Origin of the sequence: Maricaulis maris MCS10 (assembly GCF_000014745.1) — a bacterium.
In the GTDB taxonomy this organism is placed as follows: domain Bacteria; phylum Pseudomonadota; class Alphaproteobacteria; order Caulobacterales; family Maricaulaceae; genus Maricaulis; species Maricaulis maris_A.
This window is the reverse complement of sequence record NC_008347.1, coordinates 3,294,711-3,352,381: the sequence shown is the minus strand read 5'-3', so window position 1 is coordinate 3,352,381 and position 57,671 is coordinate 3,294,711. Positions and strand designations below refer to the sequence as shown.

The following is a 57,671-nucleotide window of genomic DNA, read 5'->3' as shown; positions in this document are numbered from 1 at the left end:
ATAACCTTGTGCCGCGAGATACTGGACCACCGGGTCAAAACCCTGTTCGTCCCGGGCCTCGGGGCCGCCATGCGGCATCACAATCAACGGCGTCGTCGAAACGCTGCCAGTGCGTGGCTCGGTCAGGAAGCCGGAAATCTCTGTGCCGTCCCGCGCTGCATAGGTGATGGCCTGCATGGGCTGCAGGCTGTCAGCGACCAATTCGCTGTTCACCGCCACCAGCTCGTCAGTCACCCCCGACCCGGCATCATGCATGTAGTAGACGCCCGGCTGGGTGGCACCGCTGGTGTAAAGCACCATCCGCCCTCCACCGACCGAAACCGGCTCGACGATCACATCCTCGGGAAAATGCGCACGAATATCGGCATATCCCGCCGCGAATGCGGGGTCAGCAAAGACGAAATGCCGGCGCACACCCGCATAGGAATAGCCGTAATAAGCACCCGTATCATCGTCGATCAGCGCGTAGTCGATGTCATAGTCATCCCGCAGCGCGACGGGTTCGAGAAACACATCCTCGGCCAGGTCATACCGGTAGATACCAAAAAACTCCGCCCCGTCCGGCCTGGCCCGGACATAGATCTCGCCCGGCCGGTCAGACGGCCCGGCCCACTCGAAATTCGCCCGCGCATCGAACAGGTCCAGCGTGCTGACGGTGTTGACCCGTCGCCAGCGGCCGTTCCGCCCCGTTCGGGCGTGGAAGCGCATGTGCTCGCCACGCCTTGAGCTGTCCACCCGCATGACGGCCTCACCATTGGCGCTGAACCAGGCCACGGTCGCATCATTGCCACGCTCGATACGCTCGGCGGAACCGGTCTCGATATTGACGCGGTAGAGGTTGTAATTGCGGCGCTCATAGCTGGGCATGAGGATATGGTCGGGATCATCGGGCAGGAAATCCGTGATTGGCGAGCGGTTCGGGTTCCAGAAATTCTCCCCCTCCCCGTCGAACAGCACAGAGACCCGCTGCAGGCTGTCCCGATCAATGGTCAGGACGCGCGATTGTGACGCGACAAGCTGGTACCGGCCCCGCTCCCGGCGCAGGGTGACGCGGACATTGCGGGCGCTGATCGCGATCAGGAAGCGGTCGTCATTGGCCCACTCGACCCAGTCAATGCGCCGATTGCCCACCGAGACCCGACGCCCGGCTGAACCGCCTTCGCCGTCGAGATCATAAACCAGGATCGTGTCATCCCCGCCATTATGGAGCGGCTTCTCCACCATGAGCAGATATCGCCCGCTGGGCGACAGGCGCACATTTTCATAGCGCGGCGGACGGATGACATGACGCAGGAAGTCCTCGATCGCGCCATCACCCATGGACGGAATGCGCTGGGCCTCGACCGGTCCGGCCATTGTGGCAAACACGGCCGCCGCACCAAGCAGCACGGCCATTACCGCTCGAAAAACACTCGATCTTGGAATCATGCACCCACCCCCGACACCAATTTAAGCGTCAGGACCGGAGAGTTGCAACCGGGTCGGCGTCAGCGCCGCGCGGTCAGTTGCAAGCCCAGACCGATTGCAAGTCCAGGCGCGAGGCCAAACAGGATACCGAGCAACCCGCTGCCGGTGACCAGGGCGATAATCAGCCACAATACGAGGCCGACGGCAAAGCCGGCCGCGAAGCCGAGTTGTTTGCGAAAGCGGGCCGGAAGCGAAGAGGGCTCTCGCGGCGCTCGCGGGGGTTTGGAGGCGGTCATGGCGCCATTGTCGGCGACATGACCTCTCCGAAAGCTGATTGATGCTTTAAATCTTCGTCAGATCACAGTCCGCCAAGACGCGGCCCGTCAGTTGGCGACCGCGTCATTATAGAGCGTGGTGACCATGCGTTCCGTGGTGATGAAGCGCCAGCTCCACTCGGCGTCATAGTCGGCCAGCGGCTGTGCTGCCAGCACGGCCTCGAGATCGGCGCCGCCCTCTACCAGGGTGCGGACGCGGAAGGCCGCCTCACGCAACATGTCGATCGACGCCTGCAGCTCGACCCGTGTCGACAGCGGACCATGTCCGGGAATGATGCGGGTGTCTTCGCCTGCCAGGGCCAGGCCGCGCTCCATGCCGGCCAGATAGCCGTCGACCGTGCCGCCAGAGTCCAGATCGATGAAGGGGAACCAGCCCGAGAAGAAGATGTCACCCATATGCAGGATGTCGGCCTCGCGGAAATAGACGAAGGCGTCGCCATCCGTATGGGCCGACGGGACATGGACCGCCTCGACCGTCTGACCATTCATGTGGAAGGTCAGATCATCCCCGAAGGTCAAGATCGGCAGCGCCCCCGGGGCATCTGTCCACTCGGCCTCGGAATCGGCGATCCGGGTGCGGATATTGTGATGGGCGGCGACGGTCGAGCCCTGTTGGGCGAAATGCGCATTGCCGCCGGTATGATCACCATGCCAGTGGGTGTTGACGATAAAGCGCGGCGCGCCGGCGCCGGCGATCTCGACAACAGCCCCTTCGATCACCGAGCCGGTATTGGGCAGCTGGTCGTCGACCATCACCACACCGTCATCGCCGGTCAGCAAGGCGAGATTGCCGGCAATGCCGGTCGAGATCATGTGAATGCCATCGCCCATGTCGGTGGATGTCGCGGTCACGTCCTGCTGGACTGCCGCAGCGGTGCCGACAGCGATACCACCTGCCGCGAGTACGGCTGCCGCCGTGCTGATTGCCAAACGAAAGCTCATCTAATCCCCTCCCGAGATATCATCGGGCCCGCTTTCCAGCCCGTCCGGGTCTGATATAGGCACGTTTTTCGGATTTGCATCCTCACCATCTGGTGATTGTCCGCCACCGGGGCGCCAGTCGAACGCGGCGCCAAGGGCCACGCCGAGCGCCAGACCCAGGGCGAGCTGATCGAGAGCCACCCCCAGCGCAACGCCGATCGCAATGCCCACACCGATCCCGGTGCCTGGTCTTCTTCGTCTCTTCGACATGCGTCGTCCTCCCGTCGGCCTGTGCGGAATTTACCGCCTGTTCACCCTGTTTTGGCAGAGGGATATGTTCAAGGAGTGTCCCATGCGAAGCCTTATTGCCCTCATCCTCTGCCTGACATTTGCCGGGTCAGCCTTCGCAACCCAGGACTCCGAACACACGGCCACGCCGTCGGGCCAGGCGGTTCCCCGCTTTGTGTCGCTGAAAGTGGACGTCGCCAATGGCCGCTCCGGCCCGTCCTCGCAGCATCCCATCGCCTGGCGCTATCTGCGCGCCGGACTGCCCATGGAAGTGATTGCCGAAACCCCGGACTGGCGCCGGGTGCGCGACCCGGAGGGTGAGGTCACCTGGATGCACCGCTCCATCCTGTCCGGACGCCGCTCGGTCTACACGCTGGAAGAAACCACGCTGCATGCCCGCGACAGCGACAGCTCGCCCATCGAGGCGGTCGCCGAAGCCGGCGTGATCCTGTCGCTTGAGCGCTGCCGGACAGGCTGGTGCCGCGTCGAGGGCCAGGGATTTCGTGGCTGGGTGCGGCCCCACACGCTGTGGGGCGTCTATCCGCAGGAGCTGGACACCGGAAACGACGACGAGACGGACCGCAACCCCGCCTTGAGCACGTCGGTCGCGCATGATACCGCTCTGCCCTGATCTTCCCGGCTGATCGTGAGAGGCTGGGTTTTCGTGACCAGCCCGGTGATCGCCAAGCGCCTTCACACGCGGCGCAACTGATCGGCTACATGACTGAACGCCAAAGCTCTTTCAGCTACAACGACCTGATCGACTCCAGCAATGGAAAGATGTGGGGACCCGACAACGCGCAGCTCCCCGCGCCGCCCATGCTGATGATGGATCGCATCACCCACATCGATGACGAAACCGGCGAACACGGCAAGGGCCAGATCGTCGCCGAACTCGACATCAAGCCGGACCTCTGGTTCTTCGACTGCCACTTCAAGGGCGATCCGGTGATGCCGGGCTGCCTCGGCCTCGACGCCATGTGGCAGCTGGTCGGCTTCTTCCTGTGCTGGAAGGGCAATCCCGGCAAGGGCCGCGCCCTGGGCGTGGGCGAGGTGAAATTCACCGGCCAGATCACACCGGACTGCAAGAAAGTCCGCTATGTCATCGACCTCAAGCGCGTCATCCAGCGCCGCCTGATCATGGCGATCGGCGATGGCCGTGTCGAAGTCGACGGCAAGACCATATATACTGCCAAGGATTTGCGCGTGGGCCTGTTCAAGCCCGGCGAAATGGCCTGACCCAGGAGAGCCTCATGCGTCGTGTTGTCATTACCGGTCTCGGCGTGATTTCCCCGATCGGCAATAATGCTGCGGAAGTCACCGAGTCCCTCAAGAACGGCAAGAGCGGCATTGGCCGCATGGAAAGCTTCGCCGAGCTTGGATTCCGCTGCCAGGTCGGCGGCAAGCCGGACATTGATCCGGCCGCCCATGTCGACAAGCGCGTTTACCGCTTCATGTCGGAAGGTGCCGGCTGGAATTACATGGCCATGGAACAGGCCATTGCCGATGCCGGCCTGGAAGAAAACGACATTTCCAACCACCGCACCGGCATCATCATGGGTTCCGGCGGCCCGTCGGCCGGCACGATCGTCAATGCTGCAGACATCACCCGCGAAAAGGGCCCCAAGCGCATTGGACCCTTCGCCGTGCCCAAGGCGATGAGCTCGACAGCTTCTGCAACGCTGGCGACCCCGTTCAAGATTCTCGGCGTGAATTATTCCATCACCTCGGCCTGCACGACCTCGCTGCATTGTATCGGTGCGGCGACCGAGCAGATCCAGTGGGGCAAGCAGGACGTCATGTTCGCCGGCGGTTGCGAGGAGATCCACTGGGCGCTCTCCAACCTGTTCGACGCCATGGGCGCCATGTCGACCAAGTATAACGACACGCCCGAGCAGGCCTCGCGCGCCTTCGACAAGGACCGTGACGGTTTCGTCGGCGGTGCCGGCGCCGGTGTGGTCGTGCTGGAGGAATACGAGCGGGCCAAGGCGCGCGGTGCCAACATCCTGGCCGAAGTCACCGGCTATGGTGCCACGTCCGACGGTTACGACATGGTCGCCCCGTCCGGCGAAGGCGCTGTTCGGGCGATGAAGCTGGCCATGGAAACCGTCAACAAGCCGATCGACTATCTCAACCCGCACGCCACCGCGACCCCGGTCGGCGACATCAAGGAGATGGAAGCGGTCAAGGAAGTCTTCGGCGACAGCGCCCCGATGATTTCCGGCACCAAGTCGATGACCGGCCACTCGCTCGGCGCCGCCGGCGTGCACGAAGCCATCTACACATTGCTGATGATGAAAGAAGGTTTCGTCGCTCCGTCGATCAATGTCTTCGACATGGATCCCGACATTGCGGCTCTCAACCTGCCTATCATCACCGAGACCCGCGACGCTGATCTGAAGACCGCCATGTCGAACAGTTTCGGCTTTGGCGGCACCAACGGCACGGTCGTTTTCGAAAAAGTCTGACCCGCCCGACACGGCGGCATCTGATCCAAAAAGAGGATATCACGATGAGTGACACGGTTTTCCCGGCCGGCGAGCTGATGAAGGGCAAGCGCGGTCTTGTCATGGGCGTCGCCAACAAGAACTCGATTGCCTGGGGCATTGCCCAGCAACTGGCCGCCCAGGGCGCCGAGATCGCTTTTTCCTACCAGGACGAAGCGCTCGAGCGCCGGGTCCGTCCGCTGGTCGAAAGCCTGCCCTGCGAGCCGTTCATGGTCCAGGCCGACGTCACCAATGACGAATCCATGGATGCCTGCTTCAAGGCGCTGGAAGACAAGTGGGGCACGATCGACTTCCTCGTCCACGCCATCGCCTTTGCCGGCAAGGACGAACTGGTCGGCTCCTTCACCGAGAATACCACCCGCGAGGGCTGGCGCCGGGCGATGGACATCTCGGCCTTCTCCTTCGTTGATGCCGGCAAGCGCGCCTCCCACCTGATGCCCAATGGCGGCTCAATGGTGACGCTGACCTATCTCGGCTCGGAACGTGTCGTCCCGTCCTATAATGTCATGGGCGTCGCCAAGGCGGCCCTCGAGGCCTCGACCCGCTACATGGCCCGCGATCTGGGTCCCAAGGACATCCGCGTCAACGCGCTCTCGGCCGGCCCGATGCGCACCCTCGCCATGGCCGGCATCTCCGGCGGCAAGGCCCTGATGCGCACCGGCCGCGAATGGTCGATGATGAAGCAGGACACCAAGATGGAAGGCGTCGCCGGCGCCGCGCTCTATTTGCTGAGCGACCTCGGCTTCTCCTGCACGGGTGAAACGCTGCATGTGGATGCGGGTTTCCACGCTGTGGCGGTGCCGAGTATGGATGATGACGACTGACCTGATGTCAGCTTTGCCGGACTGAAAGACCCCGCTGGCGGATGCTGGCGGGGTTTTTACTTGACTCACTTGCAACCTGCGGTAGCTTTCCACAGGAACATATAGGAAACAGACTGGCTATCTGGGTCAAAAAGTTACAAGTTGTCAGAATTACTCCCTTTGCGAGCCGAGGCGTCCAATGACCGATACATTTCTCACCTGGATGGACCGCGCGAGCCTCGACAGGGCGCAAGCTTCGGACGAACTCGGTGTGTGCGAGGCAACAATCCAGCGCTATATCAACGGCAAATCCGAAGCGCCGAAACTTGCACTCGATCGCCTGAAGGCCATTTCGAACGCTACGGCAACAGATAAACCGATCAGTGACGGCGAATTCCGCTTTATCGACCTGTTTGCCGGAATTGGCGGATTGCGCCTCGGCTTTGAGGCCATCGGCGGCAAGTGCGTTTTCACCAGCGAGTGGGACGTCCACTCACAACGAACCTATCGCGCCAATTTTCTGGACGACGACAGCCACACATTTGCCGGTGACATCCGGCCCTATGGAACAGACCCTTCCAAAGTCCCCGAACACGACGTTCTTCTTGCGGGCTTCCCTTGTCAGCCCTTCTCCCTTGCGGGCGTGTCAAAGAAAAACGCCTTGGGCCGGCCGCATGGCTTCGAAGACGAGACTCAGGGAACACTGTTTTTTGATGTCGCACGCATCCTGGCGCACCACCGGCCAAAAGCGTTCCTGCTGGAAAACGTGAAGAACCTGCAAAGCCATGACCGGGGCAAGACGTTTGAGGTCATCAAGCGGACACTGAGGGACGAGCTTGGCTATCACATTGACTTTCGTGTGATCAGCGCCACCCCTTGGGTACCGCAGAAGCGCGAGCGGGTGTTCATTGTCGGCTTCAGGGACAGTACTGATTTCAGCTTCGAAGGCTTCGAACGCCTTATCCCGCACGCAAGCAATCATCCGACGCTTGACAGCATTCTTCAGTCACATAACGAAATTGGCCAGAAATACACCCTGACCGAAAAGCTCTGGGACTACCTGCAAGCCTATCGTCAGAAACATGAAAGCAAGGGCAATGGCTTCGGCTACAGCCTGTTCGGGCCGGATGATGTCGCCCGAACGCTCTCTGCCCGATATCACAAGGACGGCTCGGAAATCCTGATTGACCAACCCCAAGGACCGCGCCCCCGCCGCCTGACCCCAAGGGAATGCGCGAGGCTGATGGGTTTTGAACGCAGCGAACGCCTTTGGAAAATCCCGGTTTCCGATACACAAGCTTACCGCCAGTTCGGGAATGCGGTTGTCGTGCCCGCTGTTGAAGCGATTGCCCGGCACATGGAACCCAAGCTGAGACGCGATCTGAACCTGCCGATACGGGACTTGCTCGACGCTGCGTGATAATAGGCCACTCCCGAAGAGGAGTGTCGCATTTTGCCCGACGTCGTTGATTCAGCTACGCGCAGCCGGATGATGGCGGGTATCAAGGCAAAAAACACCAAACCGGAGATGCTCGTCCGCCGGGGCTTGCACGCGATGGGGATTCGGTATCGCCTGCACGACAAGCGGCTTCCCGGGAAGCCTGACCTCGTTCTCCCGAAATACCGTTCCGTGATCTTCGTGCATGGCTGTTTCTGGCACGGCCACGACTGCCCGGCGTTCAAATGGCCAAAGACCCGCGAGAAATTCTGGCGAGAGAAGATTTCAACCAACCGGAAGCGCGACGAAAAACAGATATCAGATCTCGTGCGGAGCGGATGGCGTGTTTCCGTGGTGTGGGAGTGTGCGCTTCGTAGCAAAACGCCTGATAAGGTTGAAACGATACTGAAACTGTTGGCAAGTTGGATCGAACAACGCGAAATTGCAGCTGAAAAGTCAGATGACCCAACCCCTTTCGAAGTATTTCCTGGCAGCGGCGACAAAGATGCTCGCTGTCGTTGACTGCGTCGGCCACGGATCGAACCAGCATGAAGTCACGGCTACGGGTGACCTTTTCGAGATGCTTGGGGATCAGCCACGTAAGTTGGTGCGCGGCAGTTCAGACGAGCGCTTTGATGCCATCTACGTCCATGTAACCGAAACAGACGATGTGATCGCCGACACAGGCAAGCTGTCCTGGTACGACTCAAGAGCCAATCAGCCGCACCGCGGCCCAGAGTGGCGGCTCTACTACCAAGCGAACGATATTACACGAGCAATGAAGCCGGGGGACCAGCTTTTCATTGTAGTGCTGCCTGACCGGACAATCGGGTTCTTGGCGTGCGACAGGGACAGTTCTTTTCAAGGTCTGGTCGAGGCTATATTCAGGGTTCAGCATTCGAAATCCGAACAAATGGTTATTATTCCGGTCAGCCCGGACACATCCTCACCAGCAGATTATTTCACCTTCCAGCTACTCGACGCGCTCGGCATCGAGCCTGACATCCCTCCTGATTTCGATGCTGCTTCTGTTGTCGCGCAATTCAAGGGCACCTTTCCGCCAACCGCGACATTCTCGACATTGGCACGCGAAACACTGCCCGGCCTCGACCCTCGCGATGACCCGGACAAGGTGTTGCTGGCCTGGATCGATCGCGAAGAAGCGATGTTCCGGGCGTTGGAACGCGGGATTGTCGGCGATCGCCTGATGTTGGGCTTTCTGGATTCCCGAGGAGAGCCCGATGTCGACGCATTCCTGAAGTTCTCGCTATCAGTTCAAAACCGCAGGAAGTCGCGCGCCGGACACGCGCTGATGAATCACTTCAGTAAAATCCTACGCGCGTTCGAAATTCCTTTCACGCCCGAAGCAACCACGGAGAAGAAGGGCGCTGCCGACTTCCTGTTTCCGAGCGAAGCCGCATACGCCGATCCAGGTTTTCCTTCGGCAAACTTGCGGATGGTTGCCGCCAAGACCTCCTGCAAGGATCGCTGGCGGCAAGTTTTGGCGGAAGCGGATCGGATCAAACCGAAACACCTCCTGACCCTGCAGCCGAAAATCTCTTTGGCCCAGACCACCGAAATGACGGATCAGGGCATCATTCTCACCCTGCCATCTCCAATCCATTCATCGTTCCAGGATGATCAGCGGGCCAGCCTGCTGACGGTAGCGGACCTTCTGCAGGAACTCGCTTCACTCTGAACCGCTTTCTTCCTCACCCCCACCCATCGGGTCCTCAACCGGCTTCACCCAGCGGTCCAGCCAGTCGATGCTTTCGGCCAGCACGTGGAGGATGCTCTCGCGGCCGCGATAGCCGTGGCTCTCATAGGGGAGCATGACCAGGCGGGCGGTGCCGGCATTGCCCTTGACGGCGGCGAACATGCGTTCGGACTGCATGGGATAGGTGCCGGAATTATTGTCCATCTGGCCGTGGATCATCAGCATGGGCTCATTGATCTGGTCGGCATGCATGAAGGGTGAGAGCTCGAAATAGGTCTCCGGCGCGGCCCAGAAAGTGCGGCGTTCGGATTGGAAGCCGAAGGGCGTCAGGGTGCGGTTATAGGCGCCTGAGCGGGCAATACCGGCGCGGAAGACGTCGGAGGCGGCCAGAAGGTGCGCGGTCATGAAGGCACCGTAGGAGTGACCGGCAATCGCCAGGCGCTCGCCATCGCCAAAGCCCATCTCCACCGTCACATCACGCGCAGCTTCCGCCGACAGGACGAGCTGGTGGATGAAAGTGTCATTCACCGTCTCGGGATCATCGCCGACAATCGGCATGGTGGCGTTTTCCAGCAGGGCATAGCCCTGGGTCACCAAAAAGCGCGGGCTGGTGCCGGCAACGCGGGTGAATTCGTAGGGCGAACCCGAGACCTGACCGGCCGTCGAGGTGTCGTTGTATTCCAACGGATAGCCCCAGACGAGGACAGGCAGCGTGTCGCCCTCCTCAAAGCCGGCCGGCAGGTAGAGCGTCGCCGAGAGTGGCACGCCATCCTCGCGCTCATAGGTGATCAACTCGCGGCTGATCTCGTTGAGCTGCGGGTGAGGATTGGCGAAATCGGTGATCTCGGCGGTCTCTTCACCACTCCGGTGCCAGCGCACATTCGGCGGCGTGACCGGGTCTTCCCAGCGGGTCAGGAAGGACGAGGCATCCGGGGAGGTGAGGCCAATGACTTCCTCATAATTCTCGCCGCTATTGCGCCAGATCTCGGTGGTCTCGAACGTGTCAAAGCTGACCCGGTTGAGGAAGGGACGATCGCCCTCCGGCGTGGCGCCATCGCCGGCCATGTACATGTAGCCATCATGGACGCCGACGACGCTGCGGCCGAATTCATTGCGCACGCTCAGCGCGCTGCCCGGATTGGCATAACTGTCCTGGTAATTGCGTTCCTCGGCCAGGCGCGGCTCCACCGACGGGTCGGCGAAATCGACCAGCCAGCGGCGGATGACGCGGGTGTCGCGGTCATATTCCATCGAGAAGCCGAGCTGGCCCTCGGAGGTGAACTGGGTGCCGTAATAGCGGTCCTCAGTGCGCAGGATCTCGACCGGATCACCTTCAAACGGGGCGGCCAGCGCCCAGGCGCTGTCGCGCTCATCGGCCTCGACCCGCGGATCGCCACCATCGAGCGCTTCGGCCCAGATCAGGCGGGCGGGATGGCTGGCCTGCCAGTTGATCGAACGGCGACCGGTCACGACGCCGCCGATCGGTACATTATCGGCCAGCGGCTGACGGGCGATCGTGGCAATTTCATCGCCATCGAGATCGGTCACGAAAACCCGGTCCGGGAAGCTGTACCACGGCACCTGGAAGGAGAAAGGCTGCTCCATCTCGCCAATCAGGATGTAGTCCCCGCCCGGCGCCGGCTCAGCGGAATAGTAAAGGCCCGGCTCACCAACCTCGCGCACGCGGGTTCGGCCGGTTGTGTTGACCAGGGCCAGCTGACTGGTCGCCAACCAGGCAAACAGGGCGGCGTCATGTTCATCGGCGAGCAGGTCCTGATAGGTGCGCACCGGCGCTTCATAGCCGCTAGCCTCCTGGGTGACCGGGCCGGATGGCACGCGGGGACGTTCCGGCATCGGGCCGCGTTCCGGATCAACCAGGCTGACCAGCAAGCGCTCGCCATCGGGCATCCAGCCGAGCGGCGAGAAGACGGCATTGATGCCGCCATCGACCAGCTCGCGGGCCCGGGCGCGCTCGACATCGACGACCCACAGGCTGAGCTGGTCATTGCGGGTCATCACGAAGGCGATCTGGGATCCGTCCGGCGACCAGCTGGTGCTGGAAATGCCGGCATCGGCGGGCAGGCTGACTTCACGTTCCTCGCCGCTCTCCAGATCGACCAGGGACAGGCCGATCACAGAGCGTGGCCCATGGCGACCGTTCAGCGTGGCGTCGAGGCGAAGACCGGCCAGGCGCTCCATCGGCCGGGCCAGTTCGGCAACTGGCGGCAGGGCCTCGCGGTGCATCAGCAGAAGCGTGTCGCGAGCCGGTGACAACGAGGTCCAGGGCGAGGGCGCGGCGTCAACAATATCGATGATTTCCTGCGGCGGCAGGCGGTAGGGCTCCTGCGCTGCGACCGGTGCCGCCCACAAGGCCGATGCCGCGACCAATCCGAACCCGCATTTCATCATCGATTTCAACATGCCGTACTCCCCGGGAAAATCCATTCCCGGGGAAGATAGGCGGCTGGGCCGGGCTTTCGTCTAAAGTTTTTGTAATGTCTGTGCGGTCTGCACCGTCTGGGCCTGCGCGATGGCCGGGGCAAGCGCTTTCATCCCCATCACCAGGCGCAGGACCGGAATGTGGCGGAGGACTTCAAAGCCCAGCAGACAGCCACTGACCGTCGCCGCAGTGATGATCGCGAATTCGGTCCACACACCATATCCGGCATCCCGGATCGCAAAGCCGACAATGACGATGATGGTCTGGTGCAGGATGTACCAGGGAAAGACCGCTGCCGTGAGGTAGCGCCGGACCGGTCCGTCCTGGTTCATCCATCGACGGGCTGCCCCCAGCAGGGTCAGGATGATCGACCACATGAAGACGATACGGGCCAGACGGGCAAACCACAAAAGGGCGGGTTCGCCGAGCGCGATCTCGATATGGGTGTAGGCCCAGAACAGATAGGCCAGCAAGACAGCCGTCAACGCACCGACAACCGGCAGGGCCCGGTCGACCCCGCGCCACACGCCCTCATTCCTGGCCATGAAATAGCCGATCAACACCATCGAGAAGGAGTTGGCGTGATTGGCCCAGTCCTCGGTCAGGTCATGACTCGTCGGGAAATGCTCAAACAGGGTAAAGCGCACAAGGAGGAAGGGCAGAAGGGGCAGGCTGATCAGCGCCAGGGTGCCGAGCCAGCCGCGCGACGATGCCTGGCCGGCCGCCTGCATCATCTTGCTGTCGGCCAGCTTGCGCAGCAGGGGGAAGACGGGGGCCAGAAGCAGGGAATATACGAAGAGATAAACGACATACCAGAGATGGTTCCAGGTCGGTGTGTGCAGCTCCCAGGGGCCCGCCCATTCGCCGGCATACTGGCGGAAGAAGTCCCAGTAGCCCGGCTCGATGATGCCGGCGATGCGCAGTTCGGAATAGGATTGCGGCGGCACGACCACATACATGCCGAACAGGATCACCGGGAACAGGCGCCAGAGGCGGTCGAGGGCAAACTTGCCGCTGCCCAGCTTGTCCGACAGAAAGCGCATGGCGACGCCGGAAATCAGGAAGAGCAAGGGCAGGCGCCAAGGGCTGGAGAGCCACATGAACGGCTCCATGGCGTCATTCGCATTGAGGCTCTTGGCGTGCCAGCCCTCCGTATTGAAGAACATGCCGGTGTGATAGAAGATCAACAGGATGAAGACGCCGATGCGCAGCCAGTCGAGGCCGTACTGGCGGCCCGGAACGGGCATTCTGGGGGAATGGGTCAATGTCGCGGTCATGGGAGAACTCCTCGTCGGCCATTGTCATCGCTGCCACTCGCGACCAGTGCCAGTTCGCAGGGGCGACCGGCAGGCTGCTGGGACGTGTTTCTGCAGACCGGGGACCAGTGGCGGTTTGCAGGGATAGGCGGCCAAGCCGCTGCTTGCCGCCCGCCGCGCTGTGGTTGGGCATCGCGACATGACCGAACCGCTTTCCGCTGATCGCACTCGCGCCAACCAGGCCGAGATCCGCGCTTTCTGGCTGGCCTGCCAGTTTGCCTGGCTGACCTTGTTCGTGTTCTGGGTCATTGCCTCCACATCGATCGACACCGAATTCGCCCGAGACGGGCGGGCGGGGCCGCCCTTCTTCTCCTGGGTGACCGAAGGGTCCAGCGTGATCATGACCGCCCTTATGGCCCCGGCCATGATGTGGCTGGGCCTGCGCGCGCCGCTGGAACCGGGGCGCTGGATGAGCTCGCTGCCCTGGCATGTCGCGGGATTTCTTGGCTATACGAGCCTGCACGTGCTCGGCATGGTCCTGATCCGCGAAGGCGTATGGGCCTTTGGCTATGGCGGCGATTACGAGTTTTTCCATGACTCGCCCTGGCGTGAGATCGTCTATGAGGCCCGCAAGGATATCGGCACCTATGCCGGCTATCAGATCATCATGGCGGTCTCGCTCGCCTTGCAGATGCGCCAGCTGGAAGTCGATGTCGCCCGGGCCGAGGCGCGGCAGAGCCACCGGCTGACTCTCAAATGCGGTGGCCGGACCCTGCGGATCGCCGCGGACGAGTTCCGCGCCGCGCAGGCCGCCGGAAACTATGTCGAAATCGGCCTTGCCAGCGGCAGGCACCTCGCCAGGTCCACGCTCACCGAGCTGGAAAAACAACTGGGGGAGGCCGGAGTCGATGCGGTCAGGGTGCATCGATCCTGGTTGGTCAACCGGGGTGCCATTCGCGAGATTGCGCCAACCGGCGAAGGTGACGTCACGATCACGCTCGATACCGGGACACAGATACCCGGCAGTCGCCGCTACCGGGCCAGGCTGGACACCGACTGAGCGCGCAGGCCGAAACGGTTCAGACCTGCCATGATCGCGAAGAGCGTCGCGAAGACGAGCGTTATGACAATGACATCCCAAGGCCAGGCGGGGCCCTCTCCGCCCCAACCTGCCAAGACTGTGATTGTTGCGACAACGATCAGGATAGCCGCCGACGCCAGGCAGGCCACGCCAAGCCCCCGACCGCGAAAAACCTGGCAGGCCGCGCCGCCCAGACCGACCAACGGGACTGCGAGATAGAGCATATTGGCGTCATTGCCGGCATCTCCGATGATACCAACCGCGCCATTGATCCAGAACAGAAGCAGGTTGACGACCAATAGTCCCGCCCCGGCGAGCCGGCTCGCCCAATGCGCGCTTCCCCGGAAAACCAGGGCAAGGCCGATCCCCAGAACAGCCAGCATCGCCGCCGCTATCGCGAAATCAAAAATATCCCAATTCACGATTCATCCAGTCCTGTCGAATGATGGGCACCGGGCGTGCAGCCCCAAAAGAAAAACCCCGCCAGCTTGCGCCAGCGGGGTTCCTTGATCAATCGATCGGTCAGAAAATCGCTTACTCAGCGTCTTCCTGTTCCTTCTTGATCTCTTCGCCGGTTTCCTGGTCGATGATTTTCATCGACAGGCGAACCTTGCCGCGATCATCGAAGCCCAAGAGCTTGACGTAGACTTCCTGGCCTTCCTTGACCACGTCAGACGGGTGGTTCACGCGCTCAGCCTTGAGCTGGGACACGTGGACGAGACCGTCCTTGGGACCGAAGAAGTTCACGAAGGCACCAAAGTCCATGACCTTGACGACCTTGCCCTTGTAGATCTGGCCTTCTTCCGGCTCGGCCGTGAGACCGTGGATCCAGTCGAGAGCTGCCTTGATCGATGCGCCGTCCGAGGACGAGACCTTGATCACGCCGTCGTCATTGACGTCGACCTTGGCACCGGTGGTTTCGACGATCTCGCGGATCACCTTGCCGCCCGAACCGATCACGTCGCGGATCTTGTCGGTCGGAATGGTGATGGTTTCGATGCGAGGCGCGAATTCACCCAGCTCGGTCCGGGCTTCACCCAGAGCCTTGCCCATCTCTTCGAGGATGTGCAGACGACCACCGCTGGCCTGGGCCAGGGCTGTCTTCATGATTTCCTCGTCGATACCCGCGATCTTGATGTCCATCTGCAGCGAGGTGACGCCTTCGGTGGTACCAGCCACCTTGAAGTCCATATCGCCGAGATGATCCTCATCACCCAGGATGTCGGAGAGAACAGCAATGCCCTCCGGATCCTTGATCAGGCCCATGGCGATGCCAGAGACCGGACGGGTGATCGGCACGCCGGCGTCCATCATGGACAGCGAAGCGCCACAGACCGTGGCCATCGAGGACGAGCCGTTTGACTCGGTGATCTCGGAGACCAGGCGGATCGTGTACGGGAAGTCTTCCTTGGTCGGCAGGACGGCTTTCACCGCACGCCAGGCCAGCTTGCCGTGTCCGATTTCCCGGCGACCCGGAGCAAGACGGAAAGACGTCTCACCAACCGAGTAGGGCGGGAAATTGTAGTGCAGCATGAAGCGTTCTTTGTAGGTACCCGTCAGGGCATCGATGAATTGCTCATCTTCGCCCGTGCCCAGGGTCGCAACGACCAGGGCCTGGGTTTCCCCACGCGTGAACAGGGCCGAACCGTGCGTCCGCGGCAGGATGCCGGCTTCAGACACGATAGAGCGGACCTGATCGAGGGAACGACCGTCGATACGCTTGCCGGTCTTGATGATGCCACCGCGAACGATGGAGCTCTCGACCGCTTTCATGACGTCCTTGAGGGTCGTCATGTCGATGCCGTCCGGACGCTCTTCGGTCTGGAGCAGGGCTTCCACAGCCTTGTCTTTCGCCGCACCGACCGCCTTGTAGCGCTCGGTCTTGTCGACGATCGTGTAGGCGGCGGCCAGATCGTCACCGATCAGGTCGCGAACCTTGGCTTCCTCGGCCGAGTGATCCGCCGGAGCGTAATCCCACGGTTCCTTGGCAGCGCGTTCGGCCAGCTTGATGATCATGTCGATCACCGGCTGGAAGGCCTTGTGGCCGGCCATGACAGCGCCGAGCATGACTTCTTCGGACAGCTCCTTGGCTTCCGATTCCACCATCATCACCGCGTCCTGCGTACCGGCGACGACGAGATCAAGCTCGCTGTCATCCATCTCGTCGCAAGGCGGGTTGATGACATATTCGCCGTCCTTGTAACCGACACGGGCCGCGCCGATCGGACCCATGAAGGGCAGACCGGACAGGACCAGGGCCGCTGAGGCGCCGATCATGCCGACAATGTCGGGATCATTTTCAAGGTCGTGCGACAGGACCGTCAGCATCACCTGGACTTCGTTCTTGAAGCCCTTGACGAACAGCGGACGGATCGGACGGTCGATGAGGCGCGAGGTGAGCGTCTCCTTGTCCGTCGGCCGGCCTTCACGTTTGAAGAAGCCGCCGGGGATCTTGCCCGCCGCGAAGTATTTTTCCTGGTAATTGACCGTCAGCGGGAAGAAATCGACTCCCGGCTTGGCCTGTTTGACGCCAACTGCTGTGGCGAGGACGGTGGTCTCACCGTAGGACACCATGACGGCGCCGTCGGCTTGACGGGCAACCCGCCCGGTTTCGATGGTGAGTGGGCGACCCGCCCACTCAATCGTTTCTTTCTGGATATCGAACATATCGTCTTTCGTACGGATGGCGTCGCGGATCAGCGGCGCAGACCCAGTTTCTCGATGATGGCCTGGTAACGGGCCACGTCCTTGTTCTTGACGTAGTCGAGAAGCCGGCGGCGCTGGGAGACCATCTTAAGAAGGCCGCGACGCGAGTGGTTGTCCTTCTTGTGGGTCTTGAAGTGCTCGGTAAGGTTGGCAATCCGGGTGGTCAGGATGGCCACTTGCACTTCCGGCGATCCCGTGTCGGTTTTGCCACGGGCATGTTCAGCGATCAGCGCGGATTTGCGCTCTTGCGTAATCGACATCGGGTTCTCCTAAACTCGTTATGTCGACTCCCTGAATTGTCAGGGAGTGAGGTTGAAAACACGCGAGGGCTGGAACTTTCCGGCCCTTGCGTCGCCGAGCGCCACTGCCACACCATCGCAAAGGGCCAAAGCGGTAAAAGTGCAGTCCTTGCCCGCGATCTCGCGGGGTCGGCGCTGCGCCTTCAGCTCTTGCGCTTGACGCGGGAGCAGGACGATCGAGCGTCCTAGCTTCAACTGGAAGGATTCCTCTTCGGTTATGGCCAGCGCCGGGATGTCGTCCAGCGCGGTCTGAACCGGGAGCAGAGCTTCCGAAGCGGCGCCCTTATGAGCCATTTCTTCCAGTTCGTCCAGCCTTGTGGATTCCGCCTCGACGAATCCGCCAACACGAATCCGGCGAAGCGCGGCGACATGTCCTTCCGTCCCCAGCGCATGGGCAATGTCGCGGGCCATGGATCGAACGTAGGCGCCTTTGCCACAACGCATTTCCAACACGGCCATGTCGGCATCCGGGCAATCGAGAAGCTGTAGCGAGATGATCTGGACCGGACGCGCCTCGAGTTGGACATCTTCACCGCTGCGGGCAAGGTCATAGGCCCGCTCGCCATCGACCTTGATGGCGGAGAAGGCCGGCGGGATCTGCTGGATCTCGCCCGTGAAGTCGGGCAGCACCGCCGCGACCTCTTCCGGCGTCGGTCGCACATCACTGGTAGCGACCACCTCGCCCTCGCGGTCGAGTGTCGTGGTCCGCTCACCCCACTTGATGGTGAAACGGTATATTTTCGAACCCTCGACGGCGAAGGGCACTGTCTTGGTAGCCTCACCTAGCGCGATCGGCAGGATGCCCGACGCCAGCGGATCCAGCGTCCCGGCGTGGCCAGCCTTCTTGGCATTATAGATCCGCCGGACCGCAGAAACGGCCTGGGTTGAGGTCATGTCGAGGGGTTTGTCGAGGATCACCCAGCCGTGGATGTCATCGCCCTTGCGGCGTCTTGCCATGTCTTGCTCCATCTGGCGCCGGGGATCGGACCCGGCCGCAGGAGGGGCGGGCCTATCGGATCGCCACAGGTGACGCAAGGGCGGACCGCTTGATGGACAACCCGGAACACCATAATCGTGAACATCCGTGCCGGGAGTTGCGTCATGTTCCGATTTGTAGCCCTTGTCTGTGCCACTGGCTGTGCCGGTCTGGCGCTGTTTGTTCCGTCTTCGCCCGCCCAGTCGGCCCTGCCGGCAACCGATCTCGAACAGACAACACGTGACTGGCTGGCGCCGCTGGTCGACCGCCGCGACTTTTCCGGCGTGATCATGATCCGACGAGGCGAAGACCAGCCGGTCGCCCTGACCTTCGGCTATGCCGACTGGGTTGATGGCACACCGATGACCGCCGAGGCCCGCTTTCCGACCGGGTCGATCACCAAGAGCCTGACTGCCGCGATGGTGCGCCGGTTGATCGATGAAGGGCGCCTGTCCGCCGACGCCCCGGTCTCGCGCTATGTTCCGGAACTGACCGGCTATGGCGCTGTCAGGATCGGCGACATCATTTCACACACCGCGGGCCTGGCCCGGGATTTTCCTGCGGATGCCTTGCCTGATGCCCGCAGCGACAGCCTGGTTGCCTGGCTGGGGGGCCAGACCGCACCGGGGCCAGGCCCACACGAATACGCCTACTCCAATCTGGGCTATGGCATTCTGGCGGTGGTCGTCGAGCGGGTCATGAATGCTCGCTTCGAAACCCTGATCGCGACGGAATTCCTGGTCCCGCTCGGCATGAATGACAGCCGTCTTGCTCGCAGCGATGCCGCGCAAGGCCGCGACGTCCCGATCGGTTATGCCGCAGGACCGTTGCCGCTCGACCTGCGCGCACCCATGCCTGATTCACCGGGTCTGGGAGCAGCCGGCCTTGTGGCCCCGATGCGCGACCTCCTTCGCCTGGCCGATGCCGTGCGGACCCGCCGCATCGACCTGTTCGAGTCTGATGGCAGCATGACCGGCTCTTGGAGCACCCTGCTGGTCAATGGCGAGCCTATCTACACAATCCAGGGCTCGGTGCCTGGCTACAGTGCCGGAATCTCGATCCTGCCAACGCGCGACCTGACCATCGTCTACGGCACCAATATCGAGTCCTACAGCAATTGGGGCCTTCGCGACGTACTGCACGCCCTCGCCCAGGGTCGCGACGCCGGGTCGCCGAATTTGCGCCCTGCCACCCATGGCCTGACCCAGTCCCATCTGGATGCAGTGGGGCTCTACGCGGGCAGCCCATACGGACCGGTTTCAGTCAGGTCGGGGGATGGCGGGCTCGACCTGATACTCACGCAACGCAACTGGCGCTTCCATCTCACACCAACCGGAGAGGACGCGCTGAACTGGCGCCTGTTCAACATCGATCTGGAGTTTGAACGGGATGAAGCCGGCCGGGTCACCACGATATCCGCCGCTGAACACGGCCTGACCGGCGATCCGAGACATTGGCGCATGGAACGCACGGACCTGCCGCCGCTTCCGCCGGCTGAACCGGCAGACAGTGAGAACTAATCCTCGGCGTCCGCTTCGCTTCCGCGCGTAGCGTCCAAGTCCTTGCGAACCGTCGGACGGTTCAGCAAATCGTCGACATGGCTGGCGGTATCGAAGGAATTGTCGGCATGAAAATGAAGTTCCGGCGTGAACTTCATTTCGATCTCCCGACCCAGCCGACCGCGCAGGAAAGCCGCGCAACGGTTGAGGCCGGCCGCAAGCTTGGCTGAATCACCCCGTCCGAGCGGTGCGACATAGACTTTTGCGACGCGCAGGTCAGGACTCGGACGCACTTCGGTCACCGAGATCATCTGGCCCTCAAGGTCGGGATCGCGGAATTCCTCGCGCGCGATTATTCCCACAAGCGCATGCCGAACGAGTTCTCCGGCGCGCAACTGACGTTGGCTCGGGCCTTTGGAAGTATGGGTCTGACGGCGGGCCATGCGGATCTCCATCCCGGTGGAAGCGAGGCGCGCGGGTGTACGCCCCTTGTCCCGCCGATGCAAGGCCCGGTCGGACAGGCAGGTTTCATCCCTCCACCTGCCCCACTCGTCACTAAATGAAGCCGGGCGCCTTTACCCGGGCCGTCGGCACTGCGCAACTCGCCGGTATGCGCGGTGTGCCAGACATCGCATTCCCTAACTTTCGAGCCGGACCCATCATGTTCAGATTACTTTTCGCCGTCGTGCTGCTGTCCGTCGGGATCACCCCGGTCACCTCCGCCCAGCCTGCCAGCGTCGACCTTGCCCCCCGCGCCCTCGCGGAGGCCTGGCTGGATGCCTATGCCAGGCAGGATTTCGACCGGATGAGATCGCTGATGACAGCCGACACGGTGTTCGTGGATCCGACCTCCTTCGAGATTGCGGCCGTCACCCAACCTATCGACTGGCGCGGACCGGAGGCGATCACCGCCGGGATCGCGGCCTGGGGCATGGATCACGCCGTCTACACAGTGGATCGAAGCTATGAGGCGTCAGGGAATGTCGTGTTCAGCGGTCACATCGACGTTGTCTATGGCGACGGCGCGTCCTCGCAGACCTTCCGATATCCCATCACGACCATCATCCGGGTGGCCGACGGACATGTCGTCGAACATCGCGACTATACCGATTTTGCCGGCGCACTACGGATCGCTGCACCGGACTGATGCCCGCTGAAACTCCCATTTCCCCGAATGAATCCGGCCGGGTGTGTGCCCCCGGACGGATTCAGGTCGGCACTTCGGAGCGTTCTGCCCGAGCCAAAGTCTTCGAATGGCCGGCCCACCCCCTCAACCATCAGGAGCCAATCCCATGACCCGAATTCTCACAACCCTTGCCGTCGCGATCTCGGCGACATTCACGCTGGTTGCAGCCGCCAATGCCCAGGAAGACGCCAACGCCGAAGCGGAGGCGGTGGCTCGCGCCTACATGGCCCTCTACTCTGCGGTCGACTGGGATGGCATGGAAGCTTTGCTGGCGGAGAATGTGCGCTTCCGGGACACGACAGCACAGAGCCCGGATGTCGGGCCGGACGGTTACGCCGAGGACAGCCGCGACGGCATGATGGCCGAGCTGCGCACCTTCGGTGAAACCTACAATCCGATTGAGTTGGGCTTTGAGTGGGACCAGGTCTTCACATCGAACAGCCGCGTCGTCTTCATCGGCCACGTCAATGCCCTCTATCCCACAGAGACGCCCGATCAGAACTTCCGCTGGCGGGCCGAGCAGGTGACCGTGATCACCGTGCGCGATGGCCTGGTGGTGGGCCATCAGGACTTCGCCAATTATGCCCATCCCGAACAGGGCCTCGTTGCCGCCGATAGCGTTGACTGACGCCGGGCTCAGGCCTCAGACATAGCCAGAACGAAAAAGGGCGGCCCTGGCAGGGGCCGCCCTTTTCATGTCAGTCGTCGCCGGATCAGGCTTCGAGCTTGCGTGCAACTTCGATCACTTCGAAACACTCGATCTGATCGCCCTTGCGCAGGTCTTCATACTTCTCGAAGGCCATACCGCACTCGGTGCCGGCGCGGACGTCGGACACTTCATCCTTGAAGCGCTTGAGCGTCTTGAGCTTGCCTTCATGCAGGACCGTATCGTCGCGCAGCAGACGTACGCCACAGCCACGCCTGACCACGCCCTCGGTGACACGACAACCGGCGACCTTGCCGGTCTTGGTGATGTTGAAGACTTCCAGGATCTCGGCGTAACCGATGAAGTTCTCGCGCTTCTCCGGCGCCAGCATGCCTTCCATCGTGTTGCGCACATCGTCGATCACATCATAGATGACCGAGTAATAGCGGATCTCGACGCCTTCACGTTCGGCCAGTTCGCGCGCCTGCTTGTTGGCACGCACGTTGAACGCGAAGACCGGTGCACCGGACGACTTGGCGAGAAGCACGTCGCTCTCATTCACGCCGCCCGGAGCGGCACGAATGATCCGCGCGCGGACCTCGTCATTGCCAATGCCCTCAAGCGATTGCTTGATCGCTTCAGCCGAGCCTTGGACGTCCGACTTCACGAGAAGCGGCATTTCCTGGGTCTCGTCCTGCTTGAGGCGCGCCATCATCTGCTCGAGCGAGGCGCTTGCCGGTGACGATCCACCGGTCGCCTCACGGCCCTTGCGCTGACGGTAGTCGGCGATTTCACGGGCACGCGATTCACTGTCGACCACGGCGAAGAGCTCGCCCGGGTCCGGGGCACCGTCGAGACCAAGGATCTCGACCGCCAGGGACGGACCCGCTTCCGGCAATTGCTGACCACGCGCATCAACGAGGGCGCGGACACGACCCCACTGGGCGCCAGCCACCACGATCTCGCCACGCTTGAGCGTACCGCGGCGGACCAGAAGCGTTGCGACCGGGCCACGACCCTTGTCGACCTGGCTCTCGATCACGATGCCTTCGGCACTGCGCTCAGGGTTCGCCTTCAGGTCGAGCAATTCGGCTTGCAGGGCGATCGCCTCGGTCAGCTCGTCAAGACCTTCACGGGTCTTGGCCGACACATTGACCGACTGCACCTCACCCGACATCGCCTCAACCACGATCTCGTGCTGCAGCAGGTCGGTCAGGACCTTTTGCGGATTGGCTTCATGCTTGTCGCACTTGTTGACGGCGACAATGATCGGCGTGCCGGCAGCCTTGGCATGATGGATCGCCTCGATCGTCTGCGGCTTGACCGAATCGTCGGCGGCAACGACCAGGATCACGATATCCGTCGCCATTGCGCCACGCGATCGCATAGCCGAGAAAGCGGCGTGACCGGGCGTGTCGAGGAAGGTGATTTTCTGACCACCTTTCAGCTCGACCTGGTAGGCACCGATATGCTGGGTGATGCCACCAGCCTCGCCCGACGCGATGTCGGTCGAGCGCAGCGCGTCCAGCAAGGAAGTCTTGCCGTGGTCGACATGACCCATGACGGCAATGACCGGAGCGCGCGGCAGCTTGGCCTCGTCGGCATCATCATCATCGATAAAGCCCTGCTCGACATCAGCCTCGGAAACACGTTTCACGATGTGGCCAAAATCCTCGACCACCAGCTCGGCGGTGTCGGCGTCCAGCACGTCGTTCATGCGGACCATCTGGCCCTGTTTCATCATGTATTTGATGACGTCGACAGAGCGTTCGGCCATACGGTTGGCCAGGTCGGCAACGGTGATGGCTTCCGGAACGACGACTTCGCGTTCGATCTTCTCGCGACCACCGGACGTGTCCTGACGGCGCTGCTTCTCGCGTTCGCGGGCACGGCGCACCGAAGCGAGTGAGCGCTGACGCTCCTCGTCGCCTTCCAGAATATTCTGGATGGTCAACTTGCCGCGGCGGCGATTGTCGGTCTTGGCGCGTGCCGGCTGTTGCTTGGCGGCCGGGCCCGGACCTGCAGCCCCGCCCTTGCGCTTGACGCGGCCACCGAGGGCCTCGAGCGCGCTGGCCTCGTCCATCGGGACAACTTCCGGCGTACGCTTCTCGTCCTTGGCCGGCGGGCGGCGGCGTGACGACTCGTCATCGCGCTTGCGACCGCTGTCCTTGGCTGCCGTAGCGGCTTCGGCCTCGGCTTTCAGACGTGCTTCGTCTTCAATCGCCTTTTGCGCAGCCTCTTCGGCCTCACGCGCTTCGCGCGCCACGCGTTCGCGCTGCTCTTCCAGCTGACGCTGTTCACTGGCAGCGCGCTGCGCCATGGCGGCAGCGTCCTGTTTCTTCTGGGCTTCCCGATCGGCGGCCTCGGCGCGGGCACGGGCGATGGCGCGCTGGCGGGCGACCAGTTCCTCTTCGGACAGGCCGAGCTGGCGAGCCTTGGCAGCCAGCGCGGATTCACCACCCTTGGCGCCTCCACCTTGCTTGCCGCCGGGACCGCCATCCTTGGCCGGCGTCGCCACGCGCTTGCGCTTCTTCTCCACGACGACCGCCTTGGAGCGGCCGCGCGCAAAGCTTTGCTGCACGGTGCCACCGCCGGAGCGTTTCAGAGAGAGCGGCCGGCGGCCGGAGGAGTTGTTGTCGTCTGCGTCGCTCATGCGAGCCTTCCAAATCGGCTTCGTTCCGCGGGGCCTTCCGGTAGCCGAATGCCGGAAATCCGCACTGTTCAAACCACTGCCCGGCCTGAAGGCTCGCTAAACTAGCCAGCTCAAGGCCGATATCAACCGCTAACGCGGCAATCTCCGCACGTCAGCCTTGCAGGACGAGCGGCCGGAAGCCCGAAAGCTTCCCCATCACAGTCGTAAAGGCACGCGCTTGCGAGCCTTTCGACATGGCGGCGTGGACCACCGGAGCGCGACCTGTCGCATCACCAATGGCTTCCGCCGTGAAACATCCAGCGACCGGGACATCGCCCCAGGCCGCAAAGGCCAGCCGATCCAGTTTGGACCGGCCATCCTCGGCGCCGTCCGACGCTTCGATGCGCCAGGCCGGCTTGGCAGACTTCAGGGCCAGACGCACCGCGTCATATCCCACTGCCAGGTCACCGGAGCGACGCGCCAGTCCCAGAAGACTGAGTGCGCGCGCGACCAACTGGCCCTCAACAAGGCCCGGCAGGTCTTCCGGCATCTTGACCGGACACCCGAAGGCCCGGTTGAAGGCGGACTTCTTGACCGCCTTCTCAATCAAACTCCGCTCTGCACTCACCCAGGCACCACGGCCGGGAAGTTTGGCAGCGAGGTCCGGGACGAGCTCGCTGTCAGGCCCGAGGGCCATCCGAACCAGATCCGCTTCCTCGCGAACCTCTCCGGTGACAACGCAGCGCCGTTCCCGCATCAAGCTGGCCCGGGGGCTAGTCAGCCTTCGCCTCCTCGCCCTCTTCAGGCAGCTCGGCGTCGAGGTCGAGACCAAGGGCCTCGGCTTCGGCTTCCAGAGCCGCCAGATCCATGTTCTCGACGTCGAAGGCAGCGGCGGCCTCATCGACCTCCTCCTCGACGACTTCCGGCTGCGGCAGGTCCTCTTCCGAGATCCAGCCAGCCGCAACGCGAGCCCGCATGATCATCATCTCGGCATCTTCAGCGGCGAGATTGAACTCTTCCAGTATGCCCGGCTCGCGCACGCGCTCGCCATTCTTGGTTTCAAACCAGCCACGAAGGTCATCGGTGACCAGGCCAGCCAGATCGTCGACCGTCTTGACGTCGTTCTCACCGAATTTCACAGCCATGGCGAGGACAACACCCTCGACCTCAAGCACTGCATCCTCGACACCCAGCTCCTTGCGCTTGGCGTCCTGCTCGGCCGACAGGCGGTCCAGGTAATCGCGGGCGCGGGCCTGGATTTCCTCAGCCGTGTCCTCGTCGAAGCCTTCGATCGCGCCGATTTCGCCGAGATCGGCATAGGCAAGGTCTTCAACATCGGTGAAGCCTTCCGTCGCCAGAAGCTGGGCAATGACTTCATCAACATCAAGGGCAGCGATAAAGATCTGGGTCCGCTCGGCGAATTCCTTCTGGCGACGCTCGGACTCTTCTTCCTCGGTCAGGATGTCGATCGACCAGCCGGTCAGCTGCGAGGCGAGGCGGACATTCTGGCCGCGACGACCAATGGCCAGCGACAGCTGCTCATCCGGCACGACAACCTCGATGCGCTGATCTTCCTCGTCGAGGACGACCTTGGCCACTTCGGCCGGCTGCAACGCGTTGACGATGAAGGTCGCCGGATCATCCGACCACGGGATGATGTCGATCTTCTCGCCAGCCAGCTCGGACACCACCGCCTGAACACGCGAGCCGCGCATACCGACACAGGCACCGACCGGATCAATGGAGCCATCATTCGAGATGACGGCGATCTTGGCGCGCGAACCCGGGTCGCGTGCGACCGACGGGATCTCGATGATGCCCTCATAGACTTCCGGCACTTCCTGGGCGAACAGGGCGGCCATGAAGTCAGGATGAGCGCGCGACAGGAATATCTGCGGGCCACGAACTTCTTCCCGCACATCATAGATGTAGGCGCGGACACGTTCATTGTTCTGCAGATTCTCGCGCGGGATGCCATCGGCACGGCGGATGATCGCCTCGGCACGACCGAGATCGATGATCACATTGCCATATTCGACGCGCTTGACGATGCCGGAAATGATCTCGCCGACACGGTCCTTGTACTCTTCGAACTGGCGCTGACGCTCGGCTTCACGGACCTTTTGCGTGATGACCTGCTTGGCCGTCTGCGAGGCCACACGACCAAATTCGATCGGCGGCAGCTCGTCGGAGAAGACCGTGCCGATCTCGGCGGTCTTGTCGATTTTCTTGGCGTCGGCGAGGGTCAGCTCCTGGCTGTCATTCTCGACTTCTTCCACAACCGTCATGTTGCGGGTCAGCGACAGCTCGCCCGTTTTCGGGTCGATCTTGGCGCGGATGTCGTTTTCGGCCCCATAGCGGGAGCGCGCGGCCTTCTGGATGGCTTCCTCGATGGCCTCGATCACGATCGATTCATCGATGGACTTTTCTGCCGCGACCGCACGGGCGATCTGCAGCAATTCCAGCCGGTTTGCACTGACACCAATGCTCATCGGGTGATCCCCGTTGCGTTGAAAAGCGACATTATTCGTCTCCTTCAGTCGTCGCGGCGCCACGGCCCCGCGCTTTCAAATCCGCCTCAATCAAGGCGTCTGTCAAAACCAGTTTGGCCTCAACGATCCAGTCAAACGGGATCATCGTGGTGTCGTCTTCACCATCCATGTCGAGCCCGACATGGCCATCTTCAACTCCGGCGAGAATGCCGCGGAAGCGTTTGCGGCCCTCGGCCAGGCGATCCAGCTCAATCTTCACCTCATTGCCTTCCCAGCGCTCGAAATGCGGCAGCGTGGTCAGGGGACGATCAATACCCGGCGACGAAACCTCGAGGTCATACTCGCCGGCAACCGGATCCTCGACCTCGAACACCTCGGACAGCGCCCGCGAGAAGCGTGCGCAGTCCTCGACCTCGATACCGGTCCCGTTGGTCCGATCGGCCATGATCTGGAGACGCGGACGTTTGCCGGACATGATGCGCACGCGCACGACCTCAAGCGCGAGCTCGGCCGCGACCGGCTCGGCGAGGGCGAGGATGCGATCATCCTGTGGCGACTTTGTTTTCAAGGCGTCGGCCCCGTTTGCAGAAACAAAAAGAGCGGCCGCCGAGGGCGACCGCTCGAATGTATCATCCGATACAATCGAACTTGTAGTGAGCCGCCTTATACGCCGGACAGCTCTGATTGGCAAGCCGGCTGAGTCTGTCAGACGCGCAGGAAGTCCATGAAGACCGGGGCGCAATCGCCCAGGTTTTTGGTTTCATAGCGGGTCGTGATGTGATCGGCGGGCGGCAGGGTCCAGTCATCGGCGGTCCGGGCCTGCCAAATGAAGCGGTCATCGCCGCTCAGCTCAACCATGCAATGATCGGCATAGGATTTGACGTCCGTCGCGATCCGCAGGCGCCCGCCCGGCTTGAGCAAGCGCGCGAATTCATCGCGGGTGGATTGTTGGACAAAACGCCGTTTGGCGTGCCGCTTCTTGTGCCAGGGATCCGGAAAGAGCAGGAAAATCTGGTCGAGCGAGGCGGTTTCGAAGCGTGGCAGGATTTCACGCGCATCGGCACGTGCGAGACGCACATTGCCAAGACCCGCGGCATCGATTGCCGTCAGCGCCTTGGCGACACCGTTGAGGAACGGCTCGATGCCGATAAACCCGGTTTGTGGATTGGCTTCCGCCTGGGCCACCAGATGCTCGCCCCCGCCAAAGCCGATCTCCAGGGCCTGGCGCCGACGGTCCGGCATCAGGGCGGCGGGATCAATCGGGCCATCATCGGGCAGGCCGATGCGCGGCAAGAATTCGTCGACCAGCCTTTGCTGGCGCGCAGAAAGAGGTTTGCCCTGGGAGCGGCCAAACAGGCGAAAGGCGGGATTTTGTGTCGGCTCAGTCGTCATGGGGCGGGGGTGTAGCTGTTTCCGCTGCGGCTTGCACCGGGAAAGTCAGCACTTCAAAGAGCGGGCTCGTCATCTTCATCCGCCAAAGTGCGCACCAGTTCGAGCACCCGTTTGCGGACCTTGGCATCCTTGATGCGGGAAAATGACTCGGCGAGGGAAACCCCGTCAGCGCTGCGAATAAAGTCATAAACGATCGGGGTCTGATCATCTTCGGCCATGCCGGTCATCGTCGATCGTTCGCCCATGCCCTCAAAGAAGAACTGGACCGGAACCTCGAGAACCCGCGACATCCGGTACAATCGACTGGCACCGACACGGTTGGCGCCGCGCTCATATTTCTGGACCTGCTGGAAGGTGACGCCGAGGTCGTCGCCCAACCTTTCCTGGCTCATCTTGAGCAATTGCCGACGCAAGCGGATCCGGGATCCAACATGGATATCGATGGGATTGGGGCCGCGCGGATTCACTTTCGGCATGGAGCACCTCATTGCGGTTGAGCCAATGTGCCGGTCAATTTCCGCAATTTAGCACAACCAGAGAGGCCTGATCCAATCAACTCATCTCACGGCTGCGCCTGACCGGCGGTTCGGATGGCCTGGAAACGCTGCCAAGCCATGCCGAGCAGAACCAGCAGGCAGAAGGCCAAAAACGGCGCATCGCCCCAGAGCGAGTAGGGGGTCCGCCCCAATTCGCCGGGAAGGGCGACATCGCGCACGCCCTCGCCACTCGGGTCCAGCGTGACAACCGGGCGACCAAGCGCATCGACCACACCCGAAACCCCCAGCGCCGCCGACCGGACCATGGGCAGACCGCTTTCGATACTGCGATAGCTGGCCTGGTTGAAATGTTGCCGCGGCCCGGCCGTCGGCCCGAACCAGGCATCATTCGACAGATTGTAGATCCAGCTGGCGCGCTCGTCGGGTGACCGGACGAATTCCGGGAAAATCGCCTCGTAGCAGATCAGCGGCAGAACCCGCGGTGCGCCCGGAATATCCAGCGTGGTTGCTCCGGGCCCGGCTGTAAACTCATAGCGGGCCAGGTCACGAAGTGCAGGAATCCCGGTCATCGCCATCACCCCGGAAAGTGGAGTGAACTCCCCGAACGGGGTCAGTCTGACCTTGTCATAAAGCGCAGCGATCCGGGGCGTCCCCGCCTCGTAGCGAAGCGCAGCCAGCGTGTTGTAATAGCGAAGCTCCTGACCGTCCGAGGCACGGCGATTGACACCCGCGAGCAAAGTCTGGCCCGAAGTCAGCGTGTCACCGATGCGGGCCAGGGTGTGACCATCCTCGAGCATGAAGGTCGGCAGCGCGCCTTCCGGCCAGACAACATGCGTGACCTCGTCAATACCGTCTCGCGCGGTCAGGGCCAGATAGCGGTCGCGAGTGAAGGCAGCGCCGTCATCTCCCCATTTCTGCGATTGCGGGATACCAGCCTGAACCAGGCGGATCGTCATGCCCGGCACATTCTCCGGCGGGCTCGCCGCCAGGCGGATCGCGCCGGTCGCCAGCACAATCATGGAGATACCCAGGGCCGCAAATGCCGGCAGTGTGCGGCCAAGCTCCAATCGCGGCGTGATGGCCAGCAAAGGCGCAGTCAACACAAACACCGTCAGCAGGCTGAGGCCATAAACGCCGAACCAGGATGCGGTCTGACTGACCAGACCTCCGGCGGGCCAGACATAGGCTGGCAGATTCCAGGGCAGACCGCCCAGCACATGCCCCCTCAGCCATTCTGAAAAAGCCAGGGCAGCCGCAAAGACCAGCACGCGCCAGACCGATCGCGGCGCCAGCGCGACATAGATCGCCGCACCCAGACCCCAGAACACCGCCATGAGCGCTGCAAGAGCCGGCAAGGCCAGCGGGGCCAGGAATTCAACGCCATTGCCGCGCGTCAGGAAGGCATAAACCACCCACGACATGCCGGCGATGAAATAGCCAAATCCAAACAGGAATCCGCGCAGGAAAGCGCTGCGCAGCGGTCGGTCAAAGCGCCGCGAACCGTCCAGCGCCGCGAACAGGGTCCACAGACCCAGCATCAGGGCCGGCACGACATGAAGCGGCGCCGAAGCCAAGGCGCTGAACAAGCCCGCCACAAAGAGCACGATCCGGGGCCGCCAACCGGAACGGGTTGCCAGCCAGGTCCGCGGCCACCAGATCAGGAGGTGGGCCCGCCGCATCAGCTGGCGTCCGGAGTGTCCGCGTCGGACGTCGCGGGCTTTGGACGCTTGTGGGGTGCCCGAACTCGCATTCGCTTGATACGCCGGGAATCGGCCTCGATAACCTCGAACTCATAGCCCGTCGGATGCCGGATTACTTCGCCCCGCTCGGGTACGCGACCGATCAGCGTGAACACCAGCCCGCCAAGACTGTCGACATCCTCGTCTTCATCCTCGGCGGCGATTTCCTCGCCGACGACAGCCTCGAAGGCGTCGATCTCGGCGCGCGCCTCAACATCCCAGACACCCGGGCCACGAGACCGGATCGCCGGGGTTTCCTCGTCATCATGCTCGTCTTCAATGTCGCCGACGATCGGCTCGATCAGGTCTTCCAGCGTCACAAGCCCGTCTGTGCCGCCATACTCATCGACCACGAGGGCGAGGTGCATGCGGCGGCCCTGCATGCGGCGCAGAAGGTCGAGCGCCTTCATCGAGGGCGGTGCGAACAGCAAGGGGCGCCCGATGGAGGGCAGCACCTGCTTGTGTGCCCAGCCGGCCGGACGCTTGCCCGAAGAGCCGGGCGCCAGATGGCTGACCACATCCTTGATGTGAACAACACCGACCGGATCATCCAGCGTGTCGCGATAAATCGGCAGGCGCGAATGCGCGGCTTGGGCGAAAATCTTCGCCAACTGCCCCAATGGCGTCGCGACATCGACCCCGATGATATCCGCCCGCGGGACCATCACGTCGGCCACCCGCAACTTGTCCAGCGCGTCGGCCTCGATGGAATTCGGCGTTGAGGCGCCAGGCTGCGCTGGCGCGACCGCAGCGGAACGCTGGGTGCCGCCAAGGAGACGTGAAAACCAGGACCGGGTGCCCGGGTCGGAAGATAATGGTGTGTCAGTCATTCTGAATGCGGGCCGGGGCCCGGGTCCTCATTTGGATAGGGATCTGCAACGCCAAGTCGGGCCAGGGCGCGACGCTCGATGGCTTCCATCACTTCAGCCTCGTCATCCTGCTGGTGATCAAAGCCCTGAAGATGGAGAAAACCATGGATGATCAGGTGTCGGAGATGGTCGGCGAGCGCGATATCCCGATCCTCGGCCTCGCGCTGGATGACGCCGTGGGCCAGGGCAATGTCGCCAAGATGATTGTCAGCATGCTCCCCGGCCGGGAAGGACAGGACATTGGTCGCGCCCGCCTTGCCCCGGAATTGGGCATTCATGGAGGCAACGCCTTCATCGCCGCCCAGCAAGATCGCCACCACACCCGGCGTTCGATCGGGAAGCTCCTTGCAGGCAGCTGAGATCGCTTCTTCAACCAGGCGGGTCTTGCCCGCTAGCGATGACCAGGCGTCATCTTCGACAATCAGATCAACGGCGTTCATTGCTGTTGCGCGGGGCCTGTTTTGCGCCGCGCATCTTCCTCATAGGCTTCAACGATCCGCGCCACGAGATTGTGACGCACCACATCAACGCGCGAAAACCGGGTAATGGCAACACCTTTGGTGTTGGCCAGGATATCGAGGGCGTGCGGCAAGCCGGACGGATCACGCGGGCTGAGATCGCACTGGCTGGGGTCGCCGGTCACCGCCATGCGCGAACCTTCACCCAGGCGGGTCAAAACCATCTGCATCTGGGCGCGCGAGGTATTTTGCGCCTCATCAACGATCACAAAGGCCCGGTTGAGCGTGCGGCCGCGCATGAAGGCGATCGGAGCCACCTCTATCCGGCCATCCTCGCGCATCTTCTCCAGCTGGCTGCGCCCCAGCGTATCGGCCAGGGCGTCCCAGACCGGGAGGAGATAGGGATCGACCTTTTCATTGAGATCGCCGGGCAGGAAGCCAAGCTTCTCGCCCGCCTCAACCGCCGGACGCGTGATAATCAGCTTCTCGACCTTGCGCTGGACCAGCATGGAGGCGCCATAGGCGACCGCCAGCAGAGTCTTGCCGGTGCCAGCCGGGCCAACCCCGAAGATCAGGTCAAACGCTTTCTCATTCTTCAGCGAGCGGACATAGGCACGCTGGCCCTCGGTCCGGGCAATCAGGCTGGATCCGCGCGGCACGCGGATGACACCGTCATCAACCAAGCCCGGAGATTCTGCGTCATCATGCATGCGCAGGGCCGCGCGCACGGCGGCCTCGTCGCAGGTGAGACCATGCTCGAGGCTGGCATAGAGCCGCTTGAGCACACGCTTGGCTTCATCACGGGCGCTGCTGTCCTCGGCCGTAATCACGACCTGGCCGCGACCCGGAGCGCTCAACGAGACGCCCAGATCCTCTTCCATGATCATCAGGAAGCGATCCCCGGCGCCGGCCATGCCGCGCAGTCGCTCGACATCTTCGAAATAGAGACTTTCCGATGCCGCCTTACGGGGTTTGGCAGCCCGCTTGCGGGCGGGGGGACGCGAACCGGTCACGCGGCACTCCGTTTCGAACCCGTCAGCGAGCCAGACAGGGAATTGCGGGAGGCCGCCTCGATCCGGACTTCACCGACCTGGCCGATCAACTCGGCCGGGCCGTCGACATGGACCGACTGCAGATAGGGGCTGCGCCCATGCAGCTGGCCGCCCATCCGGCCGGGCTTCTCGAACAGGACCGGAAGGGTCCGGCCGATCATGCTTTCATTGAACGCCGCCTGCTGGTCGCTGAGCAATTCCTGCAGGACCGCAAGCCGGGCAGACTTCACGCCCTCATCGACCTGATTGAACATGGCCGCGCCGGGCGTACCCGGGCGTTTGGAATACTTGAACGAGAAACAGGACGCGAATTTGACCCGCCGGACCAGATCGAGCGTCGCTTCGAAGTCAGCATCGGTCTCACCGGGAAATCCGACGATCATGTCGCCGGAAATGGCGATGTCGGGACGAGCCGCGCGCAGGCGGTCGATGATTGCGACATACTCTTCCGCCGTGTGCTGGCGGTTCATTGATTTGAGAATCTTGTCCGAACCGGCCTGAACCGGCAGGTGGAAATAAGGCATCAGCTTGGGCGTATCGGCAAAAGCCTGGATCAGGACCTCATCCATGTCGCGCGGATGCGAGGTGGTGAAGCGGATGCGCTCGATGCCACCGATCAGGGCGACATGACGGACCAGCTGGCCCAGCCCCCAGGCGCCCTCGGCCTCGCGTCCACTCGGCGGCGCGCCGTGGAAAGCGTTGACGTTTTGACCCAGCAAGGTGACTTCGCGGATACCCTTGGCGGCGAGGGCGCGGATCTCGGCGACAATCTGGTCCACCGGGCGTGACCACTCGGCGCCGCGCGTATAGGGCACGACACAGAAGGTGCAGAACTTGTCGCAACCTTCCTGCACCGTCACAAAGGCGGAATAACCCTCGACCTGGCGGTCGCTGCCGAGCCGGTCAAACTTGTCTTCAACCTCGAACTCGGTGTCCAGGGCCTCGCCCTTGGCTCGGTGCGCCTGGGCAATCAGCTCGGGTAGCTTGTGATAGGTCTGCGGGCCGACGACCAGATCGACGACCGGCGCCCGCTTCATGATCTCGGCGCCTTCAGCCTGGGCCACACAGCCGGCGACCGCGATCGTCATGCCGCCGGACGCAGCCTTTTCATCCTTCAATGGACGCAGACGGCCCAGTTCGGAATAGACTTTCTCGGCCGCTTTCTCGCGGATGTGGCAAGTGTTCAGGATAACGAGATCAGCGCCCTCGGGCGTCTCCGCTGACTCATAACCAAGTGGCGTCAGAACGTCTTTCATCCGGTCGGAATCATAGACATTCATCTGACAGCCATAGGTCTTGATGAAGAGGCGTTTGCGCGTCGTGCTCATGAAATCCATGTGACCTGCCTGGCAGGCCCTCAATTATCGTGCAGGCCGACCACCATTATGGCAGCAGCTGGAAAGGCGCGGGTTATGATGGATATGGGGCCTGAACGCAAGGTCTGCCAGTCGATCCGGCTCGCGAATGCACTACTCGGCAGCGTCGGTGACCGGCCGCGTCGCTCGCTCATCGACTGGTGCGCCGTCCTGTTTCGGCCCGGGATCGTGCCGTCGGGCACTGAGACCTATGAACAACGCCAACAAGGTCAGGCCTGACGCAACGAGAAACGGCATGCCAGGCAGGGTTATGGGCGCGGCGTCATCGGAGAAGTGCGAGAAGATGCGGGACATGACCAGCGGCCCGACAATCATCGACAGGCTTTGCAGCGACGTCATCGCCCCCTGCAACTCGCCCTGTGCATTGGCCGGAACGATGCGGGACATGACCCCCTGCAGCGCCGGCTGACCGATCCCTCCCAGCGCTGCGAACAGGATGATCGCATAGACCATCCATCCGGTCGTCGCGAGGCCGTAGAGCGCGTAGGCGATAACGGCCAGTGAGAGCGACAGGGCGATTGCCCGCCATTCCCCCAGCTTGGGCACCAGAATCCGGGTCAGGCCACCCTGCACGATCGCCGAGCTCAACCCCACCGCCATGAGCGACAGTCCGATGTCTCGCGAACTCCAGCCGAATTTGAAGTCCGTATAGTAGGACCAGATCGCCGGGTAGACTGAATGGCCCAGCAACATCAGGAAGATGGCTGACATCAGAACCAGAACGGCCGGGTATTTGCGCATCTGCAGGAGCGACCCCAGCGGATTGGCGCGCATGATGTCGAAGGGACGCCTGTTCTCCGCCTTCAGTGTCTCCGGCAGGATGATCAGGCCATAAATGAAATTGGCGCCGGCCAGAACAGCGGCGGCAAAAAAGGGCGCGCGCGGACCGAAACTGTCACCCAGGAAGCCGCCGATTGCCGGACCCAGCGTAAATCCGACGCCAAATGCCGCCCCGATCAGACCAAATCGGGCTGCACGCTGTTCCGGTGGGGTGATGTCGGCGATGAAAGCGTTCGCAGTCGAATAGCTGGCCCCGAAAATGCCGGCGAGAATCCGGCCCACGATCAACAGCCAGAATACCGGCGCAAACCCCATGATCAGGTAGTCGATGGCGAAGCCGCCCAAGGCGGCCAGCAAGACCGGTCGGCGACCGAAACGGTCTGACAATCCGCCGATGATAGGCGCGAACACGAATTGCATGCCGGCATAGGAGACCATCAGCCAAGCGCCCAGCACCGCGGCATTATTGGCCTGCAGACCGGTCAGTTCCTCGATCAGGTCCGGCATCACCGGTATGATCAGGCCAAAGCCGATCATGTCGATCAGAACAGTCACGAAAATGAAGATGATCGCGTGTTTGCCGGGCGTGCGCGCGGACATGGCCTCTCCTCGAAACCGGTCGGACAGGCGCCTAGTCGTCGGCACCCTTGAGAGGCACGCCGTAAAGTTCCAGCCGGTGATCGACAAGCTTGTAGCCCAGCTTGCGGGCAATCGCTTCCTGAAGCCGTTCGATTTCCTCATTGACGAATTCAATGACTTCACCGGACTTCAGATCGATCAGGTGATCATGGTGTTCATCGCCAACTTCTTCATACCGTGACCGTCCATCACGGAAATCATGGCGCTCGATGATGCCCGCTTCCTCGAACAGGCGGACCGTGCGGTACACGGTCGCCAGGGAAATGCGGGGATCCTCGTCGGAGGCACGACGGTGCAATTCTTCCGCATCGGGGTGGTCGTCAGACTGCGACAACACACGAGCAATGACCCGGCGCTGGTCCGTCATCCGCAGCCCTTTGGCGACGCAAAGCTTCTCAATCCGATCCGGCATGATCATTCCCCTGATAGACATGACGAGAAATAGGCGGTCACGGGCCGGTCTGTCCATCTTTGCGCAGCCATTTTTCGAGCACCCGCGCATCGCTGCCATCGCGATAATAGTCCTTGCGGCGCGCGATTTCGCCATAGCCGGCGCGCTTGTACAGGGCGGCGGCGGCGGGATTCTTCTCGGAGACTTCGAGAAAAATCCGGGCGACTCCTTGATCGCAAAGGCGAGTTTCGCCGCTTGTCAGGATTATGTCAGCAAGCCCGCGACGACGAAAATCGGGCTCGGTCGCGAGGGTCAGCAATTCGGCTTCATCCAATGCCTGGCGAAACAGGGCCAGGGCCACGAATTGCCCGTCGACCCGGCAGGCCAGCCCGATACAGCCGGGCAGGTTGAGCAGGGAACCGATTTCCCGGGCTGTCCAACCGTGCGGGAAACAGCGCGCGTGCAGGGCCGCCAGGGCTTCGGCGCTTGATGGCCCGACTGCCTCGGCCTTGGGTGTCATGCCGGGGCCACGCCGCCAGGCAGTTTTGCGTCCGGGGGTCTTGCATAGAAGGGTGTGGGCGGATTGGCCTTCGGATCGAGTTCGCCGGTCATTGCCAAAACGACCCGGGGATCAATCACCGCGACGCCCAGATCCGTGAAGCCCGGCGGCAACAGAGCGGCGCCGGATCCCGTCACCTTGCACATCGGCCCGCCTCTTTCGGCGATACGGTCGGCTAGCTCGGCGAGGCCGACCCGTTCCGTCGCTCCGCCCGCACCGTCCTGCCAGACCTGCAGGATCACCTCGCCGCGCCTGGCGTCGTGCAACACGGCAAGCGGGCCATCCGGTCCGGCCTGACGGGCCAGGACTGACAGGTTGGAAATTCCGACACATTCGGCGCCACAGGCTAGCGCCAGGCCGCGGGCAAAGGCGACGCCAACGCGGGTACCGGCAAAACTGCCCGGACCGATGGTCACGCCAATGCGCGACAATTCCGTGGCCGGAGTCGAGGTGTCTGCCAGCAGGGCTTCAACCAACGGAGCGAGATATTCCGCGTGCCCGCGGCCGATCCGGTCGCTGCGGACATGATCACGGCCGTCCGGAAGACGGAGCGCAGCGGTGCAGTGCTCGCCTGTCGTATCGATTGCCAACCAGTTCATGATCGCCGTTTAACGGATATTCGACAGGAGGTCGAAGGTCTGACGCGGTAGGCCGCGCGGTAGGCCGACCGATCCTATTCGACCGCTTCAACCGACTGGATTTCAGGGATGTAGTGCTTGAGCAGGTTTTCGATCCCCGATTTCAGGGTCATCGTCGAAGACGGGCAACCGGAACAGGCGCCGCGCATTTTGAGCCGCACGATGCCACTATCGGCCAGATAGGAGTGAAACAGGATGTCGCCGCCGTCCTGGGCCACCGCCGGGCGCACACGGGTGTCGATCAGTTCGATGATTTCCTTGACCAGACCCTCGTTTTCGCCAGCGTAATTGGCGTGTCCAGTCTCATTGGTTTCCGACCCGACCAGCGGACGGCCAGACTGCAGCCCATCCATGATCGTGCCAAGCAGGAAGGGTTTGATATGATCCCATTCATAGGCGTCTGTCTTGGTGATGGCGATGAAGTCCTCGCCGAAGAACACGCCTGAAACGCCATCGACAAGAAACAGGTCGGCCGCCAAAGGCGCACTCGCCGCATCTTCCTCGCTTTCGAACTCCCGCGGTCCATCCGGCGCTATTTCACGGCCGGGCAGGAATTTCAGCGTGTTCGGATTTGGCGTCGCTTCGGTCTGGATGAACATGGCAGGGCCTCCTGCCGATCACTTGGCGCTCTTTCGGACGCCATTCAACCACACTCCTCGTGTGGTTATCAGACGAGCGCGTCGATTTCCTTGGTGTCCATCCCGCCCGGTACAACCGTGACAGGCACCGCGCGCCCGGAAAACAGTCCCTTGCCCCGCGCCAGCGCCGTGACAAGTGGCCCCGGCCCCTCCCCGTTGGCGGACGCCGCCAGAACGAGCAGGGAGATCAGCGGATCTTCCTCGAGCAATTGCGACAGGACGGCGCGACGGTCACCCTCCCTCAGCAATAACTCCGGTCGTTCACCGGTTATCGCCTCGGCATCCTCAGCCATTGATTCCAGCACTGTTTCGGCTGCAATTTCGGCTTCCTGCTTCGCGGTTTCCGCAACGCCGATCCAATGGCTGAAATCACCCGGTTCAAGCGTGGCGAGAATCAAGACGTGTGCGCCGGTCGCTTGAGCGCGTCGAGCCGCAAAATAGAGCGCGGTCCGAGACTCCGAGCTATCGTCGGCGATGACCAGGAATTTGCGTGAGCTCTGTTGCATGTTCGGAGTTTGGCGTCTGCCGCACGACACGTCCAGCTATTCGTGTTACCCCCTGTCACGAAAGGGATAATCATGGCTCTGACCTCATTGACCGACCGCAGGAATGGTCGCAGCCCCTTGCGGATTCTGTCGCTCGACAAGACCAGCTTGACCTGGCGGGACGCAGGCTCCGACAGCGACCCGGGCATCGCCTCCGACATTGGGCTCGACGACATCCGCCAGGTCCGCCTCTCGGTTGAGATGGCCGGTCAGGCCAGCCAGGTTGTCTGCAGGGTCACAGACAGAACGGGCAACGAAATCGCGTTCGGTTCAATGCGCTGCACCGGGGCCGGACAATGGGAAGCCAATGCCCGGGACTTTCGGGAATTTCTCGTCGCGCTTCACCTCGCGCTCGAAAACAGGCCAGGGCCGGTTCGATACATTGAGGGGTCCTCGGTCAAATTCCTGGCAACCATGACCTCAATCGGCGGGGTTTTGACGATCATCGGTGCCGCCGCCTTCACCAAGCTCTTCCTGATCGACGAAAATGCAATCGGGCTTGTTCTGATCCCGGCCGTCGCACTGGGTGTCTGGATGATGCGTCTGTTCTGGCCGCGAGCGCCAAAGCTCTATGATCCCGCGACCTATACCAGCCCGCCGGAGTCAGAAGAACCGAGCACCACAATGACGGGGAGTAGCGATATGGCAGGAAATGAGGGTTCGGTAACACCTCGTTAACCCTGACAGGTCGACGTCCTGCCGTCAGCCAAACCAGCCTAGTGTTCTGTCGGCTCAGCAGGAGCCGCCGCCTGCACCGCGAACACTACCGGCACCTCGCCCGCGCGTTCAAAGACCAGGACACCGGTGGCGGTGTCGCCCTCGGCTGCGGCTGCAAGACCATGCACCATGAGATGCAGACCACCCGGCGCGAAAACCAGAGGCGTTTCTGCCGCCACGCGCTGCGGACCGACCGGGCGCATGCGCATCATGCCCTGATCGTCCATCGTATGCCCATGCAGTTCGACCCGTTCAGCGCCATCAATCCGCGCCTCGACAAGCCGGTCCGCTTGCCCGTCGCTCAAGCCGGCCACAAAATAGGCCGCCGTCACGTCGCGCCCCTGGGGGTGGGGCCGCATCCAGGCCAGCCGCACATCGATGACCGGCATGACACCGTCATCAGCCAGAGGTGCGCCGTCATCGGTCGTCGATAATGCGTGATCCATACCGTCATGGTCGGCCGCAGACATTTCCACCACATGCGTGTCGGTCTCGCCGCAAGCCACCAGGGCAAGTGCCAGAAGGCATGGAAAAATCGTTGTTTTCATCATGGTGTCCTCATCAATGCCGGCGGCGAATACACGCTTGAAAACGACCCGGGGCGACACGAGCCATACCACCTCAAATCGATGCTTTATTCGATTTCCAGCCGGACCGGGAGTGCGGCAAATGGGCTAGCCCCAGAAACCGATCGCCGCTTTCGCTTCGGCAATCACCGGTTCCGCCACTGCCCGCGCCCGTTCCGCGCCCTTTTTCAGGATCCGGTCAATCTCGGCCGGCTCGGCGATCAGCCGACGGTATTCGTCGGAGATCGGGGCGAGATACTCGACTGCGACTTCGGCCAGGGCCGGTTTGAAGGCGCCGAAACCCTGGCCGCCATATTCGGCGAGGACAGAGGCTTTGGAGCCGCCGGTCAGGGCCGCGAAAATACCGACCAGGTTCGAGGCTTCCGGACGACCGTCCAGACCGTCGATCGAGTCCGGCAGCGGTTCGGGATCGGTCTTGGCCTTCTTGATCTTGCGGGCAATGGTGTCGGCATCATCCTCGAGATTGATCCGGGAATTGTCCGACGGGTCCGATTTCGACATCTTGGCGGTGCCGTCACGCAAACTCATGATGCGGGCGCCCGGACCCTGGATGAGCGGTTCTGTGATCGGGAAGACGGCTTCACCATCGCCGAAATCGCGATTGAAGCGAGCGGCGACATCACGGCACAATTCGAGATGCTGCTTCTGGTCATCGCCAACCGGCACATGGGTCGCCTTGTAGACCAGGATATCGGCGGCCATCAGGACCGGGTAGGTCAGCAGGCCGACCGAGACACGTTCCCGGTCCTTGCCGCCCTTGTCCTTGAACTGGGTCATCCGCTCGGCCCAACCAAGACGGGCGACACAATTGAGGATCCAGGCCAGTTCGGCATGGGCCGGAACCGCAGACTGAGCAAAAATCACGTTCTTTTCCGGGTCCAGACCAGCGGCAAGGTAAGCGGCCGTCACGCGGCGCACGGCATCCGGCAAGGCCTTGGCGTCATGCGGCATGGTGACGGCGTGCATGTCGACCACGCAATAGATGCGCTCGGACTCATCCTCATCCTGCATCGCCACCCAGTTCTTCAGAGCACCGAGATAATTGCCGAGGTGCAGGCGACCGGTCGGCTGCATGCCGGAGAAGATGCGTTTCGGGCCTTGGTAGGCGGTGGGCGTGTCACTCATGGGAGGGCCTTGCGGAAAGGGCGAACAGGAACACGCGTCTTAACGAGCGCAGGACCTGGCCTCAAGAGCGCTTGAGCGCGCCGCGCACCTCGGAGGGCCGCAAGGCGCCCGTTACCAACGCGGCAATGCCGTAAACACCCAGGCCACCACAACAGACAACGAGAAGTGTCAGAAGGGTCGAGTCAAACAGGTAGATCCGCAATGCATCCGCATAATGCTCGGCGACGAGAAGAAAGGCGGCCATGGCTGCACAGGCCAGCACAATGCGCGGCAGCTTGCCCAACAATCGGATATCCGGCTCGAAGAGACCACGCCGGCTCAACGTGATTGCGAGCAGGCTCATATTGACCCAGCCGGCGACCGCGGTCGCAATGGCAAGACCGGCAAACCCGAGCGGGCCAAAAAACAGGCCGAGACCCAGGGCGAGGTTCACCGCCACTCCAATGGCCGCAAACTTCATCGGCGTCATCGTGTCTTCACGCGCAAAAAATCCTGGCGACAGGACCTTGATCAAGACGAATGCCGGCAAGCCGATCGCAAACGGAACCAACGCCTGACTGACCATCACCGCATCCTGTGAGGTAAAGGCGTTGCGCTCGTAAAGGCCCGTGGCAATGAAGACCGGTATTGTCGCCAGTGCAGTCGCCGCAGGCAGGGTCAGGGCCATCGAAATTTCCAGCGCCCGGTTCATTGCATTCGAAGCGGCCTGCGTCTCTCCGGCACGAACACGTGCGCTCAGGGCCGGCAGGAGCACCACCCCCATGGCGATACCAACCACCCCGAGCGGCAACTGATAGAGTCGGTCAGCGAAATACAGCCACGACTTTGCGCCTTCCTCGATCGTCGCGATCGACGACGTCACCAGAATATTGATCTGCGTCACGCCCGCCGCGATGGCTCCGGGTATGCCGAGTGTGATCAGGCGGCGGACACCCGGCGTCATGCGCGGCATCGAAACCGACAGGCGCAGACCGGTCGCGCGGCAGGCGGCGAACAACCAGACCAATTGCGCCACACCGGACAGGCTGATGCCGATTGAAAGGTGCAAGGCGAGCTGCTCGCCATTCGCCGGCGAGAACAGCAATATTCCGATCAGGATCAGGTTGAGCAGGACCGGCGCCGCTGCGGCAACCGCAAAGCGACCGTGGGAGTTCAGCACCCCGCTCAGCATCGCGCTGAGCGACATCATCATCAGGTAGGGCATGGTGATCTGGGTCAGCAGCACAGCCAGCCGGAACGGTCCTGGCTCGCCAACAAAGCCCGGCCCCAGCGCATACATCAGCCACGGCATCAGGAATTGCGCAGCGATGACCAGCACCAGCATGGACGTCAGCAAGACCGACATGACTTGCCGGGCAAAGCGGATCGCCTCGTCCTGTTCACCCGATTCCAGCTTGCCGGCATACAACGGTATGAAGGCCGAATTGAAAGCGCCTTCCGCGAATATCCGCCGGAACAGGTTCGGAAACTGGAAGGCTGTCAGGAATACGTCGGTGATCACCCCGGCGCCAAGCGATGCGGCGAGCAGCATTTCGCGAACAAGGCCGAGGACACGGCTCGCCATGGTCAGGACGCCGACAATGGCCGTGGAACGTAAAAGCCGCATGCCTACCTCAACACACTGGCCCGGGCCCGGGCGATGCCGCGTTGCGCAGCTTTCTTGTCAAAGGCTGTTTCGTTCTCGGAAAACACCGCCAACAGCCCATTGCGGACACTTTCACTGATCGCTTCATCGACCAGTTTTTCGTCCTTGTGAGTGACGTAGAACACGTCCGTCGCGCGTTCGCCATAGCCGTCGATCTGGGCCGAAGTCAGTGCGAGGCCTTCATCGGCCAGAACATCCGCCAGATCGGCCAGCAATCCGGGACGGTCGCGCCCCGAGGCCTCGATCACGGTCGCCTGCTCGGCGATTTCATTGGAGATGGTGACGCTGGGCGTAACCCGAAATGCCGCATCACGCCGCTTCAGCGGTGCCGCCGGGCGACGGCGGACCGTGACTTCGCCGGTCGCGACCTCCCGCAGATACCCGACCAAAGCCTGACGCTGGACAGCGTCATGCTTGCCATAAGGCTGGCCCGCAGCATCCTGGATATAGAAGATGTCGAAGACCTGGCGCGATGTAGTGGTGTTGATGGTCGCCCCGACCACATCAGCGCCCACTTCGGCAAAGGCAGCGACGATGTCGGCAAACACCCGTTCCCTATCAGGCGACCAGATCATGACTTCCGTCGCGGCCCGCCGACGATCAACCCGCACTGCTGCCGAGGTCTGGCGGCCGGCATCACGGGCATGGCGTACAAAGGCAGCATGGCGGAAGCGGTCTTCCTCAGAGAAAGCCGTCCAGTAGGCGTCATTCAGCTCGGCAGTCCACCAGCTGGCAAACTCGGCGTTGACGCGCTCCAGTCTCGGCCGGATCCGGCTCCTCGCCAACTCGGCCTTTTCGGCCAGGGTCTCGCGCGCCAGCTGCAGATTGTCACCATCACAGGAAAGGACCTGCTCGGTTGCCGAATAGAGCTCTCGGATCAATTGGCCCTTCCAGCCATTCCAGACACCCGGCCCAACCGCACGTATGTCGACAACTGTCAGGACTGTCAGAAGCCGCAACCGCTCCACGGTACCAACCGCAGCAGCAAAGTCAGCCACGGTCCTGGGGTCGGACAGGTCACGGCGCTGCGCGGTGTCACTCATCAACAGATGAGACGCGATCAGCCAGGAAACCAGCTCGGTCTCGGAATCTCCCAGCCCCATACGCTCACAGGCAGTCATGGCCCGAGCGGCCCCCTCAATGCACTGATCACCGGCGCCCTTGCCAGTGTCATGCAGCAAGACCGCCAGATGGAGGGCGCGACGGTTCTGGATCAGCGGCGCCAATCGGGTCGACAGCGGGTGATCCAACGGATGCAGGCCGTCCTCGATCTCTCGCAACACACCAAGCGCTTGCAAGGTGTGCTCATCGACGGTGTAGCGGTGATACATGTTGAACTGGGTGCGGGCGACAATGTCCCCGAATTCCGGGAGATAGCGACCCAGCACGCCCGCCTCTGTCATCATTCGCAACACCGCCATCGGTGCGGCACTGTCCAAAAGGACCGCAAAGAAGGCCCGTGCCGCTCGCGGCGCCCGGCGGAAATCATCGTCGATAAGGTGCAGGGTGCGGCCAATTCTCGCCACCGCCTCGGGGTGCAAGTCCAGGCGCCGCGACGCGGCAACATGGAAAAAGCGCATCAGGCGGATCGGGTCTTCGCGGATCTGGGTCGCGTGGGCAAAATCCAGTCGGCCCTCACGCACGATGAACTCACCAACATCAGCGTCCTCCGCCGCCTCCATTCCCGGCGGCAGAAAACGCGCCAAGCCGCGGGGTTTCGACTTCCAGGCATCGGCCTCAAGCTTGGCGCATACCAGACGTGTGAGGGCGCCGACATCCATCGCCGTACGGAAATACCGACGCATGAAACGCTCGACACCGCTGTCGGTTTCACCATCCTCGAAGCCCATCCGCGCCGCGATCTCCGGCTGGACGTCGAATGTCAGACGTTCGTCCTTGCCGCCGGCAAGCTCGTGCAAGTGAAAGCGAACCGTCCACAGGAAATCATCAGCGAGAATGTATTTGGAGACGTCTTCGACTGACAGCAAACGACTGCCAACCCATCGCTCGAAAGCATCAGCCCCGTAGAGAAATTGCGCCAGCCAGCGCATCAGCTGCAGATCGCGCAAACCACCCTTGCTCGATTTCAGGTTGGGCTCGACTGTGTAGCGCGACCGGCCCGCCTTCTCGATCCGGGCGTCACGCTCCTTGAGCTTGGCTTCCACAAAGGCCGGCAGATCACCGGCGACGACCTCGTCGCGGAACCTTTGCGCCAGGGTCGCTGTTGCGGCTTCATCGCCAGCCAGGTGACGCAAGGACAGGAGCGCAGTGCGTTCCGACGCGTCGAGCTGTGTCAGCGCGATGGTTTCATCCATGGTCCGACAGGCACCACCGCCGACATCGATTTTCAGATCCCAGAGCGCGTACAAGAATTGCTGGAGGAAGGCATCGGTCGCTTCGCCGGGCTCGTCGGGCTTGATCAGCATCAGATCAATATCGGACGAGGGTGCCAGCTCGCCAGCTCCGAAGCCCCCTTGAGCGCACAATGCCACGCCGGTTGACCCGGCCAGGTCAGCTGCCGCCATGGAATCGAACAGGGCGTGCAGGCAGACGCTCATGCCTTCTGACAGCAGGTGGGCCGCAATCGCGCCCCCGCCGGCGCCGGTCAGGCTGTCAAAGGCCTGCGTTCTAAACCGGTCTATGGACGTGCGAACATGCGCCAGCGCAGCTGCACGGGCAGCCGGTGACTCCCACCCCTGTTGCGCCAGGGCGGCAGCCAGTCGGGCCCGCAATTGCAGACCATCCAGCGAAGCGGGCAGTGCGGGCATCTTCATCGTGGATCCAATCTAGAGCACCGCAACCGGCGGCGTCACGTCTTCTTCGTCATCGCCTTGAGCGCATACAGGACTTCCAGCGCCTCGCGCGGACTCAGCGCATCCGGATCGATTTCACCAAGACGGGTCTCGACCTCTGAAATGACGGGCTCCGGTTCCGGTTCGGACAGGGCAAACAACGGCAAGTCGGTGAGGGCCGCAGCCGGGGCTCCATCTGCCTCAAGCCGTGCCAGGATCGCTTGGGCTCGCTTGACTGACACCCGCGGCAACCCGGCCCGGCGCGCGACCTCGATCCCGTAAGACCGGTCCGCCGCTCCGCTTCCGACTTCGTGAAGAAAAACCAGCTCACCTTTCCATTCCCGGGCCTTGAGCGAGACATTGCCAGCCGCGTCGAGATCGTCGGCGAGCCGTGTCAGCTCATGGTAATGGGTTGCGAAGAGGGCCCTGCAGCCATTCACCGCATGCAGATGCTCGGCAGCCGCCCAGGCGATCGACAGGCCATCAAAGGTCGCGGTGCCGCGTCCGATTTCGTCAAGAATGACAAAGCTGCGCGCTGTTGCCTGATTGAGAATGGCAGCCGTCTCGATCATCTCCGCCATGAAGGTCGAGCGACCGCGGGCCAGATCATCAGCAGCGCCCACGCGCGAGTAAAGGCGGTCGGCAACACCGATACGTGCCGCCCGCGCCGGTACATAGCAACCAGCCTGCGCCAACATCAGGATCAGGGCGTTCTGGCGCAGAAATGTCGATTTACCGGCCATGTTGGGGCCGGTCACGAATGTCAGCCGTTTGGCTTCTTCGCCGGCTCCATCCAGATGACAGTCATTCGGCGTGAAACGCCCGTCCCCCGCCTTCGCGAGCGCCCGCTCAACGACCGGATGTCGACCACCTTCAATGTGGAAGACACTGTCCTGAGACATCACCGGCCGCGCGGCCTCGCTGTCTTCCGCCCATTCTGCAAGGCTCGCCGCGACGTCGAACTCGGCCAGAGCCCGGGCCGCGCCACGGATCAGGTCGGCCTGAGCCTCAACCCGGTCCCGCAATCCGGCAAAGGCATCGATCTCCATCGCCAGGGCGCGATCACCGGCCGATGCGATCTTGGCCTCCAGCTCAGCCAGCTCGGTGGTCGAAAAGCGGATCGCATTGGCCATGGTCTGACGATGGATAAAACGGTCGTCCCCCATCAGGGCATCGCCATGTTTGGCGGTGACCTCGACGAAGTAACCCAGCACATTATTGTGCTTGATCTTCAAGGCGCTGACACCCACCGCCTCGGCATAAGTCTGCTGCAGACCCGCGACCACGCGCCGGGACGCATCACGCAATTGCCGCAACTCGTCCAGTTCAACCTGCCAGCCTTCGGCGATGAAACCGCCATCGCGCGCGAGAAGCGGTGGCTCGTCGACAATGGCGCGTTCCAACTCGGCGATCAGCTCTGCCAGTTCCGGCTTGTCGCCAAGAACCAGGGCCTCAAGGCCTTCCGAGATCAGGGTCGGCGGGGTGTCCAACGTCCGGTCGAGCAGACGGGAAGCGATGATCTCACCCTCCTGCAAGGCCGCCGCGAGTGATTTGAGATCGCGCGGTCCGCCCCGACCCAGCAATAACCGCGACAGGGCGCGCTCGGCATCTCCAGCCTGGCGCAGACGATCGCGCAGATCCCGACGTTCGGGCCGGGCGCGCTCGAACCAGGCAATCGCGTCCAGACGGGCCTCGATTTCAGCGACATTCGTCAATGGTCTGGCCAGACGTTCAGCCAGCTTGCGCGCGCCCGGTGCCGTTACCGTCCGGTCGATGGCATCCAGCAGGGACCCCTGACGTGACCCTGACAGAGTGCGTTCGATCTCGAGGCTGGCGCGAGTTGCCGGATCGATGGCCAGACAGGCTCCGGCGGCGACCTGGCGCGGTGGCGCCAGCTTCGCCGGTGCCCCGGCCTGTGACAGTGACAGATAATCCAGCAAGGCGCCCAGCGCGGCGCATTCGGCCTTGGTGAAGTTTCCGAAAGCGGTCAGTTCCTGGACCCTGAACTGGTCCTTCAACTGGCGCTCGGCCGAGCTCGGGTCAAATTTGGCTTTTGGCAGGGGGGTCAGGGTCGATCGCGGCGCCAACATAGCGGCCTCGGCAAATCCCCGCTCCTCGACCAGCAATTCGGCCGGGCTCATGGCGGCGATCTCGGCAGCCAGGTTCTCGGTGGCAACCGGAGAAACCCGGAAGTCTCCGGTCGAGACATCGGCCCAGGCCAGCGCTGCCTCACCGGTCACCAATTGGGCCAGTGCCGCAATCCGGTTGGAGACGCGCGGGTCCAGCAGGCTGTCCTCGGTCAGCGTGCCCGGCGTGACAACACGGGTAATGGCCCGTCGGACAACGGCTTTCGAACCGCCGCGGGCCTTGGCCGTCTTCGGGTCTTCCATCTGCTCGCCGACGGCAACCTTGAAACCGGCCTTGATCAGGCGCGCGAGATAGGCCTCCGCTGTCGCCGCCGGGACGCCGCACATCGAGATCGGCTCGCCCTGGTGCTCCCCGCGTTTGGTCAGGGCGATATCAAGGGCCGCCGAAGCGCGCACGGCATCATCGAAGAACAACTCGTAGAAGTCGCCCATCCGGTAGAACAGCAAGGCATCGGCCGGCGCCTGGGCGCGCAGCTCGAGGAATTGCTGCATCATCGGGGTTGCACCCTCACTCGAGGGAAAGGTGCGATCGCGCGGCACGGGGAGGGTCGACATGGCATTCATCGGCGCAGACGGTGGCGAGGTTTCACCTTGCGTGCAAGGGTGCGAAGCGGCTAGAGCGCTGTATCCCCCGGGACTTCAGATCTTACAAGGACATCGGTGATGAACGACAGAACCAGTCGAGTCGAGGACGAGGATGCCCTCGCCTTCCACAAGGAACCTGTTCCCGGCAAACTCGCCATGTCGCCGACCAAACCCATGGCCACCCAGCGCGACCTCTCGCTTGCCTACAGCCCCGGCGTTGCCGTGCCGGTCAAGGCCATCGCGGAGGACCCGGACAAGGTCTACGACTATACGTCCAAGGGAAATATGGTCGCGGTGATCTCCAACGGCACCGCCATCCTGGGCCTTGGCAATCTGGGCGCCATGGCATCCAAGCCGGTGATGGAAGGCAAGGCCGTCCTGTTCAAACGCTTCGCCGATATCGACGCCATCGACATCGAGGTCGAGGAGGAGGATGCCGAGCAATTCATCGAGTGCGTCAAACGCATTGGCAACACGTTCGGTGGCATCAATCTGGAAGACATCAAGGCACCGGAAAGCTTCATCGTCGAGCAGCGCCTGCGCGAACTGCTCGATGTCCCGGTTTTCCATGATGACCAGCATGGTACGGCCATCATTTCCGCCGCCGGCATCATCAATGCCTGCGAGCTGACCGATCGCCGCATCGAGGACCTGACCGTCGTGGTCAATGGCGCCGGCGCGGCGGGTATTGCCGTGCTCGAACTGCTCAAGGCCATGGGCGTTCACCCGGACAATGCCATCCTGTGTGACAGCAAGGGCGTGATCCACAGCGAACGCGACAATCTGAACCAGTGGAAGGCCGCCCATGCCGTCCAGACCGATAAACGCAGCCTCGCCGAGGCTGTCGACGGAGCCGATTGCTTCCTCGGCCTGTCAGTCGCCGGCGCCCTGACCCAGGACATGGTCAAGACCATGGCCAAGGATCCGATCATCTTTGCGATGGCCAATCCGGACCCGGAGATCACGCCGGAAGATGCCCGCGCTGTGCGCGAGGATGCCATCGTCGCCACCGGTCGGTCGGACTATCCCAACCAGGTCAACAATGTCCTCGGCTTTCCCTATATCTTCCGCGGCGCGCTGGACGTTCGGGCGCGGACGATCAATGAGGAGATGAAGATCGCCGCGGCACAAGCCCTGGCGGCCCTCGCCAAGGAAGACGTGCCCGATGAGGTCGCCGCAGCCTATCACGGCGCTCGACCGAGTTTTGGCCGGAACTACATCATCCCGTCACCCTTTGATCCGCGCCTGATCTCCTATGTCCCGCCCTATGTGGCGCAGGCCGCGATGGACACGGGCGTCGCCCGCAAGCCGATCCCGGACATGGCGGCCTATCGCGCCTCGCTGGCCCGCCGCCTCGACCCGACAGCCGCCCTGCTGCAGCGGATCCAGGGCGCGGTCATGGGTCATGGTCGCCGCATCGTTTTTGCCGAAGGCGAGGAACCCGCCGTCATCCGCGCGGCCTACGCCTTCCAGAACCAGGAGCTTGGCAAGGCGGTACTGGTCGGGCGCGAGGAAATCACCCGCGCCAACATGCGTCTGGTCGGCGTGCCGGAGGACGCGATCGAAATCGTCAATGCCCGCCTGTCCGACCGCAATGCCGACTATTCCGACTTTCTGTACGGCCGCCTGCAGCGCAAGGGCTATCTCAAGCGCGACGTGCAACGCCTGGTCAATAATGACCGCAACGTCTTCTCCGCCTGCATGGTCAAGCTGGGCGATGCCGACGGAATGGTCACTGGTACGACACGCTCCTATGGCGCAGCCCTGGATGATGTTTCACAAGTCCTCGACCCGGCCGAGGGCCAACGTGTCATGGGTATGTCGATAGCCCTGGCCAAGAACCGCACCCTGTTCATCGCCGACACCAATATCGCGGAATTCCCGGACGAAGAAGCGCTGGCGGACATCGCCATCGAAACAGCAGCCGCGGCCAAGGGGTTTGGCTTCACGCCGCGTGTCGCCTTCCTGTCCTATTCGACCTTCGGCAATCCATCCGGCGATCGCTCGGACAAGCTGCGCCGGGCCGTCGAGATCCTTGACGAGCGGGGCGTCGACTTTGAATACGAGGGCGAGATGAATGTCGATGTCGCGCTCGATCCGTCCCACCGCTTCCTCTACCCCTTCTCCCGACTGAAGGGCCCGGCAAACGTTCTGGTCATGCCCGCCATCCACTCGGCCTCGATCGCCACCAAGCTTTTGCGCATGGCGGGCGGCGCCACGGTGATCGGCCCGATGCTGGTCGGCGTCGAGAAACCGGTCCAGATCGCGCGGCTCGGTGCCTCGGTCTCAGAGATCACCACGCTGGCCGCCTTGGCGGCCTATGATCCGGACAAGCATGATGTGGAGAGCGGACTGTCGGAGTAGGGGTCAGGGCTATTCTGTCTGTCGTTCCGCGAATTTGTGTTCGCCTCTTGCGGCTGCCGGTCCGAACCGGATGACGACGGCAAGAAGGATGGCCGCCGGAATGGTCCAGGCCGCCGTGATTACAAAGAAGGCAACCCAGCCGACGGCGTCCGCCAGTACGCCCGAAAAACCCGACAGAAACTTCGCGAACAGGGCGTAGAATGAGCTAACCCACGCGTACTGGGTCGCCGCACTTGCGGGATCAACCAAGCTCGACAGATATGCGATGAAGACCGTTGTGACAAAGCCGCCGGCCAGATTGTCCCCAACGATCGCGATCAGCAGTTTCCAACTCTCGTCGGGCTGCGCGGTCGCGGCCAGCCAAGCATAGGCGCCGTTTGTCACAAGTGTGATGACCAGCCCTATAACCAAGGCCCGCATCATGCCGATCCGCAGTGCCGTCACACCGCCCACAAACAGTCCAAACATCGTCGCCGCAAGGCCGGGTCCTGCCTGTATGCCGCCAACGACAGCGCGATCGAATTCAAGGTCTGAATACAAGGGCGACGCCATCACCCCCATGGTGAAGTCACTGATTCGATAGAGCGAGATCAGCGCGACAACAGGGATGATCCACCAACCGAGGCGGGCGAAGAAGTCCTTGAAGGGCTGCCACACGGCATTGACGACCTTCACCCCGAAACTGCCCTCAAGGGCCCGGCGTCCAACACCGGCCTTTGGTTCCTTCATGAAAAACACCAGGCCGGCCGAGATTGCCATCGCGGCAGCCATGACAAGAAAAGAAACATGCCAGTTGGACCATTCGGATATCGCCAAACCCAGGCCGGACGTCATGTAGGCGATTCGGTAGCCAAAGGAGTACGCGGCCGCCATCGTCGCTTGCATGTCGTTGGATGCCGACTCGATCCGCCATGCATCAATCGCCACATCCAGGGTCGCGCCGGAGTATGCCAGCAGCAATGCCGCAATAGCGATCGGAAGCAGGGTCGCGAGAGTTCGAAATACGGAGAGGGCCTCAAAGTGCTCGTCTTCTCTCACAAGCGACAACAAGCGTCGGTACTCTTCTTCCGGTAACTCCACCACCTGAGCGCCAAATTCGTCCAGAACCGCCTCGACCGGGTGGATCACATTGCCAATGACATCACCGGCACTTCGATCCGGGTCGGCTTCGGCGGTCGCCAGTGAGTCCAAAAGTACCTGATATTCGCCCACTTCGATCTGGGCCAGTCGCATGCCCGTGTCGTCACGGCGATAGGATGCCCCTGTAGGGTCCGTCGTCGCGACAAACCCGAGCGCGATGACCGTCCCAGCGATTGCGGTGACCATCCATGCCCGTCGAGTGCCGAGTCGCTTGGACAGAAGGGGTATTTTGACCCGGTCGACGACCGGGGCCCACAACCATTTGAGAGTGTAGGCCAGTGTGACAAAGTAAAAGAAACCGATGGTCGAACGATCTATCCCGGCATCGCGGAGCCAGTAGGATAACTTCTGGAAAACCATGTAGAGTGGGAGCCCGGACGCAAAACCCAGGATCAACATCGAGATCATGACCGGCGTCGCATAGACGACAAGGGATTGCATGAAAGTGCGCTGCCCCGCGACGCCGGCAGTTTCTCGGAAGTTGGACATTAGCTTACCACTTCGGCAGGGGGACGATGTCAGCCCATGCTGGCGCGGTTTCCGGGGCGGCACAAGCGGGTGAGGATGTCGGCCAGCTTGTCGGCGTCGAGCGGTTTGGTGAGGAATTCGTCCATCCCGGCTGCCAGGCAGAGCTTGCGGTCTGCTTCGCTGTCATTGGCGGTAAGGGCGATCAGCGGCAGATGGCAGCCGGCCTCGCGTGCCTGGCGTGCGACATCGGGGCCATCGAGACCCGGCATGCGTTGATCGAGGAGGGCGGCATCAAAACCCCCGGCCTGCAGCGCCTCCAGTGCGGTATCGCCCCGGTCCACGGGCGAAACATCGACACCCAGACGTTCCAGAGACTTACGGGCAATCAGCGCGTTTACCGGATCGTCTTCTGCAACCAGAATGCGGAGGCTGGACAGGTCCGCCTGGAAGCGGCGCCGGGCACTGGCTCCAGGGGCGTGCATCTGGCCGATGCCAGCTGGATTACCCAATTGGGCGGCCAGCGTCCCGGCTCGCACCGGCTTGACGAACCAGTTGGAGTCTCCGCCAACGACCAGATCCGGGCGCTTGGCCTTTTCTGCCGGCGTAACCAATTGCCAGGATCGGGTTGCCGGCGCAGCGCCAGCCCAGTCCGCATCCCAGATCAGATCGGTATCAACCGCCCTGGACAGGGCAAGGGGACCATCCAGAACAATGACCTTTGCACCCAGTGCGATCAGCTGGTCACACAGGCTATCGCGCAGGATCACATTGTCGCTGGCTACGGAAAGCCGGCGACCGGCCAAAGGAGTATCGGTTCGCAGCGCGAGAACAGGCAGATCGAAGATCAGCCAGAAGCGGGCTCCCTCGCCCAGGCGACTTTCCACCCCCATGGCGCTGTTCATGGCGTCGGCGAGGCGTCGGACCATGGCAAGGCCCAGCCCGGCGCCGCTCTCAGCCCCGTCGCGCTCGGCCGCACCGCGCTCGAAATGCTCGAACAGGCTTTCCTGGTCGGCTTCGGATATACCGGGGCCGGTATCGCTGACCGACAGGGCGAGGCGGTCGCGGCCCTCGCTGTCCGGCGCGTTGGTTATATCGATGCGAACCCCGCCGGCCGCGGTAAACTTCACCGCATTGCCGATCAGATTATAGAGGATCTGTTTGAGCCGGGCCGCGTCGCCCGTGACCCGCGTCGGCGCGCCGAACGCGTGGACCACCCCGATCTCCAGGGCTTTCTCCTGCGCGCGCGGAGCAGCCAGTTCGACGGTCTCCCGGACCAGCTCCGCGATATCGACGGTTTCGGGCCGCAATTCCAGACGACCGGCTTCCAGGCGTGACAGGTCGAGAATGTCGTCGACCATGGCCAGCGCATGGTCAGCCGAAGCCGCTATCGAGCGGACATAGTCGGCTTGGTCGGGCTTCAACGCGGTGCCTTCAAGCAGTCGCGATACGCCCAGCGCCCCGGCGAGCGGTGTGCGCAGCTCGTGGGTCACTGCAGCAAAGAACAGAGACTTGGCGCGCTGGGATGCTTCCAGGTCTTCATGGGCCGCGCGGCGGCTGGTTACGTCGCGCCCGACCGAGATGACACCGGCGCCATCCGGAAGAAGGCGTTCATCCCACTCGATCCAGATGGCCCCCTTACGGGTTCGCATCAGCATTTCGTATCGACGGGAATTCTGTGCGGTGACAGGGGGTGCGACCGAAAACCAGCGGCCGACCCAATCATCACGTTCACCGCCGAAAGCGGTCAGGAAGGCCGAATTGACATAGCGGACCTGGCCGCCATTGCCGCGCACCAGAATGAGTTCGCCGGTTGCATCGAGCGCAGTCAGGAGAAGGGTGTCCAATCCGGTCGGCAAGGACGGGCCCGATGCAAAGCCGGGCCCGGTCTCGCCCGGGTTCACACCGGCATTGGAAGGACTGGAGGCTTCGGCCTCACCCGCGCGCGTGCAAACAGCGCCGTCCGCCCCGACAGGCGGGTCCGGCAATTCATTCGCTGATCCGCGGTCTCCTGGCTCGTCAGCCATGCCCTGTCCTCGAATACGATCCGCTACGGTCATAACCTGTCCGGGTTAATGAAGCGTCGGCGACACGGCTTCGTCGCCCGGGCCTCAGTGACGGGGCTGACGGGACGGGGCTTCGAGGACGGGGCTGAACGGACGGGACTGTGGGGACCGGGCTGAGGGGACGGGGCTTCAACGACAGGATTGCAGCGCCGGGAGTTCAACCGTGGGAGTTCAACGGTGGGAGTTCAACGGGGCGGCCTGTGATGCGCCCGCTAAACCCGTACGCGTTATGCCACAGCCAACATGGGTCCAGGCGGTTGGGGCACTGCTGCCCGGTCACAAGCGGCCATCACCGTTCATCGCCCGAGCTCAATGGGGACCCGACAGCCCATATCCCGACCGGCGACCGATAAAGCACGCGGCAAACCTTCAGCCAGACAGGGCTTTCGCGCCTGCCTGTTGAGCATCACGAAGGCCACGCCGGCAGGACAGGGCCTCGGCAATATGCAGCCGCCTCACGGCTTCCTGGCCATCGAGATCGGCAATGGTCCGCGCAACACGGAGGATCCGGTGGTAAGACCGCGCGGTGAGGGACTGGCGCAGGGCGGCCTCTTGCAGTAGCGCTTCTCCAGCTCGGTCCGGAGCCGCGACATGGTCGAGCTGATCGGTCGGCAGGTGGGCGTTCAGCTGGCCGCGCTCGAGTTGCGCCTCCCGGGCCGCAGCCACACGTGCCGCAGCCTCCGCCGTGCCCTCGGGCGGAGCAGGCAGGGCCAAGTCGGCGGGTGTGACTGGCGGAACCCTGATCTGCAAGTCGATCCTATCAATCATCGGACCGGAAATCCTGGCCTGGTAGTCAATGGCGCAGCGTGCACCGCGACGGCATGTTTCCCCGGTCCCGCCGCCGCCACCGCAGCGACAGGGATTCATTGCCGCGACCAGCTGGAAACGGGCCGGATAGGCGATATGGGCATTGGCCCGGGCGACCGTGATCGACCCTGTTTCAAGCGGCTGCCTCAGACTATCGAGAACTTGTGGATGGAATTCCGGCAATTCGTCCAGAAACAGGACGCCCCGGTGAGCCAGCGAGGCCTCACCCGGCCTCGCCCGACTGCCTCCACCGACCATCGCCGCCATGGAGGCCGAGTGGTGCGGCGCCCTGAAAGGTCGATTTCGGGTCAACCGACCGCGTTCCAGCAGGCCGGCGACCGAGTGGATCATCGACACGTCCAGCAGCTCCGTCGCAGTCAGCGGCGGCAGCAAGCCGGGAAGGCGTTCCGCCAACATCGACTTTCCCGATCCCGGCGGGCCGATCATCAACAGGTTATGGTGACCGGCAGCAGCTATTTCCAGGGCCCGTTTCGCGCCCTCCTGCCCCTTGACCTGTTTCAGGTCGACATCCGGCCCAGCCTCGATCAATTCGCCGGGGGCGGGCCGGTCTAGGACCTGGCTGCCCTTGAAATGATTGATCAGCTGGATAAGCGTAGCCGGTGCCAAAATGGCGAGATCGCCCCCGGCCCAGGCCGCTTCCGGACCACAGCCTTCCGGACAGATAAGCGCCCTGCCATCGGCATGGGCCGCGACGGCAGCCGGAAGCGCACCGGGCGCCGACCGGATGCGGGCGTCCGCCCCCAATTCACCAAATGCGAGATAGTCCTCGGCCACATCCTTGGGCAGGATATCAAGCTCTGCCAGCACCCCGATCGCGATCGGCAGATCGAAATGCGCGCCTTCCTTGGGTTGGTCGGCCGGTGCCAGATTGACGATCAGCCGCTTGGACGGCAGCGACAACCCCAGCGCCGAAAATGCCGCTCGTACCCGTTCCCGGCTTTCGGCAACCGCCTTGTCGGCGAGGCCGACGATGGAAAAGATAGGCTGCGACCCGCCCGCAACCTGGACCTGCACATCCACAAGGCGGGCTTCGGAGCCATGAAAAGCGACAGATGCCGTTCGCGCGGCCACTTTGTTTCTCCCGACATACCGGGGCTTTGATTCACAGGGTTCCGCCTGTGTTGCGCCCCGCCACCAGATCTTCCGTGCGACCCGCACCAACCGTTGATACCGTTAACCATCCGGCATCGTTGGGTTTTCCACAGGATCGATCACATGAAGATCAAAACAGGAACAAACCATGCACGATTTAGAACAACACGTCAAACGTGTATTTTCAGGAACCGATACGTCGCGCGACAGCATCCCAAAAGGCGGCACAGGCATCGACGCCGGAAAAGCGTTTGAGTTCCTGCACGCCGGTTGGCGAGGTCACATTGATCTCGGTCAAGCGGTCACCGATCACATCAATGCCGACAAGCACAAGATCGCGCTCCTTCAGGATGGGGCCAATCGCATCGCATATCCGCATGTCGCTGTCAGACAGGTCTGATGGCTCGGCTACGCCGCCGACATGCATGTTCGAGCGGGTCTGCCCGCTCTGCGGTACGCGGTTGATGGCACCGACCGGCACGCCATCTATGATCAGGATGCGCTTGTCGCCTGCCGACACGGCCGGAAGGAAAGCCTGAGCGATCACCGGCTCGCGTGACTGGGCGAAGAAGGTCTCGAGCAGAGCAGAGAAATTCCCGTCGCCGGGCTTGAGGCGGAACACCCCCGCCCCGCCATTGCCGTAGAGCGGCTTGATGATGATGTCCTCATGCCGGTCCCGAAATCCCGTCAGCGCTGTCAGATCGCGTGTGATCAGGGTCGGAGGGATGATTTCGGGATAGAGAAGCGGCAGGATCTTTTCCGGGCTCGATCGGACCCAGAACGGGTCATTCAACACAAGCGTCTGACCCTTGAGCATTTCGAGCAAATGGGCGGCCGTCTGATAGGCCATGTCAAAGGGTGGGTCCTGACGCATCAGGATCACATCGACATCGCTCGCCAGATCGAGTGTGCGCACCTCGCCCAGGTCGGCATGCTCCCCCTGGATGTGCTTCACCCTGACCGGGCGGGCCCGGGCCATGATGCGACCCTCCTGCCAGGCCAGCTGGTCAGGATGGTAGACAAAAAGCTCCGCCCCGCGCGCCTGCGCCTCTTCCATCAGGGCGAACGTCGTATCCGCGTCCACATTGACTGTTTCGATCGGGTCCATCTGGACCGCAACACGCCACGCCATCATCTTGTCTCCGAGCCACCGAGCAATTGCGGACCGGAGTTAGGCTCGCCGGGGCGGGATTCAACCCCGGGATTGGCTTCACCCACACAGGCCTCGGCCCGACGTTCGCCACGGGCCGGCAAGTTTGTCGGCACACCGGCAACACGAACATAGGAGACAACCTCCTGCACGCCCTCGACCAGTGAGGCATGGGCGCTGACCCGCTCGAGCTCGCCCCGGTTGCGGGCAACGCCGAGAAGGTAAACCCGGCTGTTCCGCGTTTCGACATTGAAGTTGATTGATCGCACGGCACGGTCGGAAATCAGGCGACCGTTGACCCTTGCGGTGATCTCGGCGTCACGGGCGCGATCCCGAAATCCCTGCCCGTCCCCGACCTCGATCTCGTTGGCGACATTGCGCACCGCCACCGAGGACCAGGCCAGGCATTCAGCCATCAGACGGTCATCAGTTCGTGGCACACGCCCTGTCAACAAGGCGATCCCCTCTGTCACCTCGACATCGACGCCATCCAGCGCGAAGCCTTCGGACCGCAACATGGCCGACTTGATGCCCACCGAGGCGTTGGTGTCATCCAGCTGCCGCCCGATCGAGCGCTCCTGACCAACCGAGCCGACGCTGCTGCACGCCGCGGGCACAATCCCGGCGGCCACCAGGACCAAGACGAGTGAGAATGAGGATAAGCGGTTGGCCATGCACGAAACTCCTGTCGAATCGCCCGTGCCGCAGCTTAGGCATTTGCAGACGCGCTACCATGACAAGTCGCGGCGCGTCGGCCAAGCGGCAT

General features: G+C 62.6%; 51 protein-coding genes and 1 pseudogene (1 of these 52 only partly in view). 13 read left to right on the top strand and 39 right to left on the bottom strand.

Going from position 1 to position 57,671, the window contains the following annotated elements; genetic code table 11:
• From MMAR10_RS16545 to MMAR10_RS17200, 4 genes are all read right to left on the bottom strand, one after another.
• Window positions 1-1,395, bottom strand: the 5' portion of a protein-coding gene (locus MMAR10_RS16545; protein WP_049755777.1) for an alpha/beta fold hydrolase. 639 nt of this gene lie to the left of the window's left edge; only the first 1,395 of its 2,034 coding nucleotides appear in the window; it begins with the start codon at window positions 1,393-1,395; its stop codon lies beyond the left edge, outside the window.
• Between the two features lie 92 nt (window positions 1,396-1,487).
• Window positions 1,488-1,703, bottom strand: a complete 216-nt coding sequence (locus tag MMAR10_RS15760; protein ID WP_041637086.1) for a hypothetical protein — start codon at window positions 1,701-1,703, stop codon at window positions 1,488-1,490.
• An 87-nt stretch (window positions 1,704-1,790) separates the two neighbouring features.
• Entirely contained in the window at window positions 1,791-2,684 is an 894-nt protein-coding gene (locus MMAR10_RS15755; RefSeq protein WP_011644987.1) for an MBL fold metallo-hydrolase, read from the bottom strand.
• Window positions 2,685-2,933 (bottom strand): hypothetical protein, encoded by a 249-nt coding sequence (locus tag MMAR10_RS17200; RefSeq protein WP_041637085.1) that lies wholly within the window; start codon window positions 2,931-2,933, stop codon window positions 2,685-2,687.
• An 82-nt stretch (window positions 2,934-3,015) separates the two neighbouring features.
• Here MMAR10_RS17200 and MMAR10_RS15745 point away from each other — a divergent pair, with 82 nt between their 5' ends.
• The 7 genes from MMAR10_RS15745 to MMAR10_RS15720 all read left to right on the top strand — a co-directional run bounded on the left by MMAR10_RS15745 (window position 3,016) and on the right by MMAR10_RS15720 (window position 9,398).
• A complete protein-coding gene (locus MMAR10_RS15745) occupies window positions 3,016-3,582 on the top strand; it encodes an SH3 domain-containing protein (RefSeq protein ID WP_011644986.1) in 567 nt (188 codons plus the stop codon).
• Between the two features lie 89 nt (window positions 3,583-3,671).
• Window positions 3,672-4,190 (top strand): bifunctional 3-hydroxydecanoyl-ACP dehydratase/trans-2-decenoyl-ACP isomerase, encoded by a 519-nt coding sequence (gene fabA / locus MMAR10_RS15740; protein ID WP_011644985.1) that lies wholly within the window; start codon window positions 3,672-3,674, stop codon window positions 4,188-4,190.
• Window positions 4,191-4,204: 14 nt separating this feature from the next.
• The gene (fabB, locus tag MMAR10_RS15735; RefSeq protein WP_011644984.1) at window positions 4,205-5,419 is read left to right on the top strand and encodes a beta-ketoacyl-ACP synthase I; all 1,215 of its coding nucleotides are present in this window, start codon (window positions 4,205-4,207) and stop codon (window positions 5,417-5,419) included.
• A 44-nt stretch (window positions 5,420-5,463) separates the two neighbouring features.
• Complete coding sequence (locus MMAR10_RS15730; protein ID WP_011644983.1) at window positions 5,464-6,282, top strand: enoyl-ACP reductase FabI; 819 nt, start codon at window positions 5,464-5,466, stop codon at window positions 6,280-6,282.
• Window positions 6,283-6,460: 178 nt separating this feature from the next.
• Window positions 6,461-7,681 (top strand): DNA (cytosine-5-)-methyltransferase, encoded by a 1,221-nt coding sequence (dcm, locus tag MMAR10_RS15725; protein ID WP_011644982.1) that lies wholly within the window; start codon window positions 6,461-6,463, stop codon window positions 7,679-7,681.
• 33 nt (window positions 7,682-7,714) lie between these two features.
• Complete coding sequence (locus MMAR10_RS16810; RefSeq protein WP_011644981.1) at window positions 7,715-8,221, top strand: very short patch repair endonuclease; 507 nt, start codon at window positions 7,715-7,717, stop codon at window positions 8,219-8,221.
• Window positions 8,160-9,398 (top strand): type II restriction endonuclease, encoded by a 1,239-nt coding sequence (locus MMAR10_RS15720; protein ID WP_041637083.1) that lies wholly within the window; start codon window positions 8,160-8,162, stop codon window positions 9,396-9,398. Before MMAR10_RS16810 ends, MMAR10_RS15720 begins: the two co-directional genes overlap by 62 nt.
• Here MMAR10_RS15720 and MMAR10_RS15715 read toward each other — a convergent pair.
• Both MMAR10_RS15715 and MMAR10_RS15710 read right to left on the bottom strand, forming a co-directional pair.
• Complete coding sequence (locus MMAR10_RS15715) at window positions 9,390-11,837, bottom strand: prolyl oligopeptidase family serine peptidase (protein ID WP_011644979.1); 2,448 nt, start codon at window positions 11,835-11,837, stop codon at window positions 9,390-9,392. The genes MMAR10_RS15720 and MMAR10_RS15715 overlap by 9 nt on opposite strands.
• Window positions 11,838-11,897: 60 nt before the next feature.
• The gene (locus MMAR10_RS15710; protein WP_011644978.1) at window positions 11,898-13,133 is read right to left on the bottom strand and encodes an acyltransferase family protein; all 1,236 of its coding nucleotides are present in this window, start codon (window positions 13,131-13,133) and stop codon (window positions 11,898-11,900) included.
• Window positions 13,134-13,311: 178 nt separating this feature from the next.
• Here MMAR10_RS15710 and MMAR10_RS15705 point away from each other — a divergent pair, with 178 nt between their 5' ends.
• Window positions 13,312-14,172, top strand: coding sequence for a LytTR family DNA-binding domain-containing protein (locus tag MMAR10_RS15705; protein ID WP_011644977.1), 861 nt, complete (start codon window positions 13,312-13,314; stop codon window positions 14,170-14,172).
• On the opposite strand, the gene MMAR10_RS15700 is transcribed toward MMAR10_RS15705, so the two are convergent.
• From MMAR10_RS15700 to truB, 4 genes are all read right to left on the bottom strand, one after another.
• On the bottom strand, window positions 14,145-14,615 hold the full coding sequence (locus MMAR10_RS15700) for a hypothetical protein (protein ID WP_011644976.1): 471 nt from the start codon (window positions 14,613-14,615) through the stop codon (window positions 14,145-14,147). The two genes, MMAR10_RS15705 and MMAR10_RS15700, sit on opposite strands and share 28 nt — an antisense overlap.
• A gap of 112 nt (window positions 14,616-14,727) precedes the next feature.
• Window positions 14,728-16,860 (bottom strand): polyribonucleotide nucleotidyltransferase, encoded by a 2,133-nt coding sequence (gene pnp / locus MMAR10_RS15695; RefSeq protein ID WP_011644975.1) that lies wholly within the window; start codon window positions 16,858-16,860, stop codon window positions 14,728-14,730.
• A gap of 29 nt (window positions 16,861-16,889) precedes the next feature.
• On the bottom strand, window positions 16,890-17,159 hold the full coding sequence (gene rpsO / locus MMAR10_RS15690) for a 30S ribosomal protein S15 (RefSeq protein WP_011644974.1): 270 nt from the start codon (window positions 17,157-17,159) through the stop codon (window positions 16,890-16,892).
• A gap of 39 nt (window positions 17,160-17,198) precedes the next feature.
• Entirely contained in the window at window positions 17,199-18,155 is a 957-nt protein-coding gene (truB, locus tag MMAR10_RS15685; RefSeq protein WP_011644973.1) for a tRNA pseudouridine(55) synthase TruB, read from the bottom strand.
• 144 nt (window positions 18,156-18,299) lie between these two features.
• Between truB and MMAR10_RS15680 the strand changes: the two genes are divergently transcribed.
• Complete coding sequence (locus MMAR10_RS15680) at window positions 18,300-19,694, top strand: serine hydrolase domain-containing protein (protein ID WP_011644972.1); 1,395 nt, start codon at window positions 18,300-18,302, stop codon at window positions 19,692-19,694.
• Here MMAR10_RS15680 and rbfA read toward each other — a convergent pair.
• Window positions 19,691-20,116 carry a 30S ribosome-binding factor RbfA gene (gene rbfA, locus MMAR10_RS15675; RefSeq protein WP_011644971.1) on the bottom strand — a complete coding sequence of 142 codons (426 nt, stop codon included), beginning with the start codon at window positions 20,114-20,116 and terminating at the stop codon, window positions 19,691-19,693. The genes MMAR10_RS15680 and rbfA overlap by 4 nt on opposite strands.
• Before the next feature lie 218 nt (window positions 20,117-20,334).
• Here rbfA and MMAR10_RS15670 point away from each other — a divergent pair, with 218 nt between their 5' ends.
• Complete coding sequence (locus MMAR10_RS15670) at window positions 20,335-20,820, top strand: nuclear transport factor 2 family protein (protein WP_041637080.1); 486 nt, start codon at window positions 20,335-20,337, stop codon at window positions 20,818-20,820.
• Between the two features lie 145 nt (window positions 20,821-20,965).
• Window positions 20,966-21,487, top strand: coding sequence for a nuclear transport factor 2 family protein (locus MMAR10_RS15665; protein WP_011644969.1), 522 nt, complete (start codon window positions 20,966-20,968; stop codon window positions 21,485-21,487).
• Between the two features lie 85 nt (window positions 21,488-21,572).
• Here the strand turns inward: MMAR10_RS15665 and infB are convergent, their stop codons facing one another.
• The 17 genes from infB to MMAR10_RS15580 form a co-directional block, all read right to left on the bottom strand.
• Window positions 21,573-24,158 (bottom strand): translation initiation factor IF-2, encoded by a 2,586-nt coding sequence (gene infB / locus MMAR10_RS15660; RefSeq protein ID WP_011644968.1) that lies wholly within the window; start codon window positions 24,156-24,158, stop codon window positions 21,573-21,575.
• A gap of 151 nt (window positions 24,159-24,309) precedes the next feature.
• Complete coding sequence (locus MMAR10_RS15655; protein ID WP_418904048.1) at window positions 24,310-24,918, bottom strand: RNA-binding protein; 609 nt, start codon at window positions 24,916-24,918, stop codon at window positions 24,310-24,312.
• Window positions 24,911-26,629, bottom strand: coding sequence for a transcription termination factor NusA (nusA, locus tag MMAR10_RS15650; protein ID WP_011644966.1), 1,719 nt, complete (start codon window positions 26,627-26,629; stop codon window positions 24,911-24,913). Before nusA ends, MMAR10_RS15655 begins: the two co-directional genes overlap by 8 nt.
• 31 nt (window positions 26,630-26,660) lie before the next feature.
• The gene (gene rimP / locus MMAR10_RS15645; protein ID WP_011644965.1) at window positions 26,661-27,197 is read right to left on the bottom strand and encodes a ribosome maturation factor RimP; all 537 of its coding nucleotides are present in this window, start codon (window positions 27,195-27,197) and stop codon (window positions 26,661-26,663) included.
• 137 nt (window positions 27,198-27,334) lie between these two features.
• A complete protein-coding gene (gene trmB / locus MMAR10_RS15640; RefSeq protein ID WP_011644964.1) occupies window positions 27,335-28,021 on the bottom strand; it encodes a tRNA (guanosine(46)-N7)-methyltransferase TrmB in 687 nt (228 codons plus the stop codon).
• 53 nt (window positions 28,022-28,074) lie between these two features.
• Window positions 28,075-28,497, bottom strand: coding sequence for a helix-turn-helix domain-containing protein (locus MMAR10_RS15635; RefSeq protein WP_011644963.1), 423 nt, complete (start codon window positions 28,495-28,497; stop codon window positions 28,075-28,077).
• 86 nt (window positions 28,498-28,583) lie between these two features.
• Complete coding sequence (lnt, locus tag MMAR10_RS15630) at window positions 28,584-30,197, bottom strand: apolipoprotein N-acyltransferase (RefSeq protein ID WP_011644962.1); 1,614 nt, start codon at window positions 30,195-30,197, stop codon at window positions 28,584-28,586.
• Window positions 30,197-31,087, bottom strand: a complete 891-nt coding sequence (locus tag MMAR10_RS15625; protein WP_011644961.1) for a transporter associated domain-containing protein — start codon at window positions 31,085-31,087, stop codon at window positions 30,197-30,199. Before MMAR10_RS15625 ends, lnt begins: the two co-directional genes overlap by 1 nt.
• The gene (gene ybeY, locus MMAR10_RS15620) at window positions 31,084-31,566 is read right to left on the bottom strand and encodes an rRNA maturation RNase YbeY (RefSeq protein WP_011644960.1); all 483 of its coding nucleotides are present in this window, start codon (window positions 31,564-31,566) and stop codon (window positions 31,084-31,086) included. The genes MMAR10_RS15625 and ybeY overlap by 4 nt, the downstream gene beginning before the upstream one ends.
• Window positions 31,563-32,597 carry a PhoH family protein gene (locus tag MMAR10_RS15615; protein WP_011644959.1) on the bottom strand — a complete coding sequence of 345 codons (1,035 nt, stop codon included), beginning with the start codon at window positions 32,595-32,597 and terminating at the stop codon, window positions 31,563-31,565. The genes ybeY and MMAR10_RS15615 overlap by 4 nt, the downstream gene beginning before the upstream one ends.
• Window positions 32,594-33,964: a tRNA (N6-isopentenyl adenosine(37)-C2)-methylthiotransferase MiaB gene (gene miaB, locus MMAR10_RS15610; RefSeq protein WP_011644958.1), complete on the bottom strand. Its 1,371-nt coding sequence runs from the start codon at window positions 33,962-33,964 to the stop codon at window positions 32,594-32,596. The genes MMAR10_RS15615 and miaB overlap by 4 nt, the downstream gene beginning before the upstream one ends.
• Before the next feature lie 141 nt (window positions 33,965-34,105).
• Window positions 34,106-35,392: a TCR/Tet family MFS transporter gene (locus MMAR10_RS15605; protein ID WP_011644957.1), complete on the bottom strand. Its 1,287-nt coding sequence runs from the start codon at window positions 35,390-35,392 to the stop codon at window positions 34,106-34,108.
• A 31-nt stretch (window positions 35,393-35,423) separates the two neighbouring features.
• Window positions 35,424-35,843 carry a Fur family transcriptional regulator gene (locus MMAR10_RS15600; protein WP_011644956.1) on the bottom strand — a complete coding sequence of 140 codons (420 nt, stop codon included), beginning with the start codon at window positions 35,841-35,843 and terminating at the stop codon, window positions 35,424-35,426.
• Between the two features lie 37 nt (window positions 35,844-35,880).
• Entirely contained in the window at window positions 35,881-36,342 is a 462-nt protein-coding gene (locus tag MMAR10_RS15595; protein WP_011644955.1) for a GNAT family N-acetyltransferase, read from the bottom strand.
• A complete protein-coding gene (gene tsaB / locus MMAR10_RS15590; protein WP_011644954.1) occupies window positions 36,339-36,980 on the bottom strand; it encodes a tRNA (adenosine(37)-N6)-threonylcarbamoyltransferase complex dimerization subunit type 1 TsaB in 642 nt (213 codons plus the stop codon). Before tsaB ends, MMAR10_RS15595 begins: the two co-directional genes overlap by 4 nt.
• Window positions 36,981-37,054: 74 nt before the next feature.
• On the bottom strand, window positions 37,055-37,618 hold the full coding sequence (locus tag MMAR10_RS17255; RefSeq protein WP_011644953.1) for a NifU family protein: 564 nt from the start codon (window positions 37,616-37,618) through the stop codon (window positions 37,055-37,057).
• Window positions 37,619-37,686: 68 nt separating this feature from the next.
• Complete coding sequence (locus MMAR10_RS15580; RefSeq protein ID WP_011644952.1) at window positions 37,687-38,163, bottom strand: universal stress protein; 477 nt, start codon at window positions 38,161-38,163, stop codon at window positions 37,687-37,689.
• A gap of 72 nt (window positions 38,164-38,235) precedes the next feature.
• On the opposite strand from MMAR10_RS15580, the gene MMAR10_RS15575 reads away from it, so the two are divergent.
• Complete coding sequence (locus MMAR10_RS15575; RefSeq protein WP_011644951.1) at window positions 38,236-38,880, top strand: hypothetical protein; 645 nt, start codon at window positions 38,236-38,238, stop codon at window positions 38,878-38,880.
• Window positions 38,881-38,918: 38 nt separating this feature from the next.
• Here the strand turns inward: MMAR10_RS15575 and MMAR10_RS16540 are convergent, their stop codons facing one another.
• The 5 genes from MMAR10_RS16540 to mutS form a co-directional block, all read right to left on the bottom strand.
• Complete coding sequence (locus MMAR10_RS16540) at window positions 38,919-39,467, bottom strand: copper chaperone PCu(A)C (protein ID WP_011644950.1); 549 nt, start codon at window positions 39,465-39,467, stop codon at window positions 38,919-38,921.
• A gap of 126 nt (window positions 39,468-39,593) precedes the next feature.
• Window positions 39,594-40,631, bottom strand: a complete 1,038-nt coding sequence (gene trpS, locus MMAR10_RS15565) for a tryptophan--tRNA ligase (RefSeq protein ID WP_011644949.1) — start codon at window positions 40,629-40,631, stop codon at window positions 39,594-39,596.
• A 61-nt stretch (window positions 40,632-40,692) separates the two neighbouring features.
• Window positions 40,693-42,237 (bottom strand): murein biosynthesis integral membrane protein MurJ, encoded by a 1,545-nt coding sequence (murJ, locus tag MMAR10_RS15560; RefSeq protein ID WP_011644948.1) that lies wholly within the window; start codon window positions 42,235-42,237, stop codon window positions 40,693-40,695.
• Between the two features lie 2 nt (window positions 42,238-42,239).
• A complete protein-coding gene (locus tag MMAR10_RS15555) occupies window positions 42,240-45,050 on the bottom strand; it encodes a [protein-PII] uridylyltransferase (RefSeq protein ID WP_011644947.1) in 2,811 nt (936 codons plus the stop codon).
• Between the two features lie 35 nt (window positions 45,051-45,085).
• A complete protein-coding gene (mutS, locus tag MMAR10_RS15550; RefSeq protein ID WP_011644946.1) occupies window positions 45,086-47,779 on the bottom strand; it encodes a DNA mismatch repair protein MutS in 2,694 nt (897 codons plus the stop codon).
• A 99-nt stretch (window positions 47,780-47,878) separates the two neighbouring features.
• Between mutS and MMAR10_RS15545 the strand changes: the two genes are divergently transcribed.
• Window positions 47,879-50,164: an NADP-dependent malic enzyme gene (locus MMAR10_RS15545; protein ID WP_011644945.1), complete on the top strand. Its 2,286-nt coding sequence runs from the start codon at window positions 47,879-47,881 to the stop codon at window positions 50,162-50,164.
• A 9-nt stretch (window positions 50,165-50,173) separates the two neighbouring features.
• On the opposite strand, the gene MMAR10_RS16535 is transcribed toward MMAR10_RS15545, so the two are convergent.
• From MMAR10_RS16535 to MMAR10_RS15520, 6 genes and pseudogenes are all read right to left on the bottom strand, one after another.
• Window positions 50,174-51,397 carry an MFS transporter gene (locus tag MMAR10_RS16535; RefSeq protein WP_190273978.1) on the bottom strand — a complete coding sequence of 408 codons (1,224 nt, stop codon included), beginning with the start codon at window positions 51,395-51,397 and terminating at the stop codon, window positions 50,174-50,176.
• A gap of 78 nt (window positions 51,398-51,475) precedes the next feature.
• A pseudogene (locus MMAR10_RS17240) lies at window positions 51,476-51,703 on the bottom strand (MFS transporter); the annotation flags it as partial.
• A 119-nt stretch (window positions 51,704-51,822) separates the two neighbouring features.
• Entirely contained in the window at window positions 51,823-53,796 is a 1,974-nt protein-coding gene (locus MMAR10_RS15535) for an ATP-binding protein (RefSeq protein WP_011644943.1), read from the bottom strand.
• Window positions 53,797-54,204: 408 nt separating this feature from the next.
• Window positions 54,205-55,734, bottom strand: coding sequence for a YifB family Mg chelatase-like AAA ATPase (locus tag MMAR10_RS15530; protein WP_011644942.1), 1,530 nt, complete (start codon window positions 55,732-55,734; stop codon window positions 54,205-54,207).
• A gap of 205 nt (window positions 55,735-55,939) precedes the next feature.
• Window positions 55,940-56,887 carry a glutathione synthase gene (gene gshB / locus MMAR10_RS15525; RefSeq protein ID WP_041637993.1) on the bottom strand — a complete coding sequence of 316 codons (948 nt, stop codon included), beginning with the start codon at window positions 56,885-56,887 and terminating at the stop codon, window positions 55,940-55,942.
• On the bottom strand, window positions 56,887-57,579 hold the full coding sequence (locus MMAR10_RS15520) for a BON domain-containing protein (RefSeq protein WP_011644940.1): 693 nt from the start codon (window positions 57,577-57,579) through the stop codon (window positions 56,887-56,889). The genes gshB and MMAR10_RS15520 overlap by 1 nt, the downstream gene beginning before the upstream one ends.
• Window positions 57,580-57,671 lie beyond the last annotated feature (92 nt).

Bases quoted from the DNA above. Each gene is read 5' to 3' on its own strand.
- MMAR10_RS15705 (WP_011644977.1), top strand. From the start codon at position 13,312: ATGACCGAACCGCTTTCCGCTGATCGCACTCGCGCCAACCAGGCCGAG.
- nusA (WP_011644966.1), bottom strand. From the start codon at position 26,629: ATGAGCATTGGTGTCAGTGCAAACCGGCTGGAATTGCTGCAGATCGCC.
- trpS (WP_011644949.1), bottom strand. From the start codon at position 40,631: ATGAGTGACACGCCCACCGCCTACCAAGGCCCGAAACGCATCTTCTCC.
- MMAR10_RS17255 (WP_011644953.1), bottom strand. From the start codon at position 37,618: ATGTTCATCCAGACCGAAGCGACGCCAAATCCGAACACGCTGAAATTC.
- MMAR10_RS15665 (WP_011644969.1), top strand. From the start codon at position 20,966: ATGACCCGAATTCTCACAACCCTTGCCGTCGCGATCTCGGCGACATTC.
- tsaB (WP_011644954.1), bottom strand. From the start codon at position 36,980: ATGAACTGGTTGGCAATCGATACGACAGGCGAGCACTGCACCGCTGCG.
- MMAR10_RS15535 (WP_011644943.1), bottom strand. From the start codon at position 53,796: ATGGCTGACGAGCCAGGAGACCGCGGATCAGCGAATGAATTGCCGGAC.
- murJ (WP_011644948.1), bottom strand. From the start codon at position 42,237: ATGCGGCTTTTACGTTCCACGGCCATTGTCGGCGTCCTGACCATGGCG.
- dcm (WP_011644982.1), top strand. From the start codon at position 6,461: ATGACCGATACATTTCTCACCTGGATGGACCGCGCGAGCCTCGACAGG.
- MMAR10_RS15580 (WP_011644952.1), bottom strand. From the start codon at position 38,163: ATGCAACAGAGCTCACGCAAATTCCTGGTCATCGCCGACGATAGCTCG.
- rpsO (WP_011644974.1), bottom strand. From the start codon at position 17,159: ATGTCGATTACGCAAGAGCGCAAATCCGCGCTGATCGCTGAACATGCC.
- miaB (WP_011644958.1), bottom strand. From the start codon at position 33,964: ATGAGCACGACGCGCAAACGCCTCTTCATCAAGACCTATGGCTGTCAG.
- mutS (WP_011644946.1), bottom strand. From the start codon at position 47,779: ATGAATGCCATGTCGACCCTCCCCGTGCCGCGCGATCGCACCTTTCCC.
- fabA (WP_011644985.1), top strand. From the start codon at position 3,672: ATGACTGAACGCCAAAGCTCTTTCAGCTACAACGACCTGATCGACTCC.
- MMAR10_RS15605 (WP_011644957.1), bottom strand. From the start codon at position 35,392: ATGTCCGCGCGCACGCCCGGCAAACACGCGATCATCTTCATTTTCGTG.
- MMAR10_RS17200 (WP_041637085.1), bottom strand. From the start codon at position 2,933: ATGTCGAAGAGACGAAGAAGACCAGGCACCGGGATCGGTGTGGGCATT.
- MMAR10_RS16540 (WP_011644950.1), bottom strand. From the start codon at position 39,467: ATGAAAACAACGATTTTTCCATGCCTTCTGGCACTTGCCCTGGTGGCT.
- MMAR10_RS15760 (WP_041637086.1), bottom strand. From the start codon at position 1,703: ATGACCGCCTCCAAACCCCCGCGAGCGCCGCGAGAGCCCTCTTCGCTT.
- MMAR10_RS15545 (WP_011644945.1), top strand. From the start codon at position 47,879: ATGAACGACAGAACCAGTCGAGTCGAGGACGAGGATGCCCTCGCCTTC.
- MMAR10_RS15755 (WP_011644987.1), bottom strand. From the start codon at position 2,684: ATGAGCTTTCGTTTGGCAATCAGCACGGCGGCAGCCGTACTCGCGGCA.
- MMAR10_RS15710 (WP_011644978.1), bottom strand. From the start codon at position 13,133: ATGACCGCGACATTGACCCATTCCCCCAGAATGCCCGTTCCGGGCCGC.
- gshB (WP_041637993.1), bottom strand. From the start codon at position 56,887: ATGGCGTGGCGTGTTGCGGTCCAGATGGACCCGATCGAAACAGTCAAT.
- MMAR10_RS16535 (WP_190273978.1), bottom strand. From the start codon at position 51,397: ATGCGACTGGCCCAGATCGAAGTGGGCGAATATCAGGTACTTTTGGAC.
- MMAR10_RS15730 (WP_011644983.1), top strand. From the start codon at position 5,464: ATGAGTGACACGGTTTTCCCGGCCGGCGAGCTGATGAAGGGCAAGCGC.
- pnp (WP_011644975.1), bottom strand. From the start codon at position 16,860: ATGTTCGATATCCAGAAAGAAACGATTGAGTGGGCGGGTCGCCCACTC.
- trmB (WP_011644964.1), bottom strand. From the start codon at position 28,021: ATGACGACTGAGCCGACACAAAATCCCGCCTTTCGCCTGTTTGGCCGC.
- rbfA (WP_011644971.1), bottom strand. From the start codon at position 20,116: ATGGCCCGCCGTCAGACCCATACTTCCAAAGGCCCGAGCCAACGTCAG.
- ybeY (WP_011644960.1), bottom strand. From the start codon at position 31,566: ATGAACGCCGTTGATCTGATTGTCGAAGATGACGCCTGGTCATCGCTA.
- MMAR10_RS15575 (WP_011644951.1), top strand. From the start codon at position 38,236: ATGGCTCTGACCTCATTGACCGACCGCAGGAATGGTCGCAGCCCCTTG.
- infB (WP_011644968.1), bottom strand. From the start codon at position 24,158: ATGAGCGACGCAGACGACAACAACTCCTCCGGCCGCCGGCCGCTCTCT.
- truB (WP_011644973.1), bottom strand. From the start codon at position 18,155: ATGGCAAGACGCCGCAAGGGCGATGACATCCACGGCTGGGTGATCCTC.
- MMAR10_RS15600 (WP_011644956.1), bottom strand. From the start codon at position 35,843: ATGCCGGATCGGATTGAGAAGCTTTGCGTCGCCAAAGGGCTGCGGATG.
- MMAR10_RS15670 (WP_041637080.1), top strand. From the start codon at position 20,335: ATGTTCAGATTACTTTTCGCCGTCGTGCTGCTGTCCGTCGGGATCACC.
- lnt (WP_011644962.1), bottom strand. From the start codon at position 30,197: ATGCGGCGGGCCCACCTCCTGATCTGGTGGCCGCGGACCTGGCTGGCA.
- MMAR10_RS15595 (WP_011644955.1), bottom strand. From the start codon at position 36,342: ATGACACCCAAGGCCGAGGCAGTCGGGCCATCAAGCGCCGAAGCCCTG.
- MMAR10_RS15680 (WP_011644972.1), top strand. From the start codon at position 18,300: ATGTTCCGATTTGTAGCCCTTGTCTGTGCCACTGGCTGTGCCGGTCTG.
- MMAR10_RS15635 (WP_011644963.1), bottom strand. From the start codon at position 28,497: ATGCCGAAAGTGAATCCGCGCGGCCCCAATCCCATCGATATCCATGTT.
- MMAR10_RS15720 (WP_041637083.1), top strand. From the start codon at position 8,160: ATGACCCAACCCCTTTCGAAGTATTTCCTGGCAGCGGCGACAAAGATG.
- MMAR10_RS15625 (WP_011644961.1), bottom strand. From the start codon at position 31,087: ATGACTGACACACCATTATCTTCCGACCCGGGCACCCGGTCCTGGTTT.
- MMAR10_RS15715 (WP_011644979.1), bottom strand. From the start codon at position 11,837: ATGTTGAAATCGATGATGAAATGCGGGTTCGGATTGGTCGCGGCATCG.
- MMAR10_RS15520 (WP_011644940.1), bottom strand. From the start codon at position 57,579: ATGGCCAACCGCTTATCCTCATTCTCACTCGTCTTGGTCCTGGTGGCC.
- MMAR10_RS15745 (WP_011644986.1), top strand. From the start codon at position 3,016: ATGCGAAGCCTTATTGCCCTCATCCTCTGCCTGACATTTGCCGGGTCA.
- fabB (WP_011644984.1), top strand. From the start codon at position 4,205: ATGCGTCGTGTTGTCATTACCGGTCTCGGCGTGATTTCCCCGATCGGC.
- MMAR10_RS15555 (WP_011644947.1), bottom strand. From the start codon at position 45,050: ATGAAGATGCCCGCACTGCCCGCTTCGCTGGATGGTCTGCAATTGCGG.